This is a genomic window from Pseudomonas ogarae, assembly GCF_014268695.2.
Classification (GTDB): Bacteria; Pseudomonadota; Gammaproteobacteria; order Pseudomonadales; family Pseudomonadaceae; genus Aquipseudomonas; species Aquipseudomonas kilonensis.
Map to the genome: position 1 here is coordinate 6106838 of NZ_CP077086.1, position 57671 is coordinate 6164508.

The following is a 57671-nucleotide window of genomic DNA, read 5'->3' on the forward strand; positions in this document are numbered from 1 at the left end:
ATCGTCGACCCCGTCTCGCCGTATGCGCCTCCCCGGGCCGAAGTGGGTGAAACACTCGCCGAGTACGGCACCCTCAAGCCGTTCAGCTTCGATGGGCGTATCGGCCGTTTGCGCTACCTGGCCTGGACCATGGTGTTGACCCTGGCCTTACTGCCCTTGGTTGGCCTGGGCTTCTGGTTAGCCACGGCCTGGCTGCTGGCTTCCGACTCGATAGCGGGACTCATCGTCGGCGGCCTGCTCGGCGCAGCCGTCGTACTTGCCTTTGCCTTCGTGAGTATCCAGTTCAACGTACAGCGCCTGCATGACCTCGGCTGGTCGGGGTGGTTGTGGCTGGTCAACCTCGTTCCATTCGTGGGCAGCATCTTCCCCTTCATCCTCATCATTGCTCCGGGCAATACCGGCGCAAACCAGTATGGCCCGCCGCCACCGCGCAATACCACGGCGGTCAAACTGCTGGCGTCGCTTTGGCTTGTGATGATCGTCCTGATTTTCATGGCTACCTTTGCCGGCATCTTCGGAGCCCTCCAGGAGGACTACGACAGCAGTACCCTGAGCAGCTATGAAAGCAGCGAGTCCAGCACCGACACCGCTGAAGAACCAGCCGTCGAGGCAGCCGAGCCCGCTTCGCCTTCTGTAGACTATGAAGAAGAAGAGGAACAATAAGCGCGCTTCATGCCGGTGACAGCCCAGTCGCCTGGCGGCGGGCTGTTGCGATGGAGAACTGCATGACCCGTTACGCACTGATCACTGGCGCTTCCAGCGGCATTGGCCTGGCCATGGCCGAAGCGCTGGCCCGGCGCGGCCGCAACTTGATACTGGTGGCTCGACAACGTGATCGGCTGGAAAGTATTGCAATCGAACTGACTCAGCGGTTTGGCGTGGAGGTGTTGTTCCGGGCTTGCGACCTGGGCGAACCGCTGAGGCTTTCAGGCTTTCTCCTGGAACTGGAGGAAGGTGAGCGGCAGATCGACCTGCTGGTCAATTGTGCAGGCATCGGCACCAGCGGGCCGTTCCTGGGCCAGGACTGGATGACCGAACAGGACCTGATCGAAGTCAACATCCTCGCCCTGACACGGCTTTGTCACGCTATCGGCAACAGTATGGCGCTGCTTGGCGGCGGCCAGATCCTCAACGTTGCCTCGATTGCCGCGTTCCAGCCCGGCCCCTGGATGAGTACCTATTACGCCAGCAAGGCCTATGTGCTGCACTTCTCCGAAGCCCTGCGGGTCGAGCTGAAGAAATGCTCGATCAAGGTCTCGGTGCTTTGCCCTGGCCCGACCCGGACCGGCTTCTTTTCCAGGGCGCAGATGGACGAACAGAAACTCATCGACAGCAAGTTGTTGATGAGCCCGGAAGAGGTGGCCCTGTACGCCGTGCGCGCGCTGGACCGCAACCGCGCCATCATCATTCCCGGACGCCGCAACCGCTGGCTGGCCGCACTGCCGCGACTGGGGTCGCGATGGCTGGTACGAACCATCGCCGGCATGATCAACAAGGCTTATTGCCCGCGCTGATCCCTTCAAGTTGAATAACCAGGCGCCTCAACCGGAGCCTTCAAGACACCCGACCTCGACGAACCCAACGGAGAAAACAGCTGTGGATACTCTGTTTACCAAGATCATCAACCGGGAAATCCCGGCGAAGATCATTTACGAGGATGACCAGGTATTGGCCTTCCACGACATCGCCCCGCAGGCGCCTGTACATTTTTTGGTCATACCGAAAAAACCGATCCGCACCCTCAATGACCTGGCCGAAGAAGACAAAGGCCTGGCTGGACACATTTTGTTCACTGCCCAGCGCCTGGCGCTTGAATTGGGCTGTGAAGAAGGTTTTCGCGTGGTGATGAATTGCAATGAACTGGGTGGGCAAACGGTCTATCACATTCATATGCATGTGCTGGGGCAGCGCCAGATGAACTGGCCGCCGGGCTGATACCCCTGACCCAACGCAAATCTTCGGCGGTCGATTGGGTTAAACTGACCGCTGTGATTTTTCCCGGAGGTAAGCATGACTACCCAACGTCACTACTCGCCGATTGACCGCCTGTTGCTGCAAGCTGATACCGCGATGCGCACGCTGCTGCCCTTCAGTGGCCAGCCGTACCGCCCATCACCGGCTATCGTGCAACCAGACGCGCAACTGAGTGACGAGCAAACCCGACACGTCGCCGGACTGATGCGTATCAACCACACCGGCGAAGTCTGTGCCCAGGCGCTGTATCAGGGCCAGGCGCTGACAGCGAAGCTACCGCAGGTGCGTGAGGCAATGGAGCATGCCGCCGAGGAAGAAATCGACCATCTGGTCTGGTGTGAACAACGGATTCGCCAGCTGGGCAGTCATACCAGCGTCCTGAATCCGCTGTTCTATGGAATGTCATTCGGGATCGGCGCCGTTGCCGGCCTGATCAGCGACAAAGTCAGCCTCGGCTTCGTTGCCGCGACCGAGCATCAAGTGTGCAAGCATTTGAATGAACACCTCGAACAACTGCCGGCCGAGGATGAAAAATCCCGGGCGATCCTTGAGCAGATGCGCGTGGACGAGGAACACCATGCCGAGAGTGCACTCGAGGCCGGTGGCTTCCGTTTTCCGGCCCCGGTGAAGTTCGGCATGAGCCTGCTGGCCAAGGTCATGACCAAGAGCACTTATCGGATTTGACGGCAATTGGGGACTGACTAGCTCATTCCCACGGAAACTAAAAAGGCGACTCCTCCAAGGGAAGTCGCCTTTTTTCTATCCGAAACTTCAATAAGGCCAGTCGATTATCGACTCAACCCAACTCGATGATTTCATAATCGTGGGTGATTTCGACCCCAGCGGCGCCGAGCATGATCGAAGCCGAGCAGTACTTCTCGGCGGACAGCTCGATGGCGCGCTTGACCTGCGTTTCCTTCAGGGCGCGCCCCTTCACCACGAAGTGCATGTGGATCTTGGTAAACACTTTGGGATCTTCAGTGGCGCGCTCTGCCTCCAGGAAAGCTTCGCAGCTTTCGACGGCCTGGCGGGACTTTTTAAGAATGCTGACCACGTCAAAATTGCTGCAACCGCCTACGCCCAGCAGGAGCATCTCCATCGGCCGAACACCCAGGTTCCGCCCACCGGCCTCTGGCGGGCCGTCCATGACGACCACATGACCACTGCCTGACTCACCGAGGAACATGGCTTCGCCAGCCCATTGGATGCGTGCCTTCATCGCCAAGACTCCACTGTTAAAAAAGGGTCGCCAGCTTAGCACAGCGCTCCGGCAGGACCGCTCTTCGTCTTAGGAGACCTGACCGAGCAGCATGTAGGTAAATTCTCAAATCAATTAAGGACGCCTCTGTTAAGCTGGCCATACGCCAACTCGCTGGCGTATGGCCAGCTTTTAGCGATAGCCATTCGCGCTTATAAAAAAACCAAACCACCACACCGCGCAGTCTTTCGGGATACAACCATGGTTGCCATTACTCCCACGTTCAAGATCAAGAATCTCGACAAACTCTTGATGCATTGCCAGCGCCGCCGCTATCCAGCCAAACACAACATCATTTGTGCGGGAGATCGCTCCGACACGCTGTTTTTCATCATCAAGGGTTCGGTCACTATCCTGATAGAAGATGACGACGGTCGGGAAATGATCATCGCCTACCTCAATTCCGGAGATTTTTTCGGCGAGCTGGGGTTGTTCGAACAGGCGGGCAAGGAACAGGAACGCAGTGCCTGGGTACGGACCAAGATTGAATGTGAAGTTGCGGAAATCAGCTACGCCAAATTCCGAGAACTGTCCCTGCAAGACCCGGACATTCTTTACGTCCTCAGCGGACAAATCGCACAGCGCCTGCGCAATACCACCCGCAAGGTGGGCGATCTCGCATTTTTCGACGTCACCGGACGTGTCGCACGCTGCCTGTTGGAACTGTGCAAGCAACCCGATGCCATGACCCACCCGGACGGCATGCAGATCAAAGTGACCCGTCAGGAGATTGGTCGGATTGTCGGTTGTTCGCGTGAAATGGTCGGTCGCGTACTCAAGGACCTGGAAGAGCGCAACCTGGTCAGCGTCAAAGGCAAGACCATGGTGGTGTTCGGAACGCGTTAGGCGCCCAGCAGATTGGTCAGCAGCTCCCGGTACAAAGCATCGAGCCGCTCCAGCGCGTGAGGGGCCGGGAATTTTTCATGCAGGGCAATATGACTCTCGGCACGCACTCGCTGCTCCAGGCCACAGGCCTCATTGAAGCGATTGACTGCCGCGACCATGGACTCGCGCTCGTTCTCCAGCAAAAGCGCGCCATGAACCAGCCCCACCGGACGTTGACCACCCTTGCTCTGGCGCCAGCGCTGAGCGGTGCCGACCATTTTCCGGCCGTCGAGATTGACGTTGAAGCGCCCGTCACAGAAAGCTCCCTCCACCTCTCCCAGTGAAGCCATTCCGCCCAGCTCATCCAACAACTGGCAGATGGGATCGCACAACCGGCGATACCCGGTTTCGATACGTCCGTGGTCGCCTTCGCTGCGCGGTGGTGCGTAGACCAGGGCGATATTGACGGTGGCAGCCGACTGCGGCACCGGTTCGCCACCGGTTTCGCGCAACAGCACCGGCCAACCGTTGGCGGCCGATACTTCACAGGCGTGTTCAAACCCCGGCAGGCGACTCAAGCGACGCGGCATCACCAGTGCACGATCGTTGGGCTGCCAGAACAGCAAGCCGAACTCGGCGTCGCCCGCGCAGATGCTGGCCAACAGATCCTGTTCAGCTTGCAGACCAGCTTCGACGGTGAGGAAAATCACAGGCGACATGGATCAATCCAGCGTCGAGCCGCTCACCGGCAGGCCACGTTCAGGAAAGAACAGTCGCTGCAATTCCGTACCCGGGTTCTCGGCGCGCATGAACGCTTCGCCCACCAGGAACGAGTACACATCGCTGACTTCCATCAGCTCGACATCGGCCCGGTTGAGGATGCCGCTTTCGGTGATGACCAGGCGATCGCGTGGAATGCGCGGCAACAGGTCCAGGGTAGTTTCCAGGCTCACTTCGAAAGTGTGCAGGTTGCGATTGTTCACGCCGACCAGTTTGGTATCGAGGGTTTTCAGGGCTCGTTCCAACTCGTCACCGTCGTGGACTTCCACTAGGACATCCAGCCCGACGCTTTTGGCAACGGCCGCCAGCTCGGCCATTTTCACATCGTCCAAGGCGGAAACGATCAACAGCACGCAGTCGGCGCCCAGCGCACGCGCCTCGACGATCTGGTAGGGGTCGATCATGAAATCCTTGCGGATTACCGGCAACTTGCACGCCGCCCGCGCCTGTTTCAGGTAGTCGTCGGCCCCTTGAAAAAAGTCGACGTCGGTCAGCACCGAGAGGCAGGTCGCGCCGCCCTTCTCGTAGCTTCGCGCGATGTCGGCCGGGACGAAGTGTTCACGAATCACGCCCTTGCTGGGGGACGCCTTCTTGATTTCGGCAATCACCGCTGGCTGTTTTTTCTTGGCCTGATCGATCAGAGCCTGGGCAAAGCCGCGCGGCGCATCCGCTGAACGCGCCAGGTTTTCCAGCTCGGCCAGACTGACGCGAGCGCTGCGCTCGGCCACTTCCTGGACCTTGCGAGCCAGAATTTTTTCCAGAACCGTTGGCACGCTCATCCTTCGTTCTCCACTTTGAATACGGCGGTAAATGCACCCAGCTCTTCGAGTTTTTCCCTGGCCAGGCCAGTGTGCAGCGCATCATGGGCCAGTTCTACGCCTTGCTTGAGGCTGCTGGCGTGGTCGGCGGCGTACAACGCAGCGCCGGCATTGAGCACGATCATCTCAGCGGCTTTCTGGCCATTCTCGGTCTTGCGGCGACCCAGGGCATCGCGGATCAGCTCCAGCGACTGGGCCGGGCCATCGACCGCCAGGCCATGCAAGCTCTGGCTCTTCATGCCAAGGTCTTCAGGTTCGACCCAATACTCGCTGATCTGATCATTTTTTAGTTCGGCCACGAATGTGGGCGCCGCCAGGCTGAACTCATCCAGCCCATCCTTCGAATGGACCACCAGCACGTGCTTGCTGCCCAGGCGTTGCAGAACTTCAGCCAATGGTCGGCACAGCGCCTGGCTGAACACCCCAACCACTTGATGCTTCACGCCGGCCGGATTCGTAAGCGGACCGAGCATGTTGAACAGCGTACGCAGTCCCAGCTCACGACGGGGCCCCGCGGCGTGTTTCATGGCGCTATGGTGGGTCTGGGCAAACATGAAACCGATGCCGACGTTATCGATGCAGCGTGCTACCTGGATCGGCGTCAGGTTCAGGTAGATGCCGGCCGCCTCCAGCAGATCGGCACTGCCGCTCTTGCCGGAAACTGCCCGATTGCCGTGTTTGGCAACGGTGCAACCGGCCGCCGCGACGACAAACGACGAAGCCGTGGAAACGTTAAAGATATTGGCGCCGTCACCGCCGGTACCGACCACATCCACCACACCGTCCAGCGTCTTGAGTTCGACCTTGTCCGCCAGCTCACGCATCGCCGAAACCGCACCGACGATTTCATCGATGCTCTCACTCTTCATGCGCATGGCCATCATGAACGCGCCGATCTGCGCATCCGTGCATTGTCCAGTCATGATTTCGCGCATCACGTCGCGCATCTCGTCGGTGCTCAGGTCGAGATGGCCGACGATACGGCTCAGGGCTGTCTTGATATCCATGAAAAGTCCTTAGCGCGTGCCGCCGGTTTGTTTGAGAAAGTTGGCGAACAGTTCGTGGCCCTGCTCGGTGAGAATAGACTCGGGATGGAATTGCACACCCTCGATATTCAATGTCTTGTGGCGCAGCCCCATGATTTCATCGACCGAGCCGTCTTCAAGCTGGGTCCAGGCCGTCAGCTCCAGGCAGTCCGGCAGAGTTTCGCGCTTGACGATCAGGGAGTGGTAGCGGGTTACGGTAAGCGGATGATTCAGCCCCTCGAACACGCCCTTGTCCTCGTGAAATACCGGGCTAGTCTTACCGTGCATGACTTGTCGGGCGCGCACCACGTCACCGCCGAACGCTTGGCCGATCGACTGATGTCCCAGGCAAACACCGAGGATCGGCAACTTGCCGGCGAAATACTTGATGGCGGCGATGGAAATGCCCGCTTCGGTCGGCGTGCACGGGCCGGGTGAAACCACGATGCGCTCAGGCTTGAGGGCTTCGATTTCGGCGATGGTCAATTCGTCGTTGCGCACGACCTTGACCTCGGAGCCCAGCTCGCCGAGGTACTGCACAACGTTGTAGGTAAAAGAGTCGTAGTTATCGATCATCAGCAACATGGCGTAAGCAACCTATTGAATTCACTGACTTTAAATACAGCCTTCAGAGCAAAGAAGCCCCTTGGCCACAGGTTGTTATGGAGGACTTCAGTCGCCTGAAGTCTGCTCCGCCAGCGCCACGGCGCGGAACATGGCCCGTCGCTTGTTCAGGGTCTCTTCCCACTCCAGCGCCGGCACCGAGTCGGCGACGATGCCGCCGCCGGCCTGCACATGCAGTTCACCGTTCTTGATGACCGCGGTGCGAATGGCAATGGCGGTGTCCATGTTGCCGTTCCAGGCGAAGTAACCCACGGCCCCGCCGTACACGCCCCGCTTGACCGGCTCCAGTTCGTCGATGATTTCCATCGCGCGGATTTTCGGCGCGCCGGACAAGGTGCCCGCCGGAAGAATCGCCCGCAAGGCGTCCATCGCCGTCAGCCCGGCCTTCAACTGGCCGGTGACGTTGGAGACGATGTGCATCACGTTGGAGTAGCGCTCGATGACCATCTTCTCGGTGAGCTTCACCGAGCCGATTTCCGAGACCCGCCCGGTGTCGTTGCGCCCCAGGTCAATCAGCATCAGGTGCTCGGCGATTTCCTTGTCATCCGACAGCAGGTCCTCTTCCAGCGCCCGGTCAGCTTCCTCCGTGGCGCCACGGGGGCGAGTCCCGGCGATCGGCCGTACCGTGATCAGGTTGTCTTCGACCCGCACCAGCACTTCCGGCGAACTGCCCACGACATGGAAGTCGCCGAAGTTGAAGAAGTACATGTAGGGCGTCGGATTGAAACAGCGCAGCGCCCGATAGAGATCGATGGGCGCCGCCTTGAAGTCGATGGACATCCGTTGCGACGGCACGACCTGCATGCAGTCACCGGCGAGGATGTACTCCTTGATGGTATCGACGGCCCGTTCGTAATCGTCCTGGGTGAAACTGGAACGGAATACCGGGTCGGCCGCCGACTGCTTGCTGAAGTCCAGGCCGGGGCGCGGAGCGATCGGCTGACGTAACTTTTCCAACAGTGCCTGCAGGCTTTGTTGACCTTGCTCGTAGGCATCTTCCTGGGACGGATCGGCCAGGACGATAGCGTGCATCTTGCCGGCGAGGTTATCGAAAACGACGACCGCATCAGACACCATCAGCAAAATATCCGGCACGCCCAGCGGATCGGGGTTCGGGCAGGTGCCCAGGCGTTTTTCCACGTAACGCACGCAGTCATAGCCGAAATACCCCACCAGGCCTCCGTTGAAACGCGGCAGGCCGGGGATGGTCGGCACGTTGTAGCGGGCCTTGAAGGTTTCAACGAATGCCAACGGGTCTTCGACTTCGAGGCTTTCGATTTCGACACCGTCGTGGGTCACGCTGACGCGGTGGTCATGGACCCGCAGCACCGTACGGCACGGCAGGCCGATGATGGAATAACGGCCCCATTTCTCGCCGCCCTGCACCGATTCGAGCAAGTAGGAGTTGGGTTGGTCGGCCAACTTGAGGTAGATCGACAGCGGTGTGTCGAAGTCGGCCAGGGTTTCACAAGCAAGGGGGATGCGGTTGTAGCCGGCAGCGGCTAGACGCAGGAATTCTTCGCGGATCATGGGGTGCCTCGTGGCAAGAGGAGCTGACAGTCAGGTATGCAAACGCGCCGGATAACCGGCCAGGATCACGTCAGGTGCGCCAACGCCAGCGGGCCAGGGCCTTCATGACTTTCATCCAGAGTTTGCGAGTGACCACCACGATGGCGTTTCCAGAAGAGGATTGAACAGCGTCGGGCAACGTTATCTCAGCGGCCGGGTCCAGGCAACCGGGAATTAACAGACGCAAATCGTCGATCACCAGCGTCGGAAACTCTTCGGCGATTGGCCTGCCGTGGTTGTAGCCATAACTCAGCGCCACGCATTTGACCCCCGCCGCCTTGGCCGCCAGCACATCACTGCGCGAGTCGCCGACGAACAGGGATTGGGAAGCCGGGATGTTGGCCATTTTCATCACGAAAAACAGCGCGGCCGGATCCGGCTTTTTTTGTGGCAAGGTATCGCCGCCGATGATCCAACGGAAATAGCGGCCGATTTTCATCTGGTCCAGCAACGGCGCAACGAAGCGCTCCGGCTTGTTGGTAATCAGCGCCATTTCCACGCCCTGCTTTTTCAGCCACTTGAGGGTGGAGCGCACGCCGGGATAGACCACCGTCAGTTGGTGATTGTCTTCGTAGGCTTCATTGAACAACGCCAGCGCCCGCTCGGCCTCGGCATCCTCGACACCTTGGGCATCGATGTCATTGGCCAAGGCCCGGCGCACCAGCATGGGCGCGCCGTTGCCGACCCAGCGGCGCACCGAGTCGATACCGGCAGGCGGGCGTCCAAGCTTGAGCAGCATCGTATCCACGGCCGCCGCGAGGTCCGGGACCGAATCGACCAATGTGCCATCGAGGTCGAACATCACCAGACGCGGCAAGCTGCCGGGGAACAACTGCTCGAAGCCGCTCATGGGCGCGCCAGGGCCAGTTCGGCGCGCATTTTTGCAATCACCTCTTCGTAGTTCGGTGCGTTGAAGATCGCCGAACCCGCGACGAACGTATCGGCGCCGGCCGCGGCGATTTCACGGATATTGTTCACGTTCACGCCACCGTCGATTTCCAGGCGGATATCACGGCCCGAGGCATCGATCAGCGCACGGGCTTCGCGCAGCTTGTCGAGCGTACCCGGGATGAACTTCTGCCCGCCGAAGCCAGGATTGACGCTCATCAGCAGGATCATGTCGACCTTGTCCATCACGTACTTGAGCACGTCGAGGGGCGTGGCCGGGTTGAACACCAGGCCGGCCTTGCAACCGCCTTCGCGGATCAACTGCAGGGAGCGGTCGATGTGCTGCGTGGCTTCAGGGTGGAAAGTGATGTAGGTAGCACCGGCTTCGATGAAGTCACCAACGATGCGGTCCACCGGGCTGACCATCAGGTGCGCGTCGATCGGCGCGGTGACGCCGTACTTGCGCAGCGCCGCGCAGACCATCGGGCCGATGGTCAGGTTGGGCACGTAGTGGTTGTCCATGACATCGAAGTGGACGATGTCGGCCCCGGCGGCCAGAACGTTGTCCACTTCCTCGCCCAGGCGGGCGAAGTCGGCAGAGAGAATCGACGGAGCAATAGCGAAGGGCTGCATGACGCACCTGTTTTGAGCGAAATCACGATGGCGCGCATTGTATACCTCAAGATTTGGCGCGCCCACCGTGACAATCGATCAATACGCCGCGCGGTAGATCTTCTCGATATCGGCGGCGCTCAATTGGCGTGGATTGTTGCGCATTAGCCGTTCTATTCCCGCCGCTTCCACCGCCATGGAGGGAATCACGTCATCGGTCACGCCCAGGCTGCTGAGTCCGTTGGGTATTTCCACGGCGGCGCACAACGCAACCATGGCCTCCACGGCTTCGTCGGCCGCTTCAAGATCACTCAGGTGCGCGGTCTTGAGGCCCATGGCCTCGGCGATGTCACGCATGCGCTCGACACAGGCCATCTTGTTCCAGGCCATGACGTACGGCAGCAGCAAGGCGTTGGCGACGCCATGGGACACGTGAAAGCGCCCGCCCAACGGATAGGCCAGCGCATGCACCGCCCCGACTCCGGCATTACCGAATGCCATGCCGGCCATCAGGCTGGCCGTGGCCATGTCTTCACGGGCTTGCAGGTGAGCCGGGTTGGCATAGGCCTTGGGCAGCGCGCGGGTGATCAGCTTGATTGCGCCGATGGCCAGGGCATCGGTGATCGGCGAAGCATTGAGCGACAGGTAGGCCTCGATGGCGTGCACCAGCGCATCGACGCCACTGGCAGCCGTGACGCTGCGCGGACACGTGAGGGTCATCTGCGGGCTGACCAACGCCACGTCCGGCAACAGATAATCGCTGACGATGCCTTTTTTCAGCTGCGCGGCCTTGTCGGAGAGGATCGCCACATTGGTGACTTCCGAACCAGTACCGGCCGTGGTCGGGATGGCAATCATGGGCGGGCCTTTGCGCGGCACCTGATCGACACCGAACATATCCTGCAGCTCGCCGTGGTACCCGGCATAGACCCCCACGCACTTGGCGATGTCGATGGCACTGCCGCCACCCAGGCCGATCAAGCCATCATGACCACCGTCGCGGTAGGCTTGCATGCAGTCTTCGACAATGGCGATTTCCGGGTCCGGCATGACCCGGTCGAAAATCTCGTAGTCCCGTCCGCCCAGATGTTGCAGGGCCAGTTCCACGGTGCCGGACTTGACCAACGCCGCATCGGTCACTATCAGTGGGTTGTCGACGTCCAGCCGGGTCAGCTCAGCCGCCAGTTGCTCGATGGCAGCGGCACCGGTGATCAGTTTATGGGCGATCTTGAATGAGGAAAGACTCATGTGCGCGGCCTCTTATTCGAGTATGGGCTGGCACAAGGATAGCTCGGTATTGAGGGTTGTCTGCCATTCAGCGCATGAATGCGATAAGGAACCTGTGAATGAGGCTCCTGTGGGAGCGAGCTTGCTCGCGATAGCGGATCAGCATTCAACATCTGCTTTGAATGTATCACCGCTATCGCGAGCAAGCTCGCTCCCACATTCGTCAGACTTGGGTAGTACGCAGCTTCTCGCTACGCCCACGCAACCACTCCAGGGTCAGCAACAGGATCACCGAGAAGGCAATCAGCAGGGTCGCCGCCGCCGCGATGGTGGGGCTGAGGTTTTCGCGGATGCCGCTGAACATCTGCCGTGGCAGGGTTGCCTGCTCGGGGCCGGCCAGGAACAGGGTCACCACCACCTCATCGAACGACGTCGCGAAGGCGAACAGTGCGCCAGAGATCACGCCCGGGGCGATCAACGGCAGGGTCACCCGACGAAACGCCGTCAGTGGCGAAGCCCCAAGGCTGGCGGCGGCCCGAACCAGATTGTGGTTGAACCCCTGCAGGGTCGCCGAGACCGTGATGATGACGAACGGTACACCCAGCACGGCGTGGACCACGATCAGCGAGAAGAAGCTGTTGCCCATCCCCAACGGTGCGAAAAACAGGTAGCTGGCCACGCCGATGATTACCACTGGCACCACCATGGGCGAAATCACCAGGGCCATCACCAGTGCCTTGCCTGGGAAGTCACCACGAGTCAGGCCGATGGCCGCGAGCGTGCCGAAGATCATCGCCAGCAACGTCGCTGCCGGGGCCACGATAATGCTGTTTTTCAGCGCCCGCATCCATTCGGCCGAGGCGAAGAAATCGTGATACCACTGCAGCGAGAAGCCTTGCAGCGGGTACACCAGGAAACTGCCGGAGTTGAACGACAGCGGAATGATCACCAGCACCGGCAGGATCAGGAACAACAGGATCAACCCGCAGAGTATGCGCAGACTGTAGAACCACACCCGCTCAATGGGGGACATGTAAGGACTCACCATTTTCGATCTCCCCTTAGCTCAGGCGCAGGCGACTGGCGCCCACCAACCAGCTGTAAATCAGATAAAGCACGATGGTCGCCAGCAACAGCAGCCCGCCGAGCGCCGTGGCCATGCCCCAGTTAATGCTGGTGTTGGTGTAGAACGCGACGAAGTAGCTGACCATCTGATCGTTCGGGCTGCCCAGCAGCGCCGGCGTGATGTAGTAGCCGATGGCAAGGATGAACACCAACAGGCAACCGGCACCGACACCGGCATAGGTCTGTGGGAAGTACACCCGCCAGAAACTGGCGAACGGGTGGCAGCCCAGGGAAATCGCCGCCCGCATGTAAGTAGGCGAGATACCTTTCATCACGCTGTAGATCGGCAGGATCATGAATGGCAGCAGGATGTGGACCATGGAGATGTACACACCGGTGCGGTTGAACACCAGTTCCAGAGGCTTATCGATAACGCCCATGGCCATCAGGGCGCTGTTGATCAAGCCGCCCGACTGCAACAGCACGATCCATGCGGCGACTCGCACCAGGATCGAGGTCCAGAACGGCAGCAGCACCAGGATCATCAACAGGTTGCTTTGGCGCGACGGCAGATTCGCCAACAGGTAGGCCAACGGATAGGCCAACACCAGGCAAATCGCGGTGATCACCAAGCCCATCCAGAACGTGCGGGTGAAGATATCCAGGTAAATAGCCTGGTCAGGGGTGGCGGGGGCCAGTTCACCGAGGTCATCGATGCGGTGATCGACGGCCGCCAGCAAGTAATACGGGGTAACGTCGCTGGTGTTGCGGCGGATCACCTGCCAGTACGCGGGGTCGCCCCAACGCTCATCGAGGTTTTCCAAGGCTTCTTTATAGGAAGCCGGCTCGGTGGCAAACGGCAACGCCCGAGCGGTCTTGGTCAGCAAGCTGCGATAGCCGGCCAGTTCCATGTTCAGACGCTTGGACAAGTCGCCCAAGGTCTGATTCTTGCGGGCTTCGGCCAAGTCTTCACTGGCAGCCTTGTACACTGGCTCGCCCGGCAAACCGCGTCCGTCCCATGCAGCGACGGCGGCGACAGTGCGCGGCATGGCGCCCACAACTTCCGGGTTGCTGACGCTTTTGAACAGCAGCGCCACGATCGGCACCAGGAACACCAGCAACAGAAACAGCACCAGCGGCGCGATCAAGGCCTGGGCCTTCCAGCGGTTGATCCGCTCGGCGTGCTTGAGCCGCTGCTTGAGGGTGGGGCTGGTGCCCGCGTTCAGTGGAACGGCGATGGCCATGGCGAACTCCGCAAATCTCTTTGATCGTTACAGGGGCGGCGGGCCGCCTCTGTTCTTTTGAAACCGCAACCTGTGGGAACGAGTCATTGTGGCGAGCGAGCTTGCTCGCGCTGGGCTGCGAAGCGGCCCCAAAATTTTGTCGGCAACGCCAATTTTGTGAGTGCTGCGCACTCAAGCGGGAGCAAGCTCCCTCGCCACAAAAGCCCGTTCATTCAGGGCGCTTTGGTTACTTCGCAGCCCAGGAGTTGAAGCGCTGTTCCAGTTGCTCGCCGTTGTCAGCCCAGAAGCTGACGTCGATCTGCACCTGGTTGGCGATGTTTTCCGGGGTGGTCGGCATGTTGGTCAAGACATCCTTGGCCAGCAACGGTACTGCCTGGGTATTGGCCGGGCCGTAGGCGATGTTTTCCGAGTAGGTCTTCTGCTGCTGCGGCGCCACCGAGAAAGCGATGAATTTCTTCGCAGCTTCGGCGCGGGTCTTGTCCAGGCCACGTGGGATGGCCCAAGCGTCAAAGTCGTAGATGCCGCCGTTCCACACAACCTTCAGGTTGCTTTCTTTCTGTACCGCGGCGATCCGGCCGTTGTAGGCCGAGCTCATGACCACGTCACCGGAAGCCAGGTACTGCGGCGGCTGGGCACCGGCTTCCCACCACTGGATGTTCGGCTTGAGCTCATCGAGCTTCTTGAACGCACGGTCCTGGCCGTCTTTGCCAGCCAGCACTTTGTAGACGTCTTTCGGCGCTACGCCGTCGGCCATCAAGGCGAATTCCAGGGTGTACTTGGCGCCCTTGCGCAGGCCGCGTTTGCCCGGGAATTGCTTGGTGTCCCAGAAGTCTGCCCAACTGGTCGGCGCGGTCTTCAGTTTGTCGGCGTTGTAGGCCAACACGGTCGACCACACGAAGAAGCCCACGCCGCAAGGCTGGATGGCGCCCTTGACGTAGTCTTCGGCCTTGCCGAACAGGGCCGGATCGAGTTGTTCGAACATGTCTTCGTCACAACCACGGGACAACTCCGGGGACTCGACCTCTACCAAATCCCAGGAAACGCTCTTGGTATCAACCATGGCCTTGACCTTGGCCATTTCGCCGTTGTACTCGCCAGCCACGATCTTGCCGTTGCCGGCCGCTTCCCACGGTGCGTAGAAGGCTTTGACCTGAGCCGCCTTGTTCGCCCCGCCGAAAGACACCACGGTCAGGTCCGGGCCCGCCGCCATCGCGCTTGCCGCACCCATCATGCCCAGTGTCAGGGCTGTGAACTTCAGGGATCTCAACATTTATTGTTCTCTCCACGTGCAGGGTTGGTGTTGGTACAGCAGGGGGCGATCAATTCGCCTCTAGAAGGGGATCGAGCGCACGCACATGCTCGACTTGCCAGCCAAGCGGAACCACGTCCCCGACGGCGAGCCCGGGATCGAGCTCGGCAATCGGTTGTTTCACAAAGAAGTCGTTCTTGCCGCAGACTTCCAGGCGAACCCGGACGTGGTCGCCCAGATAGATGAATTCCGCCACCCTCCCTGAGAAGCGGTTGACACATTGTTCGCTTGCGCCGTTGAGACTCACCCGCTCCGGGCGGATCGACAGGGTCACCGGCTCGCCGGGCTGGCCGACGTTCACCGCCAGTGCCTCGACCTTCTCGCCGCGCCCCAGCTCCACCAGGCAGCGCTCGCCGGTTTGACTGTGCAGACGACCGTTGAGACGGTTGTTCTCGCCAATGAAGTTGGCGACGAAAGTGTTTTTCGGCTCTTCATACAGGGTGCGCGGTGGGGCGATCTGCTGGATCTCGCCCTGATGGAACACCGCCACGCGGTCGGACATGGTCAAGGCTTCGCCCTGGTCATGGGTCACATAGACCACGGTCACGCCAAGGCGCTGGTGCAGGTGTTTGATTTCCATCTGCATGTGCTCGCGAAGCTGCTTGTCCAGCGCACCGAGAGGTTCGTCCATCAGCACCAGCTGTGGCTCGAACACCAGCGCCCGGGCCAGGGCTACCCGCTGTTGCTGGCCGCCGGACAATTGCGCCGGGTAGCGTTGGGCGAAGCTGTCCAGCTGGACCATGCTCAAGACGCGCTTGACCCGATCACTCACGTCGCTCTTGTTCAAACCTCGCACGGTCAGCGGGAACGCCAGGTTCTCGGCAACGGTCATGTGCGGGAACAAGGCGTAGTTCTGGAACACCATGCCGATGTCGCGCTTGTGCGGTGGCACATTGTTGATCGAGCGCCCGGCCAGCAGGATCTCACCAGCGGTTGGGGTCTCAAACCCGGCGAGCATCATCAGGCTGGTGGTCTTGCCGGAGCCGGAAGGCCCGAGCAGGGTCAGGAATTCGCCTTTGCGAATATCCAGGTTGAGGTCTTTGACGATCAGGTTCTCGCCGTCGTAGCTCTTTTGCACACCACGAAAGCTGACCAGTACATCACTGGCCCCCGCGCTTGAATCGACCTGGCTCATACCCGCACCTTTTGTATTGATGACTGCTTGTGAGTCAAGCCTAGTGGAGCCTGGGGCCCGCGCAAATCGGGACGCAGGAGAGAATCACCTCAGCCGGATGGAAGAGTCGGGGTAGGGATTGCCCTACAGGGATGGCGGGATTGGATAAGAACAGCGGGCAGTTGGCAGCGGCACGCCGCAAGCAGGGGCAAAAGCGCTGTTGGGGCGTGTCGCAAATGGATATGCCGACACAAAACCTGTGGGAGTGGTGAAGCTCAGAGCAACTTGTGCTCCATCGCATATTTCACCAGTTCCGCCAATGAGGTGATGTTGAGCTTCTGCATCAGCCGCGCCTTGTGGGTGCTGATGGTCTTGCTGCTCAGGGCCAGTTGCTGGGCGATGTCGTTGACGTTGGCGCCCTGGGCCAGGCGTTCGAAGACTGAGAATTCACGCTCGGACAGCAGCGAGTGCAGCGGTCGCGTGTCGGTCAGGCCGACTTCAAAGACCATGCGGTCGGCCAGGTCCGGGTCGATGTAGCGCCCGCCGGCCGCGACCTTGCGAATCGCCATGAGCAGCAAGGCCGGGTCGCTGTCCTTGGTCGCGTAGCCGGCGGCGCCGACCTTCAGGGCACGGGCGGCCATTTGCGCCTCGTCATGCATCGACAGCACCAGGATGGCCGGCGGATTGTTCAGCGCCCGGATCCGTGGGATCGCCTCCAGGCCGTTGACGCCCGGCATGGAAATATCCAGCAGCACCACTTCGCAGGGCACATGCCGTAAGGTTTCGAGCAACTGTTCGCCATTGCTCGCCTCCCCCACCACCACCAGATCCTTGGCCAGGCCGATCAACTGCTTGATGCCTTCGCGGACGATGGTGTGGTCTTCGGCTACCAGTACACGGATCACGTTGTTCTCCAGATTCAGGATCTCATCGCGAGCAAGCTCGCTCCCACAGTGTGTATGTGTACATCTCAATCAATGTGGGAGCGAGCTTGCTCGCGATTGGGCCCGCCCAGACAACCCACCCCATCAGACCTCATGCAACGGCACCCGCACCGACAGGGTCGTCCCCTCCCCCGGCTCACTCTCCAGGGACAACTGCCCGCCCATGATCAACACCCGCTCACGCATGCCGACCAGGCCAAAGGAGGTTGGCCGCCCCGTATCGGCAATAAATCCTACACCGTCGTCGCTGACCGTCAGACACAATTCGTCGTCGTCCTGAACCAGCGTCAGCTCTACAGTATGCGCCTGGGCATGGCGCATCACATTGGTCAGCGCTTCCTGGAGAATCCGGAACAGGCCAATGGCCTTGGCGTCGCTCAGGGCCGGCAGGTTGTCCGGCACCTGCACCAGGCATGGGATCTGCGTACGCGCCTCGAAACGCCGGGCCTGCCATTCGATGGCCGAGGCAATGCCCGCATCCAGGATCGGCGGGCGCAAGGCCGTCGCCACGTCCCGCACCAGTTGGAACAACTGGGCAATCAAGCGCTTCATGCTGTTAAGCCGCTCATGCAGGCCCGGATCAAGTTGCGCGTAGGCCAATTCACACATGGACGTTTCAAGCTTCAGCACCGTCAGCATCTGACCCAGCTCATCGTGAACCTCCCGGGCGATGCGCGCCTTCTCCTCTTCGCGCACGCTTTCCAGGTGCGCCGACAACTCGCGCAACTGCTCCCGGGAGCTGGCCAGTTCCAGCTCGATGCGCTTGCTTTCGGTGATGTCCCAGACGATTCCGTCCCAAACGTAGGCGCCATCTTCCAGACGACGGGTGATCGCCTTGATCTCGGCCCAACGCTCCTGGCCTTCGCGGGTCAGGATGCGGCCCTGCCATGACCAATCACTGTCAGTGTCCAGCGCCTGGTCCTGGGTCCGGTGGTAATCGGCCTTGTCCTGCGGGTGCACCAGGCTGCGCAGCCCGGTGTCGCTGCGGGCCAGGGTCGCGGGGGAATAACCCACCAGGCTTTCGCTGCCCTCGCTGATGTAGGCAAAGTCGATCTGGCCGGTCACCGGCGCCCGCTCCAGGCGAAAGACCAGGCCTGGCACATTGGCGGCGATGCCTTGCAACCGCGCTTCGCTTTCGCGCAACGCCGCCAGCGCACGTCGGCGTTCGGTCACGTCGTTGAGGTAGACCACCAGGTATTCGGCGTCGCGAAAACGCAGGAAGCTCAGGGAAACGTCAGCCGGCAGGATGCTGCCATCGGCTCGCACGCATTCGGTCTCGAAACTCTGCGGCCCGTCGTCACTGGCCCGGGCGCGCTTCCATAGGTTCAGCCAGCGATCCATGTGCAAACCCGGCTCGAAGTCGATCAAAGGGCGATCGATGATTGCGCCCGAGGCGTAGCCGAGCATAGTTTCGGCCGCTCGGTTGGCATAACGCACGTGGCTGTCCCAATTGACCCAGAGAATGCCGACCGTGCTTTGATCGATGGAAAACTGCGTCAGGCGCAGGGCTTCTTCGCTGGCTGCGCGCTGGACGATGTCCTCCCTCGCGGCTCGCAGACGGCGCTCCAGTGCGCGTTGCTGGCGGCGCTGCCAGAACACGATGGCAACGTTGCTGAGCAGCAGGACCAGAATCAACAAGGTCAGGTTCTGCCAGAAGCCCGGGGTCTCGGTCAGGCGTGGGTATTTTGGCTTGAGCCAACGGCTGTGCAGTTGCTCCAGATCCTTGGCCGGGATCGCCTGCAAACCGCTGTCGATGATCTCGGCCAGTTCCGGCCAGTCCCGGCGCGTGGCAACCCTCAGCAACTGCGGCAGGCCAATGTCGCCCACTACCGCCAGCTCAGCGAATTCGGGCTCGACCATCAGCCGCCCGAGTTGTGCCTCGTCGACCACCGCGTATCGGGCCTGCTGGGTCAGCAATAATTGCAGGGCCTCGCGCTCCATCGGCACACCTTGCAGATTCAGCGTCGGGTAGTTGCTGCGCAAATAATCGGCTATGGCGCTGGGCATGCGCACCGCGACCCGGGCCTGGGTGTCGAGTTTTTCCAACTCCACCCCTTCGGCCCCCTTCTGCGCGCCGACGATCAATTGCGGCACGCGCATATAGGGATCGGAAAACTGCCAGAGCTTGAGCCCGCCCGGGGATTGGGTCAGGCCTGGAGCAATGTCCACCTCCCCGGCACGCACCGCGGCTTCCAGTTGTGCCACGTCCTGGAAATTGCGCCAGGTCAGCTCGACGTTCAACGCCTTGCCCAGCCATTGCATCAACTCAACGTTGGTGCCGGACAACCGCTGCAAGCGCCGGTCGTATTGCGCATAGGGCGCCTGCAACACCAGGCCAACCCGCCATTGCGGATGTTGCACCAGCCATTGGCGCTGCCCTGCATTCAATTGCACCCCGTGCACCGACGGCGCGGGCGCGGCCCACGCCATCAAGGGAAGCCATAAACAGCCGATAACCCACAGGCAGCAAAAACGCATCATCGAAGTCTCATGCACTGACAAATACTGACCAACCCATTAGGCTGCCGGAAATACTTCTGGTCATGGAATATCCGATGCCCTCTGTTTATCGCCTGGCGTTGCCAGCATTGTGCCTGTCGCTGATCCTGCCAAGTGCCTTTTCTGTACTGGCCAGCGAAACGGCCCCCGCCGCCGAGCAACCTGCCGAAGAAAAACCCATCGAGCGCCAGCCTTTGCTCGAGCGTAGCCAGGAAGAAGCGAGCGCACTTGAACGAAAAGTCCCGGTCCAGGAACAGCAACAGTTGCAGACTGGCAGCGATACCTTCCTGGCGCTGTGGAAACCGGCCAACACCAGCGACCCCAAAGGTGCCGTCATCATAATCCCTGGCGCCGGCGAAACAGCTGACTGGCCTCAAGTCGTCGGCCCATTGCGTAAAAAGTTGCCCGATGTCGAATGGAGCAGCCTGAGTATCACCCTGCCGGACCTGCAAAGCGACGTCATTGCACCGCGCGTGGTAGAAGCGCCGCCCGAGACCAAGCCGGCCGACACCGCTGCCGCAGCACCGGACGCCACCACGGCGGCACCGATCGAACAGGTCGCAGGTGGCGAAGCCGATGCGGCAGATCCAGTCGTAGCCCAAACCGATGAAGAACACGCCAAGGCCGACGCCGAGCGCATCTTCGCCCGTATCGATGCCGCGCTGGCCTACGCCGAACAGCAAAGCGCACGCCGCATCGTGCTGCTGGGCCATGGCACCGGCGCCTATTGGGCAGCGCGTTACTTGAGTGAGAGGCAGCCCTCGCAAGTCGAACGCTTCGTGATGGTGGCCGCCCAGCCCCCGGTTACCGCCAAGCCCGCCCTGGCCGAACTGACCCCGACCTTGAAACTGGCGACCGCCGACATTTTCTACATGGACAAGCCGCTGGATCGCAACGCAGCGCTGGAGCGCTTGCAGGCGAGCAAACGCTTGAAAGGCTCGACCTTCAGCCAGGTATCGCTCAAGGCACTGCCGAACCAGGCGGCGGAGCAGGAGCAATTGTTTCGTCGGGTTAGGGGTTGGTTGAATCCGCAGAAGGTGGGGGAGTAAGGGCCGGCTCACACCTCAAGTGAAGCACTGCAGTGGCAAGGGGATTTACCCCCTTGCCACAAAAGCTAACGAAAATCCCGCCGCTCGCGAATCAAGCGATAGGCGTTATGCAGCTCTCGGGTTTTGTCGGTGGCTTCACGCACCTGCAAGGGCGTTGCCCCGCTGCCGGCAATCTTGTCCGGGTGATGACGGCTGAGCAGGCGACGATAAGCGCGCTTGATCTGCGACGGTTCGCTGGTGGCCGAAACCCCCAGCAAGCGCATTGCTTCCTGGTAGGTCACGCCACTGTTGGGCCGCGACAGTTTCTGCGGCTCGTAATCGGACGCCAGCGCCTGGACCTGTTGCGGCGTCCAGCCCAGCCACCGCCCCCACTGAGTCACCAGTTCTCGCTCGGCGACACCGGCACGCCCATCGGCCCAGACCATCCGCCAACACGCGCGCAATACCCCTTCAGCCGCATGGGGCTGGACGGCCAGGCGACGCATGTAACCGCGCAAGCGATCGTTTCCGGACTTGCCCCGGTTGAACGCCGCGATCGCCCGGCGCTGCGCCGACTCGCTCAAGTCCAGCGCACGCATCTCCTGGCGAGCCTGCTGGATATGGCCATCGACCACACGCCCATCACTTTTCGCCAGCCGCCCGAGCAATACAAACAACAACTCATCGTTGCGCAACGCCGGGCGTCCACCCAGGCGCTCACGTACCTGCGCCCAGCCCTGCAGGTTCAGGCGCCGATCCAGCGCCTGTCCCAACAACGCCCCAAGCATGGCCCCCGGGATGCTGGCTATGGCAAAGCCCGCCCCGGCTCCAATCAGAGTCCCTGGCCACCACATATCAACCGCTCGCTTCTATCAAGGTTTCGACCTGCGCCAAACGTTCATGGGTGCCGACATCGACCCAATGCCCTTTGAGGTGCTCGCCACTGACGCGCCCCTCGGCCATGGCCGCGCGCAACAGCGGTGCGAGCTTGAACGCACCGTCCGAGCAACCGTCGAACAACCGCGGGTGCAGGACGGCAATGCCGCTATAGGTCAGGTTGTCGGCAGGCGCGAGCCTATCGTGAACCTTTCCGTCGACCAGGACGAAATCGCCGCCTGGGTGATGCTCGGGATTATCGACGAGCACCAGGTGCGCCAGCCCTTTTAGCGGCCTGCGCAACACGCTGAAATCGTAGTCGGTCCAGATATCGCCGTTCACCACCACAAACGCTTCATCGCCCAGCAGCGGCAAGGCCCGGAAGATTCCACCACCGGTTTCCAGCGGCTCGCCTTCGGGGGAAAACCGAATGTTCACGCCAAACCGTGAACCGTCCCCCAGGTGATCTTCGATCTGCTGACCGAGCCAGGCGTGATTGATCACGATCTCGGTGAACCCGGCCCGCGCCAGCGCCCGCAAGTGGTATTCGATCAAGGGAACACCACCGACGCGAATCAACGGCTTTGGCGTGGTAAGGGTCAAGGGCCGCATGCGTTCGCCCTTGCCCGCCGCCAGGATCATCGCCTTCATGCCGTTGCTCCGGCCGATTGCCGCAGGCTGCCCAGCAGTTCATCGAGCGGTGCCAGTTCCGGGCGACGGGCAATGACCGCTTCTATATAAGCAAAGAACCGCGGCACATCGCCGAGGTAGCGTGGCTTGCCATCACGATGGCAAATGCGCGCGAAGATCCCGATGACCTTGAGATGGCGCTGCACGCCCATCAAGTCGCTGGCCCGCAGGAAGTCCTCGAGATCCGGCTGGACGGGAATGCCGAGGGCGCCGGCCTGCTGCCAGTAATTCTCCAGCCAGCCGCGCACACGGGCTTCGGGCCAACTGAGGAAGGCGTCCTTGAACAGGCACGTCACGTCGTAGGTGACGGGACCATAGACCGCATCCTGAAAATCCAGCACGCCGGGGTTCGGCACGCTGAGCATCAAGTTGCGCGGCATGTAGTCGCGGTGCACCAGTACTGTGGGCTGGGCCAGGGCACTGTCGATCAGCAGCTCGCTGGCCTGCTGCCAGAGTTGCTGCTGGGCCGAATCCAATTCGATACCCAGCTCGCGCTTGACGTACCACTCGGGGAACAATTCCAACTCCCGACGCAGCAACGCGACATCGTAGCTCGGCAACGGCGCAACCATCGGCAGTTGCTGGAAAGCCAACAAGGCTTGCAGGGCATCGCGGAATAAATCGTCGGCATTTTCGCCGTTGATCACGTCCAGATAGGTCTGGTTGCCCAGATCATTGAGCAAAAGAAAGCCGCGCTCGAGGTCTTCGGCATAAATTTTTGGCACGTTAATGCCGGATTTCGCCAGCAAAAAAGCAATATCCACGAAGGGTTTGCAGTTTTCCTGGGGCGGTGGCGCATCCATTACGATCAAACTGCGACCCTCGCCTTCCCAGCGGAAATAACGCCGGAAACTCGCGTCACTGCTGGCGGCGGTCAACGTGGCCGGGGGTACGGAGCCCCAGCCTTGTTGAGTGAAAAGGATCGGCAGTTGTTCATCGAGCCAAACTTTCAGGTGTTGCAAGCGTACATCTTGGTCGGGCATTGCAAGGGTCTCCGACGGCGCTAGCCGTCAAGCGGGTCATGCTTTATTATCCAGCATCTTTTTCAGACCATCGAGAGGCGTGCGGCCCACACCGCGGGCAGATGGCACGCAGGAAGCCCGGACTAATAAGATGGCATTGAAATCCCCCGCGTTTCGTAAAAAATTTCCGTTGCTGGTCACCGGCAGTCTGCTGGCCCTGCAACCCCTGGCCTCTTCATTCGTAGTCGCGGCGCAGCAGTATGACTGCTCTGTCTCCGCTTCGGGTGCCTGGGACTGTGCGCCCAAGACACCGGCCGCCGCGTTGCCGCCGCGTCCCGTGCATGACGGCAGCGCGGTTTCCGACAGCGGCGCAGCTGCGGCCGACAGCAGCTCGGGCGAGGAAGCCGGCGAAAAGCCGATGCTCGTTACCGAAGCCAAGGGCCGTGGCCTGAAGTCGCGCAGTGCAGACTACAGTCACCTGGATTGGGTTCCACGAGAGAACCTCACCCCGGCGCAATTGGCTGAAACCGGGCCTTACTGCTCGGGTGCCTATATCGAGCCGACCCGTCCTGGCATGAACGACAAGACGGCCAAGAGCGACGCCCCCACCTTCCTCGGCGCCAAGGCGTCACGCTATCAGCAGGAAGAACAGGTGGCGACCCTGGCCGGTGACGTGGTCATGCGCCAAGGCAGCATGCAGGTCGAGGCCGACGAGGCCAGCCTGTATCAGGCCGAGAATCGCGGTGAGCTGAGCGGCAACGTGCGGGTACGCGACAACGGTGCGCTGATCGTCGGCGACCACGCCGATGTACAGCTGGACACCGGCGAAGCCAAGGTCGACAACGCCGAATATGTGATGCACAAGTCGCGCATCCGGGGTAACGCGCTGTACGCCAAGCGTGCCGAGAACGCGATCATCCGCCTCAAGGACGGTACGTACACCACGTGCGAACCGGGCAGCAACGCCTGGACGCTCAAGGGCAACAACATCACCCTGAACCCGGCCACCGGCTTCGGTACCGCGACCAACGTGACGCTGCGGGTCAAGGACTTCCCGGTCCTGTACACGCCGTACATCTACTTCCCGATCGACGACCGTCGCCAGTCCGGCTTCCTGCCGCCGACCATCGGCAGTGGCAGCGACACCGGTTTCCTGCTGGTCACCCCGTACTACTTCAACCTGGCGCCGAACTACGATGCCACGTTGTACCCGCGCTACATGGCCAAGCGCGGCCTGTTGATGGAAGGCGAGTTCCGCTACCTGACCAAATCCAGCGAAGGTCAGTTCGGTGCTGCGTACCTCAACGACGAGGACGATGAGCGCAGCGGGCAGAGCGACTACGACAAGACCCGCTACATGTATAACTGGCAGCACAAGGGCGGGCTCGATTCGCGCGTGCTGACGGAAGTCGATTACACCAAGATCAGCGATCCTTACTACTTCCAGGATTTGCAGACTGATCAGATTGGTGTCGAGTCCAGGGATTATGTGAACCAGCAAGGGGCCGTCAGCTATCGGGGGGACAACTATGTTGCCCGCTTGAATGCCCAGGCTTACCAGATGGCGACGATTTCGAAGATCACGCCTTATAACCGTCTGCCTCAGATCACGTTCAACGGTGAGCTCCCTCAGCATCCATATGGCCTGGACTTCGCTTACAAGACGGAGCTGGTGCGGTTTGATCGGGATTTGCGAACTGGCAACTATACCGATGAGGACGGTAATACCGAGCCGTGGCTGGATACCAACGTTCGCGGCCTGGCACGGGCTAACGGCAATCGCCTGAACCTGGCACCGGTTGTGAGCCTGCCGATGGAAGCAAGCTATGGCTTCATCAAGCCGTCGCTTAAATACAAGTACACCCAGTACGATCTGGACCTGGATGGCACCGGCAAATCGCAAATCGCCGCACAATCGGCCGAGACAGATCGCCTACGGGGTACTTATAGTGGCAGCCAGAGCCGCGGCGTTCCAATCGCCAGCATCGACAGCGGCCTGTACTTCGATCGCGACACCCAGTGGTTTGGCAGCAACTACCGTCAAACCCTGGAGCCGCGCCTGTTCTACCTCTATGTTCCAGAGAAAGATCAGAGCGACATCCCGGTTTTCGACACCGGCGAATCCACCTTCAGCTACTCCTCACTGTTCCGGGACAACCGTTTCTCCGGCTCCGACCGTGTCGGCGACGAGAACAAACTTTCCCTGGGCGTGACCAGCCGCTGGATTCAGGAAAACGGTTTCGAGCGCCAGCGCGTCAGCATCGGCCAGGCCTTTTACTTCAAGGACCGCAAAGTTCAACTGCCAGGCATCGACTTCAACACGCGTGAAGATGCCAAGTCAGACGTATCCCCATACGCACTGGATTACGAATTCCGCTGGAACCGCGACTGGCGCACCACGGCTACCTACAACTGGGACCCGGACACCCGCAGCCCCCGTTCGGGCAGCGCGATGTTCCACTATCAGCCAGAAGACAATCCGAACAAGGTCATCAACGCCGGTTATCGCTATCGCAACGATCAGGTTCGCTACGACCAGGCCACTGGCCAATGGTCCGTGGGCGGGGGCGACTACGGTACTCCGGGCACACCGGGCTACGTGAAGGACTACTACAAGATCCAGCAGCACGATTTCTCGGTCATCTGGCCAGTCGTGCCGCAGTGGAACCTCATCAGCCGCTGGCAGTATGACTACAACCGCAACCGTACCCTGGAAGCCTTCGGTGGTTTCGAATACGACAACTGCTGCTGGAAACTGCGCCTGATCAACCGCTACTGGGTCGACTATGAAGAGTTCAGTCAAGCCGCCCCGGAAAACGAAAAGGGCGACCACGGCATCTTCCTCCAAATTGTTCTGAAGGGACTCGGCGGCCTGACCGGCGCCAAGGTAGAGAGCTTCCTCGACAAAGGCATCCAAGGTTATCGTGAACGTGAAGACCAAGCTTTCTGATTGTCTGCGCCCGCTGATGCTGGGCGCGCTGTTCCTGGGTACCGCGGCCAACGCCGCGGTACAGTCCATCGATAAAGTGGTGGCCATTGTCGACAACGACGTGGTCATGCAGAGCCAGTTGGACCAGCGCGTCCATGAAGTGCAGCAAACCATCGCCAAGCGCGGCGGTGGCCAGCCGCCTCCAGGTGTGCTGGACCAGCAAGTGCTCGAACGCCTGATCGTCGAAAACCTGCAACTGCAGATCGGCGAACGTTCCGGTATCCGCATCACCGATGAAGAACTGAACCAGGCCGTCGGCACCATTGCCCAGCGCAATAACATGAGCATCGACCAATTCCGTGCCGCCCTGGCTCGCGACGGCCTCTCCTACGAGGACGCCCGCGACCAGATCCGCCGCGAAATGGTCATCAGCCGTGTGCGTCAGCGCCGCGTAGCCGAACGCATCCAGGTGTCGGAGCAGGAAGTGAAGAACTTCCTCGCCTCCGACCTGGGCAAGATGCAGCTTTCCGAAGAACTGCACTTGGCGAACATTCTGATTCCGACCCCGGAAAGCGCCAACTCCGAAGCGATCCAGAGCGCTTATCGCCAGGCGATGGATGTCTACCAGCAGCTCAAGCAAGGTGCTGATTTCGGCCAGATGGCCATTGCCAAGTCGGGCAGCGACAACGCCCTGGAAGGCGGCGACATGGGCTGGCGCAAGCCCGCTCAGCTGCCGCCTCCGTTCGACCGCGAACTGAGCGCCATGGCCGTGGGCGACATCACCCAGCCAGCGCGTACGCCAGGCGGCTTCATCATCCTGAAAGTGCTGGAAAAGCGCGGTGGTGGAACCCAGGTCCGCGACGAAGTGCATGTTCGCCACATCCTGATCAAGCCAAGCGAGATTCGCAGCGAAGCCGAGACCAAGCGCCTGGCTGAGAAACTCTACGACCGCATCGAAGCGGGCGAAGACTTTGCTGAACTGGCGAAGAGTTTCTCGGAAGACCCGGGGTCGGCCCTCAACGGCGGCGACCTGAACTGGGTTGACCCCAATGCACTGGTTCCAGAATTCCGCCAGGTCATGGCCGACACGCCGCAAGGCCAGTTGTCCAAGCCGTTCAAGAGCCCTTATGGCTGGCACGTGCTGGAAGTCCTTGGCCGCCGCGCCACTGACAGCACCACCCAGGCTCGCGAACAGCAGGCGATGACCGTATTGCGCAACCGCAAATACGACGAAGAGCTGCAAACCTGGCTGCGTCAGATTCGCGACGAAGCCTACGTTGAAATCAAACTTCCTGGTGCAGACCAGGCAGCGCAGTGAAACCCAAGCGTTTCGCGCTGACACCCGGCGAACCAGCCGGCATCGGTCCCGACCTGTGCCTGCTGCTCGCCTCGCAAGCCCAGCCACATCCCCTGATTGTCATCACCAGTCGCGACCTGCTCCTTGAGCGGGCCGCGCAGCTGGGGGTGGTCGTCGACCTGTTACCCGTGACACCGCAGGCCTGGCCGGACGTCCCGGCGCCCGCCAACAGCCTGTATGTCTGGGATACCCCCCTGGGTGCTCCGGTCGTCACCGGGCAGTTGGATAAGGCCAACGCCGCGTTCGTCCTGCAAACCCTGACCCGCGCAGGCGAAGGCTGCCTGGATGGGTCGTTCGCAGGCATGATCACCGCACCGGTGCACAAAGGTGTGATCAACGAGTCCGGGATTGCCTTTTCCGGGCACACTGAATTCCTGGCGGACCTGACCCACACCGCGCAAGTGGTGATGATGCTCGCTACCCGTGGCCTGCGAGTGGCCCTGGTGACCACTCACCTGCCCTTGCGCGACATCGCCGACGCCATCACCCCGGAACGCCTGGAACGGGTCACGCGCATCCTGTACGCCGACCTCCAGGAAAAATTCGGCATCGCCCAGCCACGCATCCTGGTCTGTGGGCTCAATCCCCATGCCGGTGAAGGCGGACACCTGGGCCGTGAAGAAATCGACATCATCGAACCTACCTTGGAGCGCTTGCGCAGCGAGGGCATGGACCTGCGTGGCCCGCTGCCTGCCGACACTCTGTTTACCCCAAAATATCTGGAGCACTGCGACGCAGTGCTGGCGATGTACCACGACCAGGGCCTGCCCGTGCTGAAGTACAAAGGCTTTGGCGCGGCGGTCAACGTGACATTGGGCCTGCCGATCATCCGCACCTCCGTGGACCATGGCACAGCCCTGGACCTGGCCGGCAGCGGCAAGATCGATACCGGCAGCCTGCAAGTCGCGCTGGAAACCGCCTACCAGATGGCCGAGACTCATTTATGACCGAGCAATACCAACACCGCGCGCGCAAGCGCTTCGGCCAGAACTTCCTGCATGACGCCGGCGTGATCGATCGCATCCTGCGCTCCATCCGGGCCAAGCCCGACGATCGCCTGCTGGAAATCGGCCCGGGCCAGGGCGCCCTGACCGAGGGCCTGCTCGACAGCGGCGCGCAACTGGACGTGGTGGAACTGGACAAGGACCTGGTCCCGATCCTCAACCAGCAATTCGCCGGCAGGAGCAATTTCAGCCTGCACCAGGGCGACGCGCTGAAGTTCGACTTCAATAGCCTGAACGCCGCGCCGAACAGCCTGCGGGTGGTGGGAAACCTGCCGTACAACATCTCCACGCCGCTGATCTTCCACCTGCTGAGCAATGCCGGCCTGATCCGCGACATGCACTTCATGCTGCAAAAAGAAGTGGTCGAGCGCCTCGCCGCCGGCCCTGGCGGTGGTGACTGGGGTCGCTTGTCGATCATGGTCCAGTACCATTGCCGGGTAGAACACCTGTTCAACGTCGGCCCGGGTGCATTCAACCCACCGCCGAAGGTCGATTCGGCCATCGTCCGCCTGGTGCCCCACGCCGTCCTGCCGCACCCGGCCAAGGATCATCGTTTGCTGGAGCGGGTGGTGCGCGAAGCGTTCAACCAGCGCCGCAAGACGCTGCGCAACACCTTGAAACTGCTACTCAGCAGCGCTGAAATCGAAGCCGCTGGCGTCGATGGCAGCCTGCGCCCCGAGCAGTTGGACCTGGCCGCTTTCGTGCGCCTGGCTGACAAGCTCAGCGAACAGGTCGCCCCGCAAGTCGACGCCAACTGAACGGATGACGATAGCTATCGGGCAGTACGCCAGTCTGGTCTACTACCCGATACTTGGCCTAGACTGATCTCCTGAGTCGCGCCCGCGCCCCGCTTCGTTTTTAAGGCCTTTTTGCATGTCCGATCCTCGTTATCAGGTCGACGTCAGCGTCACCACCCGTTTTCTGGCAGAACAGTCGCAACCCGAGCATGACCGCTTCGCCTTCGCCTACAGCATTACCGTGCGCAATAACGGCTCCTTGCCGGCCAGGCTGCTGTCGCGGCACTGGATCATCACCGACGGCGATGGCCATGTCGAAGAAGTGCGTGGCGAAGGCGTGGTCGGCCAGCAGCCGTTGATCGACGTCGGCAACAGCCACAGCTACAGCAGCGGCACGGTGATGACGACCAAGGTCGGCACCATGCAAGGCACCTACCAGATGCTGGCCGAGGACGGCAAACGCTTCGACGCCGTCATCAAGCCCTTTCGCCTGGCCGTGCCCGGAGCTCTTCACTAATGGCCACGTATGCGGTCGGCGACCTGCAAGGCTGCCTCGACCCGCTCAAATGCCTGTTGGAGCGCGTCGCCTTCGACCCGCAAAAAGATACGCTGTGGCTGGTGGGCGACCTAGTCAACCGTGGCCCGCAGTCCCTTGAGACGCTGCGTTTTCTCTACGGCATCCGCCAGTCGCTGGTGTGCGTGCTCGGTAACCACGACCTGCATCTGCTGGCCGCCTGGCAGAACATCGAACGCCTGAAAAAATCCGATACCCTGAACGAAATACTCGCAGCCCCCGATTGCGTTGAACTGCTGGAGTGGTTGCGCCAGCAAAAGCTCATGCACTACGACGAGGCGCGCAACCTGGCGCTGGTCCATGCCGGCATCCCGCCCCAATGGTCCCTGCGCAAGGCGCTCAAGTGCGCCGGCGAAGTCGAACAGGCATTGCGCGACGACAATCTGTTCGCCCCTTACCTGGACGGCATGTACGGTAACGAGCCGGTCAAGTGGGACAACAACCTCACCGGCAGCGCCCGCCTTCGCGTCATCACCAATTATTTCACGCGCATGCGCTTCTGCACCCGCGACGGCAAGCTCGACCTCAAGGGCAAGGAAGGCATCGAGACCGCACCGCCCGGCTATGCCCCCTGGTTCAAGCACGGTGAGCGCAAGACCCGTAACCTGAAGATCATTTTCGGGCACTGGGCAGCACTGGGAGGTCAATGCGACGAGCCCGGCGTCTTCGCCCTTGATACCGGTTGCGTGTGGGGCAGCGCCATGACGCTGATGAACGTCGACACCGGCGAGCAACTGCGTTGCGATTGCGATGAGCAGGGCCACGCCAAAACTCATCACCCGACCACTGCACCATTGCCGGCCGGCACTGCCGTCTGACCGGTGTTGCGCTTCAGGCTACAGGAGTCCCTCATGACCGAATTCAAACGCATCCCCCCGGAACAGGCCCAGGCCCTGCGCGAGCAAGGCGCGGTCGTTGTCGACGTCCGCGACCCAGCCACTTTTGCGGCTTTGCACATCAGCGGTTCCAGGCATCTGGATAACCATTCCATCGCCGACTTCATCCGTGCCGCCGATCTCGATGCACCGACGGTCGTGGTCTGCTATCACGGCAATTCCAGCCAGAGCGCAGCCGCTTATCTAATCAGCCAAGGCTTCAGCGACGTCTACAGCCTGGACGGTGGTTTCGAGTTGTGGCGTGCGACTTATCCGTCAGAAACAGCGCAAGACAATCACGAATAATTTTTTATGCCGTCCAAGCCCGCGTGAACCGTGGGCTTGAGCGATGGCGGACGAACGGTCTGCCATAACTAATTACGTATTCCACCTTTACCTCCGCGATTCCGAACTATCCTTAGCCTCAGGCCATCCAAAACAGGGGAGAGCCGGTACACCGGCGCGCGGGTCATCGGGAGTCAGCTTTCAGGAGCCTGCATTCTTGGAAGCATTCTGGGGGGGTAAACGGCAACTGGGTTCCCAGCGGCTGTCCAGCATCGACTGATTGATCCGACACCGGCTCCACGTATCGAGCGAGGTGACGTCATGAGCATTTTTAGCCACTTCCAGCAACGTTTCGAGTCCACGCGGCAAGAGGAATACTCGCTGCAGGAATACCTCGAACTCTGCAAGCAGGACCGCAGTGCCTATGTAACGGCTGCGGAACGTCTGTTGCTGGCAATCGGAGAACCGGAGCTGCTGGATACCTCGGCCAACTCGAGGCTTTCGCGGATTTTTTCCAACAAAGTGATTCGCCGCTATCCGGCCTTCGAAGACTTCCACGGGATGGAAGAATGCATCGACCAGATCGTGTCCTATTTCCGCCACGCCGCCCAAGGCCTGGAAGAGAAGAAACAAATCCTCTATCTGCTCGGCCCCGTGGGTGGCGGCAAATCGTCCCTGGCCGAAAAACTCAAGCAACTGATCGAAAAAGTGCCCTTCTATGCCATCAAGGGCTCGCCAGTGTTCGAGTCGCCCCTGGGGCTGTTCAACGCCACCGAGGATGGCGCGATCCTCGAGGAAGATTTCGGCATCCCACGCCGCTACCTCAGCACCATCATGTCGCCATGGGCGACCAAGCGCCTGGCCGAGTTTGGCGGTGACATCAGCCAGTTCCGGGTGGTCAAGCTCTACCCGTCGATCCTCAACCAGATCGCGGTGGCCAAGACCGAGCCGGGTGACGAAAACAACCAGGATATTTCGGCCCTGGTGGGCAAGGTCGATATCCGCAAGCTGGAAGAATTCCCACAGAACGACGCCGACGCCTACAGCTATTCGGGTGCGCTGTGCCGGGCCAACCAGGGCCTGATGGAATTCGTCGAAATGTTCAAGGCGCCCATCAAGGTGCTGCACCCGCTGCTGACCGCCACCCAGGAAGGTAACTACAACAGCACCGAGGGCCTGGGGGCCATTCCGTTCACCGGCATCCTGCTGGCTCACTCCAACGAGTCGGAATGGCATACCTTCCGCAACAACAAGAACAACGAGGCCTTCATCGACCGGATCTACATCGTCAAGGTGCCGTACTGCCTGCGAGTGACCGACGAGGTGAAGATCTACGACAAGCTGCTGTTCAACAGTTCGCTGTCCAAGGCTCATTGCGCCCCTGACACCCTGAAGATGCTTGCCCAGTTCACGGTGCTGTCGCGCCTCAAGGAACCGGAAAACTCCAACATCTATTCGAAGATGCGTGTGTACGACGGTGAAAACCTCAAGGACACCGATCCGAAGGCCAAGTCGATCCAGGAATACCGCGACAACGCGGGGGTCGATGAAGGGATGAACGGGCTGTCCACACGTTTCGCGTTCAAGATCCTGTCCAAGGTCTTCAACTTCGACCCCCACGAGATCGCGGCCAACCCGGTTCACCTGCTGTATGTACTGGAACAGCAGATCGAGCAGGAACAATTCCAGGCCGAAACCCGCGAGCGCTACCTGCGTTTCCTCAAGGAATACCTGGCCCCGCGCTACATCGAGTTCATCGGCAAGGAAATCCAGACGGCGTACCTGGAGTCCTACAGCGAGTACGGCCAGAACATCTTCGACCGCTACGTGCTGTACGCAGACTTCTGGATCCAGGACCAGGAGTACCGCGATCCGGAAACCGGCGAGATACTCAATCGCGTGGCCCTCAACGAGGAACTGGAAAAAATCGAGAAACCGGCGGGCATCAGCAATCCGAAGGACTTCCGCAACGAGATCGTCAACTTCGTACTGCGCGCCCGGGCCAACAACAACGGCAAGAACCCAACCTGGCTCAGCTATGAAAAGCTGCGGGTGGTCATCGAGAAGAAAATGTTCTCCAACACCGAAGACCTGCTGCCAGTCATCAGCTTCAACGCCAAGGCCAGCAAGGAGGACCAGCAAAAACACAACGACTTCGTCACACGCATGGTCGAACGTGGCTACACCGACAAACAGGTACGACTGCTCTCCGAGTGGTATCTGCGGGTCCGGAAATCGCAGTAAGCAGCGGCAAGCTTCTAGCTACAGACTGCTGGGAACGGCGTTGAGCCCAAGGCTCGACGCCACACCCCTTGCAGCTTGAGGCTTACGACTTGAAGCTCCCCTGGAGGGGCCTATGAGCTATGTGATCGACCGACGCCTTAATGGCAAGAACAAGAGCACGGTGAACCGCCAGCGGTTTCTGCGGCGTTACCGTGACCACATCAAGAAGGCCGTCGAAGAGGCGGTCAGCCGGCGTTCCATTACCGACATGGAACACGGCGAACAGATCAGCATCCCCGGCCGCGACATCGACGAGCCGGTGCTCCACCATGGTCGCGGCGGCAAACAGACCGTCGTGCACCCTGGCAACAAGGAGTTCACCAGTGGCGAGCACATCCCCCGTCCCCAGGGCGGAGGCGCCGGCAAGGGCCCCGGCAAGGCCGGCAACTCCGGCGAAGGCATGGATGAGTTCGTGTTCCAGATCACCCAGGAGGAATTCCTGGAGTTCATGTTCGAGGACCTGGAGCTGCCCAACCTGGTCAAGCGCAACCTGACCGGCACCGACACCTTCAAGACCGTGCGTGCCGGCATCAGCAATGAAGGCAACCCGTCACGCATCAACATCATCCGCACCCTTCGTTCAGCCCACGCCCGGCGCATCGCGTTGTCGGGCAGCAGCCGGGCAAAACTGCGCGAGGTCAAAGAAGAACTGGCCCGTCTGAAACGCGAAGAACCGGACAATTTCGGCGACATTCAGGACTTGGAGGCGGAAATCGAGAAGCTCAGCGCGCGCATCCACCGCGTACCGTTCCTCGACACGTTCGACCTCAAGTACAACCTGCTGGTGAAACAGCCAAACCCCAGCTCCAAGGCAGTGATGTTCTGCCTGATGGACGTGTCCGGCTCCATGACCCAGGCCACCAAGGACATCGCCAAGCGCTTCTTCATCCTGTTGTACCTGTTCCTGAAACGGAACTACGACAAGATCGATGTCGTGTTCATCCGCCACCACACCAGCGCCAGGGAAGTGGACGAAGAGGAATTCTTCTATTCCAGGGAAACCGGCGGCACCATTGTCTCCAGCGCCCTGAAGCTGATGCAGGAGATCATGGCCGAACGCTACCCGGCCAACGAATGGAACATCTATGCGGCCCAGGCGTCGGACGGCGACAACTGGAACGACGATTCACCGATCTGCCGTGACATCCTGATCAACCAGATCATGCCGTTCGTCCAGTACTACACCTATGTGGAAATTACTCCACGCGAACACCAGGCCTTGTGGTACGAATACGAACGGATTGCCGAAGCTTTTTCCGACACATTTGCCCAACAGCAACTGGTCTCGGCCGGGGATATTTACCCGGTCTTCCGTGAACTCTTCCAGCGCAGGTTAGTGACATGACCGCCAAAAAAGAGCAGAAGCGCCAGCCCATTTCCACCGGCTCCGAATGGACGTTCGAGCTGATCAAGGCCTACGACCGCGAAATCAGCCGTATCGCGGACCGATATGCCCTCGACACCTACCCGAACCAGATTGAGGTGATCACCGCCGAGCAGATGATGGACGCCTACGCGTCAGTCGGCATGCCGCTGGGCTATCACCACTGGTCCTACGGCAAGCACTTCCTCAGTACCGAGAAATCCTACAGCCGCGGCCAGATGGGACTGGCCTATGAGATCGTCATCAACTCCGACCCCTGCATCGCCTACCTGATGGAAGAAAACACCATCTGCATGCAGGCCCTGGTGGTGGCGCACGCCTGCTATGGGCACAACAGTTTCTTCAAGGGCAACTACCTGTTCCGCACCTGGACCGACGCCAGCTCGATCATCGATTACCTGGTGTTCGCCAAGCAATACATCATGCAGTGCGAGGAGCGCCATGGCATCGACGCGGTGGAGGACCTGCTGGACTCCTGCCACGCCCTGATGAACTACGGCGTGGACCGCTACAAGCGGCCTTATCCGATTTCCGCCGAAGAGGAACGCCGGCGCCAGAAGGATCGCGAAGAGCACCTGCAAAAACAGATCAACGATCTGTGGCGCACCATTCCCAAGGGTGCAGACAAGTACAACGAAAAAGACAATGCCCGTTTCCCTGCCGAGCCCCAGGAGAACATTCTCTATTTCATTGAAAAACATGCGCCGCTGCTGGAGCCCTGGCAGCGGGAAATCGTGCGCATCGTGCGCAAGATTGCCCAGTATTTCTATCCACAGCGCCAGACCCAGGTCATGAATGAGGGCTGGGCCACGTTCTGGCACTACACGCTGATGAACGATCTGTACGACGAGGGCCTGGTCACCGACGGTTTCATGATGGAGTTCCTGACGTCCCACACCAGCGTGGTGTTCCAACCGGGTTTCGACAGCCCGTACTACAGCGGCATCAACCCTTATGCGCTGGGTTTCGCCATGTACCGCGACATCCGGCGCATGTGCGAAAACCCCACCGAGGAAGATCGTCTCTGGTTCCCAGAAATCGCCGGCTCGGACTGGTTGTCCGCGATTAAATTCGCCATGAGCAGTTTCAAGGACGAAAGCTTCATCCTGCAGTACCTCTCACCCAAGGTAATCCGCGACCTGAAATTGTTCAGCATCCTTGATGATGATCAGAAAGATGACCTGTTGGTTCCTGCCATTCACGATGAGGGCGGCTACCGCATCATCCGCGAAACCCTGGCAGCGCAGTACAACCTGGGTAATCGCGAGCCCAATGTACAGATCTACAGCATCGATCGCCGCGGAGATCGCTCCCTCACCCTGCGGCACCAGGCGCACAACCGCAAACCATTGGGCGACTCCACCGACGAAGTGCTCAAGCACCTGCATCGCCTCTGGGGTTTCGACATCCACCTGGAAACCCTGCAAGGCGACCAAGTGATGAAAACCCATCACGTGCCCCCCAGGAGCGAACAAGCCGAAGGCGACTATGGCCGCCTGGACCTGGCCGTCATTCATCTTTGATCCCGTTTTCGCCTCCGGACGTCTGACGCAAAGGTTATCCTGTCGGACCAACGGAGGTTTTTTATGCAGATCTATAAAGTTGGCGGCGCCGTTCGCGATCGCCTGCTGGGCATTCCCGTCACCGACATTGATCGGGTCGTGGTGGGGGCCACCGCCGAGGAAATGCTCGCCAAGGGCTTTCGCCCTGTTGGGGCCGACTTCCCGGTATTCCTCGACCCGAAGACCGGTGATGAATACGCCCTCGCCCGCACCGAGCGCAAGAGCGGCCGAGGTTATGGCGGCTTCGTGTTCCATGCCAGCCCTGAAGTGACCCTGGAGGAGGACCTGGTTCGCCGGGATTTGACGATCAACGCCATGGCTGAAGACGACCATGGCAACCTGACCGATCCGTACCATGGCCAGCGCGATCTGGAAGCCCGCGTGCTGCGCCACGTTTCCCCCGCTTTCGCCGAAGATCCGCTCCGAGTCCTGCGGGTTGCCCGCTTCGCCGCGCGTTATGCTCCGCTGGGTTTCAAGGTGGCGGACGAAACCCTTGAACTGATGCGCCAACTCAGCGATTCCGGCGAGCTGGAAGCACTGACGGCCGAGCGTAGCTGGAAAGAAATTTCCCGCGCCCTCATGGAAAAACAGCCACAGGTATTTATCCAGGTCTTGCGCGACTGCACGGCCCTCAAGGTCCTGATGCCAGAGGTCGATGCGCTGTTTGGCGTACCCCAGCCTGAAGCTCATCACCCGGAAATCGACACCGGCGCCCATACCCTGAGCGTGCTGGAACAAGCCGCCCTGCATCGACAGCCGCTGACGGTCCGCTGGGCCTGCCTGCTCCATGACCTGGGCAAAGGCCTGACGCCCCAACACGAATGGCCGCGACACATCGCCCATGAGCACACGGGGTTGAAGCTGATCAAAGCGGTCAACGAGCGCCTCAAGGCGCCCCGCGACTGTCAGGAGCTGGCGTTGTTGGTCGGCCAATACCACACCCATGGCCATCGCGCGCTTGAGCTGAAGGCGTCTACGCTGCTTGAGCTGCTGCAGAGTTTCGATGTGTACCGTCGACCTCAGCGCTTCGAGGAGTTCATCGCAGCCTGTGAGATGGATGCTCGAGGGCGCAAAGGGCTTGAAGAACGGAGTTATCCACAGGCTGATTATCTGCGAGGCGCAGCAGCAGCGGCCCGCGCGGTGGCGGTGCAGCCTTTGCTGGAAAAGGGTTTCAAGGGACCGGAGCTGGGAGAGGCGATCAAGCGCGAGCGCCTCAGAGTGTTGAAGGCCTACAAGGAAGCGGCGAGCTGACGGGAGTTGTGTCAGTTTGCATTTTTGCTGGATGTTCCGCCGTCATCACGAGCTTGCTCGCGATAGCGGCAGGCGCCTCACAGCAGATTCGATGGCGTAAGCGGCTGGCCTCGCCATTCGAAAGCCACCGGCGCCAGCACCTGGTCGATTTGCGCTTCTTCCCACAGCGTGGCGAAGCTCTTGCCCACACCCGGATGAATTCGATCCGGCGCGATCAACGACAAAGGCCACAGGACGAAGGCGTTCTTGAGGATTTCCGCGCGCGGCAGGATCAACCCATCGAAGTTGCCGACCTGTTCGCCATACAACAACACGTCGATATCCAGCGGCAGTCCCTTGCGGTCCGGCGCATAGCGACCGTTGTCCGCCTCGATGAACTTGAGGCGACGATCCAGCTCCATCAGCGGCAGATCCGTGAAGGCCGAGACCACGAAATTGAAGAATGGCCCGCTCTTGATACCCACCGGCTGGCTCTCGAACACCGCCGAACAGCGCATGTCCACCAGGAAACCGGCCAAGGCCTCCAGACCGGCGCACAGATGGGTTTCGCGCTCGATATTGCTGCCGAGCCCGAGAAAAACCTGAGTCAGCGACATCCGCGCTCGATCTCCACGCCAACACCACTGGCCGCCGGCACGGCGCCAGGCTTGGTCACTTTCAGACGCAGCCAGGTGATCTTGAACTCATCCATGAGCGCCTGGGCCAGCCGCTCGGCAAAGGTCTCGACCAATTGGAACTGCGCCTGCTCGGCAAACGCCTGGATGCGCGACGACACGCTGGCGTAGTCGAGCGCCAGCGTCAGGTCGTCGCCCGCGGCGGCCGGGCGGTTGTCCCAGGCAAAGCTCAGGTCAAGCCGCAGGCACTGTCGGATGCCTCGCTCCCAGTCGTAGGCACCGATTACCGTGTCGACTTCCAGGCCCTCGATAAACACTCTGTCCAAGCACTCTTCTCCGCAGCACGACAAGGGCGCAATGCGCCGTTAGAATCAGGGCGTCCTCGCCCGGAATAGTTAGCATGTTTTGGTTACTGGCGATTCTCGCCTACCTGCTCGGCTCGCTGTCCTTCGCCATTCTGCTCAGCCGCCTGACCGGTCGCCCGGATCCGCGAATGAGTGGCTCGGGCAATGCCGGCGCCACCAACATGCTGCGCCTGGCCGGACGCAAACTCGCGATCCTGACCCTGCTGGGCGACCTCTGCAAAGGCCTTGTCCCGGTATTGATCGCCAGCCTTGCAGGACTCTCGTTGCAGCAACAGGCCTGGATCGGCGTCTGCGCCGTTATCGGCCATCTATTCCCGCTGTACTTTCGCTTTCGTGGCGGCAAGGGTGTCGCCACCGCCGCCGGCATGCTGCTGGGCCTGTACCCTCCCGCCGCCCTGCTGGCTGTCTGTGCCTGGCTGCTGACCTTCTACCTGACCCGCACCAGCTCACTGGCCGCGCTGATCGCCACGCCGCTGACCCTGCCGTTGCTGGCCTGGCAGGAACCGGAGGCCTTGCTACCCATGACCGCCCTGGTTGCACTGATCGTCTGGCGTCACCGGGGCAATCTACGCGACCTGTTCGCCGGGCGCGAACGGCATTTTTAAATGACGCTTCACAGGGGCGCCAACTGCTCCATCGGCCAGCGCGCCTGCACGCTGATCGCCAGGCTTTCGTGCTGGCCGGCCTGCAAACGCTGGCAGCCGGCAAAGGCAATCATCGCGCCGTTATCTGTGCAGAACTCCGGCCGGGCGTAGTAAACGTCGCCCTTCATGTCGCCGAGCATTTTCTCCAGCGATGTCCGCAAGGCCTTGTTCGCGCTCACTCCGCCAGCAATGACCAGGCGCTTGAGCCCGGCCTGTTTGAGGGCACGCTTGCACTTGATGGTCAAAGTCTCCACCACGGCCTGCTGGAACGCCAGCGAGATGTCGCAACGGGCTTGTTCACTGTCGTCCCCGGCGCTGACACACTGCTGCCAGGTGTTCAGGGCAAAGGTCTTCAGCCCGCTGAAACTGAAATCCAGGCCGGGACGGTCACACATCGGCCGCGGGAACACGAAACGACCCTCGACCCCTTGTGTTGCAAGCCGAGAGATTTCCGGCCCACCGGGATAATTGAGGCCCATCATCTTTGCAGTCTTGTCGAACGCTTCGCCGGCGGCATCGTCGAGGGTTTCGCCGAGCAGCTCGTATTGGCCGATCCCATCGACCCGAATGAGCTGCGTATGGCCGCCCGAGACCAACAAAGCGACGAACGGAAATTGCGGCGGTTGCGACTCCAGCATCGGCGCCAGCAGGTGGCCCTCCATGTGATGCACGCCCAGGGCCGGAATCCCCCAGGCAAAGGCCAGCGCCTGGGCACAAGAAGCGCCCACCAGCAACGCGCCCACCAGGCCCGGGCCGGCGGTGTAGGCGATGCCGTCGATCTCGGTCGGCACGCAGCCGGCTTCAGCCAGGACCTGACGGATCAAGGGCAGCATGCGCTTGACGTGATCGCGGGAGGCAAGCTCGGGCACCACCCCGCCGTAGGCGCGATGCAGGTCGATCTGACTGAACAGCGCGTCGGCCAGCAAGCCGCGTTCACTGTCGTAAAGTGCGACACCGGTTTCGTCGCAGGAGGTTTCTAATCCCAGTACTAGCATGGGTTTGCGCCTTGTAGAGGCTGAATTCGAAGGCGCGCATAATAGTCGCCGCGTTGTGCCCCGACCAGCGGTTTTCGATCAGAGGCTTTGCATTCCGAGCGATGAGGGGTTAACATCCGCAACCCTTAAAAACCGACGTCTTCAAGTGCTCTTTTGCCGCGAGGATGTTGACCCCGGTAATGAATGAAGGTAGCTCTGGATGCCAGCCGTCAAAGTAAAAGAGAACGAACCCTTCGACGTAGCTCTGCGTCGTTTCAAGCGCTCCTGCGAAAAAGCCGGTGTTCTGGCTGAAGTTCGTAGCCGCGAATTCTACGAGAAGCCGACTTCTGAGCGTAAGCGCAAGGCAGCAGCCGCTGTTAAGCGTCACGCCAAGAAAGTTCAGCGCGAACAGCGCCGCGCCGTACGTCTGTACTAATACACAGACGTCCGTAGCAAGCTTCTGCCAAGCCCGGCCTTCAAGCCGGGCTTATGGCATTTGCGGAATAACGCTTGATGCTTCACCGTCAAAGCCGCAGACGCGACCAAGACAACCTGCTTCACCGCGTCAGACCTGGCTCTTTTGCCAGCGGTGCACGTCTTTCCTGACGAGCCTTCCAAGGCTACCGACGAGCACACCCTGATTCCTCTAACGACGATCAGCCCAAGGCACCTGCCTGCGTGTCCGCTTCATGAGCTATCCGAGGCCTGAACGGCCGTTACCGGACTCAGCGCAACACATTCAAACAGTCGAATACTGATAGTTATTAACGTCAGTGGATTATCGGCAGATACACTTCCCGACAGCGATGATGCAGACGACCCGGTCGAGCCACCGATTTAGCGTGCCTCAAACCCAGACCCGGTTACGCCTGCCGATTTCGGGTCCATATTTCGCGCAGTGATGATGAGAACGCCATGGCCGGGCTGATTCCCCAGAGCTTTATTGACGACCTCCTGAACCGCACCGACATCGTCGACGTGGTCAGCTCTCGCCTGCAAATGAAGAAAGCGGGCAAGAACTACACGGCCTGCTGCCCGTTCCATAAAGAGAAAACACCTTCTTTCAGCGTCAGTCCCGACAAGCAGTTCTACTATTGCTTCGGCTGCGGCGCTGGCGGCAACGCCCTCGGCTTCATCATGGACCACGACAACCTGGACTTTCCCCAGGCCGTCGAAGAACTGGCCAAAGCCGCCGGCATGGAAATACCCCGCGAGGAAAGCGGTCGACAGCACAAGCCACGCCAACCGACCGATTCTCCACTTTACCCACTGCTGACGGCGGCGGCGGATTTTTATCGCCAGGCCCTCAAAAGCCATCCGGCACGCAAGGCCGCGGTGGATTATCTCAAGGGCCGCGGCCTGACCGGCGAAATCGCCAGGGACTTCGGCCTCGGCTTCGCCCCGCCCGGCTGGGACAACCTGTACAAACACCTGAGCAGCGATACGCTGCAACAGCGCGCCATGATCGACGCTGGCCTGCTGATTGAAAATGCCGAAACCGGCAAGCGCTACGATCGCTTCCGCGACCGGGTCATGTTTCCGATCCGCGACACACGCGGGCGGATCATCGCCTTTGGTGGCCGGGTGCTGGGCGACGACAAGCCGAAATACCTGAACTCCCCGGAAACCCCGGTGTTCCATAAGGGCCAGGAACTCTATGGCCTGTACGAAGCACGCAAGAACAACCGCAACCTCGACGAAATCATCGTCGTCGAAGGCTACATGGACGTTATTGCCCTGGCCCAGCAAGGCCTGCGCAATGCCGTCGCGACCCTGGGCACAGCCACCAGCGAAGAGCACATGAAGCGCCTGTTTCGCGTAGTGCCCAACGTGCTGTTCTGCTTCGACGGCGACCAGGCCGGCCGTAACGCCGCCTGGCGCGCACTGGAGGCCACCTTGCCGTGCCTGCAGGACGGACGCCGGGCACGCTTCCTGTTCCTGCCCGAGGGCGAGGATCCGGACACCCTGGTGCGCTCCGAGGGTACCGACGCGTTCCGTGCGCGGATCAATCAGCACGCACAACCGTTGGCCGATTATTTTTTCCAGCAGTTGACCGAAGAAGCCGATCCACGCTCCCTCGAAGGCAAGGCCCACATGGCCACCCTCGCGGCACCGCTGATCGACAAGGTGCCCGGCGCCAACCTGCGCACACTCATGCGCCAGCGCCTGACCGAGATCACCGGCCTGAACAGCGAAGCGGTCAATCAACTGGTGCACAGCGCCCCCCAGGAGGCGCCGCCGGCTTATGACCCGGGCATCGATTACGACGCGATGCCGGATTTCGCCGACTATCATCAACCCCAGCAGGATTACGCCCCCCAGCAGGAATGGACACCGAAAAAACCCGGCAGTGGCGGCAAGAAATGGGACAAGAAACCCTGGGACAAGAACGGCAAGCGCGGCGATCGCGACCAACCACGTGCCCCGCGCGTGCCGGCCGCCGTCGAACCACCAACACTGGCCGCCTTGCGCACCTTGCTGCATCACCCGCAACTGGCGGAAAAAGTAGAGGACGCCGGGCACTTCGCCGCCGAGGACCACAGCAATACGCAATTGCTGGTTGCACTCCTTGAAGCCGTGCAGAAGAACCCCAAGTTAAACTCTTTCCAGTTGATCGCACGGTGGCACGGGACCGAGCAGGGGCGCCTGTTGAAGGCCCTGGCCGAGAAGGAATGGCTGATTGAAGGAGACAACCTTGAACAACAGTTTTTCGACACCATTACTAGCTTGTCCGCCCGCCAACGCGAGCGAAACCTGGAACAACTTCTGCGAAAAGCTCGCCAGAGCGAGTTGACCAGCGAAGAGAAAAACCAATTGCGCGACTTACTCAGCCGCAATGTTTGCGCATCAAACCCGACCTCAACTGGCGCGTGAGGTCACAGCTCAGGTATAATCCTCGGCTTGTTTTTTGCCCGCCAAGACCTTCAGTGGATAGGGTGTTATGTCCGGAAAAGCGCAACAGCAGTCTCGTATCAAAGAGTTGATCCTATTGGGTCGTGAGCAGGGCTACCTGACTTACGCGGAGGTCAACGACCACCTGCCGGAGGATATTTCAGATCCGGAACAGGTGGAAGACATCATCCGCATGATCAACGACATGGGGATCAACGTATTCGAGGTTGCTCCAGATAAGGATGCCCTTATGCTGGCCGACGCCGATACCGACGAGGCGGCCGCTGAAGAAGCGGCCGCAGCGTTGGCAGCGGTCGAGACCGACATTGGTCGCACCACCGACCCCGTGCGCATGTACATGCGTGAAATGGGTACGGTAGAGCTCCTCACACGTGAAGGCGAAATCGAAATCGCCAAGCGTATTGAAGAAGGCATCCGTGAAGTGATGGGCGCAATCGCGCACTTCCCTGGCACGGTTGACCATATTCTCTCCGAGTACACCCGCGTCACCACCGAAGGTGGTCGCCTGTCCGACGTCTTGAGCGGCTATATCGATCCGGACGACGGCATCGCGCCGCCTGCCGCCGAAGTGCCGCCGCCGATCGATCCGAAAGCCGTCAAGGCCGACGACGACACCGATGACGACGACGCCGAAGCGAGCGACGACGAGGAAGAAGCCGAAAGCGGTCCGGATCCGGTCATCGCAGCACAGCGTTTCGGCGCTGTGGCCGACCAGATGGAAATCACCCGCAAGGCGCTGAAAAAGCACGGCCGCAACAACAAGCAGGCGATTGCCGAGCTGTTGGCACTGGCCGAGCTGTTCATGCCGATCAAACTGGTGCCGAAGCAATTCGAAGGCCTGGTCGAGCGTGTTCGCAGTGCCCTGGATCGCCTGCGCCAGCAAGAGCGCGCGATCATGCAGCTTTGCGTACGTGATGCCCGCATGCCGCGCGCCGACTTCCTGCGCCAGTTCCCGGGCAACGAAGTCGACGAAAGCTGGACCGATGCTCTGGCCAAGGGCAAGAGCAAATACGCCGAAGCCATTGGTCGCCTGCAACCGGACATCATTCGTTGCCAGCAGAAGCTGACCGCGCTGGAAACCGAAACCGGTTTGACGATCGCCGAAATCAAGGACATCAACCGTCGCATGTCGATCGGCGAGGCCAAGGCCCGTCGCGCGAAGAAAGAGATGGTCGAAGCGAACTTGCGTCTGGTGATCTCCATCGCCAAGAAGTACACCAACCGCGGCCTGCAATTCCTCGACCTGATCCAGGAAGGCAACATCGGCCTGATGAAGGCGGTGGACAAGTTCGAATACCGTCGCGGCTACAAGTTCTCGACTTATGCCACCTGGTGGATCCGTCAGGCGATCACTCGCTCGATCGCCGACCAGGCCCGCACCATTCGTATCCCGGTGCACATGATCGAGACGATCAACAAGCTCAACCGTATTTCCCGGCAGATGCTGCAGGAAATGGGTCGCGAACCGACGCCGGAAGAGCTGGGCGAACGCATGGAAATGCCTGAGGACAAGATCCGCAAGGTATTGAAGATCGCCAAAGAGCCGATCTCCATGGAAACCCCGATCGGCGATGACGAAGACTCCCATCTGGGTGACTTCATCGAAGACTCCACCATGCAGTCTCCGATTGATGTCGCCACTGTCGAGAGTCTCAAGGAAGCGACTCGCGAAGTACTCTCCGGCCTCACTGCCCGTGAAGCCAAGGTACTGCGCATGCGCTTCGGCATCGACATGAATACCGACCACACCCTTGAGGAAGTCGGTAAGCAGTTCGATGTAACCCGTGAGCGGATTCGTCAGATCGAAGCCAAGGCATTGCGCAAACTGCGCCACCCGACGCGAAGCGAGCATCTACGCTCCTTCCTCGACGAGTGACCCTTCAAAACCCCCGGCCCTGCCGGGGGTTTTGTTATGCACAGATAAAATCCCCCTCGTTACACTCCACCACCCTGTTGCCCGTCTACACTCGAATCATCCTCCCCAAGCCATGACGAGACAGTGATGCCCAGACTGACGGCCGCGCTTTTGCTGTCATTGATGACCTGGACCGCAACAGCTGGCGCGTTGACGCTCACCGACGAGGAGCTCCGCTGGCTCAAGGACCACCCCGACCTGCGCCTGGGTGTCGATGCCTCATGGCCGCCGTTTGAGTTTCGCGATGACCAGGGCCGCTATCAGGGCTTGGCCGCCGACTACGTCGACATCATTCGTGAACGGCTGGCCATCAAGCTCACACCCATCGAGCCGGTCAGCTGGACCGCCGTGCTCGAGCAGGTCGCACAGGGCAAAATCGACCTTTTGCCGGGCATCATGTCCACACCGGAGCGGCAGAATTACCTGGCGTTTACCCGGCCTTACCTGGATTTCCCCATTGTCATCCTGGCCCACCGCGGTGGCGCCCAGCCTCACAGCCTCAATGAGCTGTACGGGCTGAAAATCGCCGTGGTGGAGAACTATGCCCCCCATGAATTGCTGCGCAACCACCATCCCGACCTGAACCTGGTAGCGCTGCCCAACGTCAGTTCAGCCCTGCAAGCACTGGCAACCGATGAAGTGGACGCGGTGGTGGGCGATCTGGCTTCCAGCGTCTGGAGCCTGCGCCAACTCAAGCTCGAAGGCCTTTATGTCAGCGGGGAAACGCCTTATCGCTATCAGTTGGCAATGGCCGTCCCTCGAGACAACAAGGTATTGGTGGGCATCCTGGACAAAGTCCTGGCAGACATGAGCCCGGCCGAGGTCGCCGAGATCCAGCAGAAGTGGGTCGGCAATGTGCACGACTATCGCCAGCTCTGGTCAGACTTACTGTTTTACGGCCTGCCTGCGCTGCTGCTGATGGTCGGCATACTGGCGGTGGTGATTCGCATCAACCGCCGACTCAGCTCGGAAATCGCCCGACGGGTCGAGCTTGAGCAGGAGCTGCGCAGCAGCGAATACCATTACCGTGGGCTGGTGGAGAGCCTGTCGGCCATTGCCTGGGAGGCAAGGGTCAGCGATTTCACCTACAGCTACGTGTCGCCCCACGCCGAAGACCTGTTGGGCTATCCCCTCTCCCATTGGCTGGTCCCAGGTTTCTGGCGCAACATCATTCATCCGGCCGACCTGATCCGCGCCCAGACCTACTGCGATCATGAAGTGCTGGCAGGTCGCGACCACTGCGTCGATTATCGCGTGATCACCGCCGATGGCCGCTGCCTGTGGGTGCGCGATATTGTCAGCCTGATCGAGCACGGGCACGAACCGGTAATGCGCGGGCTGATGATCGATATCAGTGAAGCCAAGCGCACCGAGGAAGCACTGCGCCTTTCGGAGCAGAAATTTGCCTCGGTATTCCGCCAGTGCCCGGACATCCTGGTGATTGCACGGTTATTGGACGGTTGCCTGCTGGAGGTCAACAAGGCCTTCGAAGAACAGATCGGTTTGAGTGCCGCCGAGGTGGTGGGACACAGCGCAACCGAACTGAATATCTGGGGCATCCAGGGCGTGGGCCCGGGCCTGTTGCAGCGTTTGCAGGCCGGCAGCATCCGCAACCTGGAAATGCCCTTTCGCCGTAGCAATGGCCAACTGTTCACCGGGCTGATCTCCGCCGAGCCCTTCGATCTCGACACGACGCCAGCCCTGGTCGTGGTGGTGCGGGACATCAGCCAGCTCAAGGAAACCCAGCAGCAATTACAGACCTCCGAAGAGAAGTTCGCCAAGGCGTTCCACGCCTCGCCCGACGGCCTGCTGCTGTCCCGGCAAAGCGACGGCTTGCTGATCGAAGTCAACGAAGGCTTCAGCCGCATTACCGGCTTCAACAGCGCCCTGTCGGTGGACCGCTCCACCTTGGACCTGGGCATCTGGGTCAACCTCAACGAGCGAAAGCAGATGCTCGACCTGCTGAAGCGGGACGGCTTCGTCAGGGATTTCAGCTGCCATATCCGTCGCAACGACGGGCAGATCCGGCTGTGCGAAGTCTCCAGCCGCCCGCTGCCCATCGGCAACGAAGACTGCATGCTGACCATCGCCCGGGACATCACCGAACGCCACCTCATGCAGGAGAAACTGCAACAGGCCGCCACCGTGTTCGAAAGCACTGCCGAAGGCGTGCTGATCACCGATACGCAACAGCACATCAGCGCAGTGAACCGAGCCTTCACCGAAATCACCGGCTACAGCGAAACCGAAGCCTTGGGCCATACACCTCGGTTGTTGGCTTCAGGCCTGCATGACAGCGCGTTTTACGCCGCGATGTGGCACCAGTTGACGGCGGAGGGCCACTGGCAGGGAGAGATCTCCAATCGGCGCAAGAACGGCGAACTCTACCCTAGCTGGCTGACCATCAGCGCGGTGCGCAATCGGGATCGACAGATCACCCACTTCGTCGCGGTCTTCGCCGATATCTCCAGCCTCAAACACGCCCAGGCCCGCCTCGATTACCAGGCCCACCACGACCCGCTGACGGGCCTGCCGAATCGCACACTGTTCGAAAGCCGCTTGCTGGCAGCTCTCAATGGCCAGCAGGAAAACGGTGGACAGGGTGCCGTGCTGTTCCTGGACCTGGACCGCTTCAAGCACATCAATGACAGCCTCGGGCACCCGGTCGGCGACCTGTTGCTCAAGGGCATTGCCGTACGCTTGCGCGAGCAGTTGCGTGACATCGACACCGTGGCGCGCCTGGGCGGGGACGAGTTCATTATCCTGCTGCCGGGCCTGCAACAGCCCAGCGATGCCGAGCACATCGCCCAGAAACTGCTGAACTGCTTTGCCGCGCCATTCCAGGCCGGCGAGCACGAGTTCTTCATCAGCGCCAGCATCGGCACCAGCCTCTACCCACAGGATGGCTGCGACGTCGCCACGCTGGTCAAGAACGCTGACGCGGCGATGTACCGCTCCAAAGCCAAGGGCCGCAACCGGGTGGAGAAATACACCTGCGACCTCACCGCCCAGGCCAGCGAGCGCGTGGCCTTGGAACACGAGCTGCGACGAGCGATCGAGCGCAACGAACTGTCACTGTCCTTTCAACCGAAAATCAGCCTCGCCGATAACCGCCTGGTGGGCGCCGAGGCGCTGATTCGCTGGTATCACCCGACATTTGGTGACGTCCCGCCCGAACACTTCATCCCGTTGGCGGAAGAAAACGGCATGATCCTGCAAATAGGCGACTGGGTACTGGAACGCGCCTGCCGGCAACTGTGCGAATGGAACAGCACCTACGAAAGTCTCGGCCCCCTCTCGGTCAACCTGGCCGGTGCCCAACTGCGCCAACCCAACCTGCTGGGGCGTATCGAGCAACTGCTGCGCGAACACCAGCTCCAGCCCGACTTATTGCAACTGGAAATTACCGAAAACTTCATCATGAGCCAGGCCGAAGAGGCCCTGACGGTGCTGCACCAGTTGAAAAACCTCGGCGTGCAACTGGCCATCGACGACTTCGGCACGGGCTATTCCTCCCTGAGTTACCTCAAGCGCCTGCCGCTGGATATCCTCAAGATCGACCAATCCTTCGTCCGCGGCCTCCCCGACGACCCCCACGACGTGGCCATCGTGCGGGCAATCATCGCACTGGGCCGCAGCATGCAATTCACCATCATCGCCGAGGGCGTCGAAACCCTGGCCCAGCAGCAATTCCTGACCGAAGAAGGTTGCGAACAGATCCAGGGCTACATCGTCAGCCTGCCTCTGGGCGCCGACGAATTTGCCGCAACGTTTCTTCGTGTGACCGTATCGGATTTTTCGGATAGCACAGCCGAGAAACCGTCGCTATAATCCGCGGCCTACTGAGGGCCTATAGCTCAGTTGGTTAGAGCAGAGGACTCATAATCCTTTGGTCCACGGTTCGAGTCCGTGTGGGCCCACCATACAAAAAGCCGCGCATTGCGCGGCTTTCGCGTTTTTGAGACTGTGGACTTTGCGCTAGGCGAAGGTTTTCATGAACGGCTCTGCAAACAGGTAGTCCCCAACGAGCCTTCCACTGTCGCCTTCAGGCGTTGCAACCCGCAGCACAAACACTGCGCATCCCAAGTCCCTTGAAGGCAGCGACCCGATTGAACATCGACACACGCATCAAATTCCGTCATCTGGTGTGTTTTCTCGAAGTGGCGCGCCAGGGAAGCCTGGCCCGTGCGGCAGACAAACTGGCAATCAGCCAACCAGCGCTTTCCAAGACGTTGAAGGAGTTGGAAACGTTGCTGGCCGCCGTGTTGTTCGAACGAAGCAAGAAGGGGGCGACTCTGACGGAAGCCGGCGCAGCTTTTCTGCGATATGCGGGGCCAAGCGTGCAAGCGCTGCGCGAGGGGGTCAACAGCCTGCGCGCAGGTGTCCACGAGCCCGTTGCCATTAGCGTTGGCGTGCTGTCCACGGTTGAAAGCCTGTTGGTCCCTGAGGTTGTCTGTCGATTGCATGCTCGACATCCGGCCCTGGTAATCAGCGTGGTGACCGGCCCCAGTGCGCATTTGCTATCGCAACTGCGCGTCGGTGAACTGGACCTGGTGGTTGGCCGAATGACCGATAGCCCATTGATTCATGGGCTGGCGTTCGAACACCTCTACAGCGAGTCCATGACCCTGGTGGTGTGTAACGACCATCCTGTGCTCGCGAATCCACAGGGGCATAGGAATCTCGAGGACTATCCCTGGGTGCTTCCATTGGCGGGGACGACCATCCGTAAATTCGCCGACGCCCTGTTTGTTCAGCACGGCATTACCCCATCACGCCAACGCCTGGAAACCCTATCGGTCGCGTTGAGTCGGCGCTACGTACAATGCAGCCACGCCATCTGGGTTGCACCTTTCGACGCGGTCCGGCAGGACTTGAAACAAGGCGTTTTGGTGGAGCTGGAACTAGGGGCACGCGAACCAGGCGGCTCAGTGGGGCTGTGCACCAATCCCGCGTTGCCGGTGACACCCCAGGCGCAGTGGTGCATGGAGGCACTTCGCGAAGTCGGACAGGAATACCTTGAAGGAAAATATCCATAACCATTTGGACATGGATCAAGTCGGTTTTTTCAATTTTGGGTTGGGGCTCGCGAGAGGAAACTGGGCTAGCCGTCGCTGCTAATGCAGCGCTTGCCTCTGCCGAACCATAACAATAGGAAAAATCGACATGTCTGATGCGCATGACAGCCGCTTCGTCATTCGTGACCGTAATTGGCACCCCAAAGCCCTGACACCTGACTACAAGACTTCGATCCTGCGATCACCGCGCCAGGCCCTGGTGAGTATTCCCCAGTCGCTGTCGGAAACCAGCGGGCCGGATTTTTCCCATCTGAAAATGGGCCAGCACGATAACGATCTGCTGCTCAATTTCAATCACGGCGGCTTGCCCATCGGCGAACGCATCATCGTCGCGGGCCGGGTCTGCGACCAATTCGGCAAACCGATTCCCCATACGTTGGTGGAAATGTGGCAAGCCAATGCGGGTGGGCGTTACCGGCATAAGAAAGACAGTTATCTGGCGCCGCTTGATCCCAATTTCGGTGGGGTCGGCCGCGCGCTGACTGACCGTGACGGCAACTACAGTTTCCGCACGGTCAAACCGGGTCCCTACCCATGGCGCAACGGCCCCAATGACTGGCGGCCGGCCCACATCCATGTCTCGATCAGTGGTCCGTCCATTTCCACGCGCTTGATAACTCAACTGTATTTCGAAGGTGATCCGCTCATTCCCATGTGTCCGATCGTCAAGACGATCGCGAATCAGGAGGCGGTGCAGAGCTTGATCGCCAAGCTTGATATGAGCATGGCCAATCCTATGGATTGCCTGGCTTATCGCTTTGATATTGTTCTGCGCGGACAGCGCAAGACCCACTTCGAAAACCGCTGAGGAGGCATGCGCATGTCCGTTCAACTTCTGCCCGAAACCCCTTCGCAAACTGCCGGCCCTTATGTGCATATCGGCTTGGCGCTGGAGGCGGCTGGTAATCCGCCGCGAGAACAGGAAATCTGGAATGAAATGGCCAAGCCTGGCGCGCCAGGTGAGCACATCGTACTGATGGGCCACGTGTATGACGGCAACGGCCATTTGATTCGTGACGCGTTTCTGGAGTTCTGGCAGGCGAATCCGCAAGGCGTCTACGACAGCGCATACGATCTGGAAAAGCCCTTCAACTGTTTTGGCCGTACTGCCACCGCCGAAGACGGAACGTGGATCATCAAGACCGTAAAACCCGGCACCGTGAAAAACGCCGCAGGTTTTCCCATGGCCCCTCATATCAACGTTTCCCTGTTTGCTCGCGGGATCAACATTCACTTGCAGACCCGCCTGTATTTCGACGATAAATCCGAGGCGAACGCCGTGGACCCCATCCTGGGTCTGATCGAGCAGTCGCCACGTCGCGAATCCCTGATTGCCAAGCGCTCCACGCTCGATGGCAAGTTGGTTTATCGGTTCGACATTCATGTGCAAGGTGAATCAGAAACGGTGTTCTTCGATTTTTAATCGCCACTTGCACAGTGCCGGGGCGTGAGCACTCGGGTTGTTTAGATGCCGCCCGCCCCTAAAACCAGACCCATCAGGGTCTGGTTTTTTGTCGAATCCAGCTTTGAAGGCTGACGGTTTTTTGATCGCCATAACAACTCTGGCAGCCAACCGCTCCCCGCCCTTGCCCCTGTACTCACCTGTAGTAATACTCTGTGACGTTCACCCTCCCCACGCCTAAGCCCTTGCAGCTTCCTCACTGAGACGCCCATCATCGCCAGCCCCAGCCTCTCTCGACTGTTTCTTGAACTGTTCTGGCAACTCGGCATGCTGCTGGCGCCAGCCTTTTTCGTCACCTTGCTGCCGCCCCCATTGGCTTTGCTGGCGGTGGTATGCCTCGGACTGCTGATGGGGCTTGCCGCCCGCCTGGGCTTTTTGGCGATGGGCCGAGGCATTGCCCGGCTGACGGTCGGCGCTGTGTTTGGCCTGGGTTTCAGCCTGGGCCGGGCGTTGCCTGAGTGGTGGGGCATCTTGGTAGCGATCGTCGGCATCATGGTCGGGCTCGCCTGCGTCAGTAGCTGGGAGAGGCGCCTTGGGTTGACACCCATTTCCAGCAAAGGGCCGAGTGCCTGGGGCGGAAACGAACCGCTGCTGACCCCTGAAGGCGAGCCGATCCGAGCGTTCAACCACGGCGAAATCGCCATGGGCGGCCCGACTTATTGCGACTATCTGTTCCCCGACGGCGTGCTCCTGTAAGGCCTGGGCTCTTCGGCCGTGTTCTCCAGCGACGGGCGCTACTTCGCGGCACCGGTACCGTCCCGGCAGGCATGGGGATTGGTGGTGCTCGACCGTCAGCAACGCCAGTTGTACCGCTGCGTCGAAAGCGAGCTCTGGGAGTTGGACGCTTTTGACCTCGACCTGTTGAATGGACGCCATAGCCCACTGGTGGATAACAGTGTTCGCGAAACCCGGCTCGATGAGCTGTTGCAAACGGCCAGCGTCACCCCCCTGATGCCTGTCGGCGATCTGTGGCTGGAGTCCGATTGTCATCCTGAGCAAACCTTCGAACGACGCTCCGTTGATGGCCGGCAATGCCTGCAGGGCAATATTTTTTTGCCCTCGACCTTTCGTGACCTGGCCCAGCCACTGGGTCCCCTGCTTTCGCCACGCTATACCGTCAGCGTCAACGGACAAACCTCCAACCTGCTGATGGCGGCAGACGCACCGTTGGTGTGGAGCACCGATCAATGCGCCCTGGTGTGCCTGGCCCAGGCGCGGGATTCTCAAGCAGACGGCGACCAGTATTGGCTGTGGCGGCTCGACAAAGGCTGGCGCGCCTTGCCGTTGCCGTGGGTGAAGAGTGCGACTGAACCGTCCTTCTACTGGCATGAGTTGCTGAGCCTCGACGCACACCATGTGCATATCGGCGCGTACCTCGACTATCCGCGACCGGGTTCCGGCCGGTATGGCTACCGCCTGGACAGCATCCACAGTGATACCGAAACCCAGGCCGGTCATGACGCCCAGGGTCGCGTACAGGTTGCTGAGTTCAAACTGACCCGCATGGCCATCGCGATGCCGCTGGACAGTCCGGGAGTGCGAGGTGACTCGTACATCGAGACGCAGCCGCTGCTGGGTGGCGCATGCGCTCAGCTCATCTGGCTTTGCGACAATCGCGAGGGGCTTGGCGGTTATCGCTGCCAGATTGGTGATTGGCACTTGCCAGGCAGTTGGCTGCTGGATCATCGCATCTCTGACTGCGGGCGTTACCTGGCGCTGCTGCCCTTTGCAGACTCAACGGCAGTGGCCACCCATGCGGTCATTGCAGATGTGAAGGATCGACGCCTGCTGGAAGGGCCCGCCATGTGGGTGGAACGAATACTCGATTTTCGGGATGGCCGCTTGAGTCTGGCCGTGGTGGCCGGTCGTCTTGACCACGATCTGGACAGCAGCGCGCTGCAACGCTTCAACATCCCGGCGCCGCCGATCGGCAGCGATCCTTCGTTCTTTCATCCCAGCGAGCAATCCCGGCTGTTCTACAACACCGTGGACCTGCAGGTGACAAACTCACAACTGCACTGCGTCGCCCCCTGGCGCCTGGTGGATCGTCCGCAAGTGGCCAACGCCGACGGTGACTTCATCCAGCCCGCCCCCGACCATCAGGATGCTGCCTGGCTGTTCGGCAGCGAAACGGAATATGCCGACAGTTGGGTGCGTGCGCAGACGCCCCGGCTCGGAGGCCACCTGCTGACAGCCTCAGGCTGCGCGTTGGTCGACCTGGCACCGTCGATGATCTGGTCGACGGATAGCCGCTATCTGGCCCTGACCTGCATGGCGACCGATGTGACAGAACAGTGTGGAAGCTATCGAGGCTGGCAATTGCTGCTCCTGGATGTCCAGGAACACACATTGCGGGTGCATCCGCAGTGGCTGGGCAACCGGCCGCTGTTTGAAAGCTTCGACGCCGAACAGTTGCATGTACGCTGCTTTGAGCGCGATTGGGAAGCACAAGACGATGACGACCCAGGCTCAGTGCAGTCGTTCTCACTGGATTTCTTGTTGCAGTTGCCCACCGAACAGCTGGTTCGCCAGGACGGTTTCTGGTTCAGGACTTCACAGGTACACCTGGCCCCCGCCTGGCGCGCACTGGCTTTGCCTGCCATTGGCTATTTCGCACGTGAGAGCCTGTAACATGCTCGCCATCGAATGCCTGCGCCGGAGCCCACTTTGACTGACACCCGCCCTCCCGTCCTCGACGAAATCGACCGGCAACTGATCGCGGCGCTGCAAATCAACGCCCGGGAAAGCGTCGCCATGCTCGCCCGGCAACTGGGTATCGCCCGCACAACCGTGACCTCGCGGCTGGCGCGCCTGGAAAAGACCAAGGTGATTACCGGATATGGCGTGCGCCTGGGTCAGCGGGTGATTGACGGTGGCTTGCAGGCTTACGTCGGCATCAAGGTCCAACCGCGCTCCGGCAAGGACGTGCTGCGACGCCTGAGCGCCATGGCCCAGGTACAGCAGTTGTGCGCGGTCAGCGGTGAGTTCGACTATGTCGCCTGGTTGCGCACGGACTCGCCGGAACAACTGGACCAGTTGCTGGACCAGATCGGCAGCGTGGACGGCGTGGAGAAGACCACCACCTCGATCATCCTCAGCAGCAAGATCGATCGAGGCCAGCCAGTCTGAGCCCTGCGTCACTTAACCTGTGGAGCGAGCTTGCTCGCGATGGCGGTCTGTCAGTCCATGAAAGTGCTGACTGAACCGACGCTATCGCGAGCAAGCTCGCTCCCACAGGGAACAACGCAAGTTACGGTGTTGGATGGGAGAAATTTTCGATCCTGACCTGCCCCTCCGGAAAGGTCGCGATAATCTCCAATTCCCCCCCCATGGCCCGGATGTAGTTGCGCAATGTGCTGATGTACATGTCCGTACGGCGCTCCATTTTCGAGACTGCCGCCTGGTTGATATGCAGTGCCTTGGCCAAGGCCTCCTGGCTCAACTCCTGCGCCTGACGCAACTCGTGCAGCGGCATTTCCGCACGCAACTGCTGATACAGAGCCTGTGCACGGGCCTGGGAGTCAGGCGAACGACGCGCCATCAAATCGGAAAATTTCTTAGCCATGGTCAAAGCCCTCTCTCTTCAATACTTCCAAATGCTCGTCATAGAGGCGTTCGGCCAAAGGCACATATTGCTGATACCAACGGTCCTGGCCGGTTTTGTCTCCCCCGATCAGCAGGATGGCGCAGCGTCGTGGATCAAACGCATAGAGCACACGATAAGGCCTACCTGCATGTTGCACCCGTAACTCACGAAGGTTGCCATGACGCGAACCTTTGATATCACTGGTGTGAGGAAAGCCCAGATACGGCCCAGTATCGCCGAGTAGCATCACCGAGACTTGTACCGAGTCTTGCTCCGACTCACTGAGACGGTCCCACCACAGCTCAAATTCGTCAGTGTATTCAACGTCCCATTTCATACAAATATGCCACCCAGGATATATAACCTCAAGGGAATAACCGTAGAAGCATCGGCGGCTACCTGCCCCTCCTGATCGCACAGACAATTGTTAAGGAGAGTTTCTGTGGGAGCGGGCTTGCTCGCGAAAGCGTTGTATCAATCGCCACAGGTGTTGAATGTGCCACCGTATTCGCGAGCAAGCTCGCTCCCACAGTGCCATGTTTCGTCATTACGATTCACGAACACAACAAAGTGACTTAAAACTTCTCAAAACGACGACATATTGTGTCTTATTAACGTGTCCTACCCTCCCTAGAATGGCTGGCATCTTTCCTATACTCAGACGCGAACACTGCGTCGAGTCGCCCACCAAGGTCAGCCATGAACAAGAACAATCGCCACCCAGCAGACGGTAAGAAGCCCATCACCATTTTCGGGCCGGACTTTCCTTTCGCCTTTGACGACTGGATCGAGCATCCGGCCGGCCTTGGCAGTATTCCCGCCCACAACCACGGCGCGGAAGTGGCGATTGTCGGGGCCGGGATCGCCGGCCTGGTGGCGGCGTACGAGCTGATGAAGCTGGGTCTCAAGCCCGTGGTCTACGAAGCGTCGAAGATGGGTGGGCGCCTGCGCTCACAGGCGTTCAACGGCGCCGAAGGGGTGATTGCCGAGCTGGGCGGCATGCGTTTTCCGGTGTCCTCCACCGCGTTCTACCATTACGTCGACAAGCTGGGCCTTGAGACCAAACCGTTCCCCAACCCGCTGACCCCGGCGTCCGGCAGCACGGTCATCGACCTGGAAGGCCAGACCTACTACGCACAGAAACTGGCGGACCTTCCCGCACTGTTCCAGGAAGTCGCCGACGCCTGGGCCGATGCGCTGGAGGATGGCTCGCGCTTCGGCGACATCCAGCAGGCGATCCGCGACCGCGACGTGCCACGCCTCAAGGAGCTGTGGAACACCCTGGTGCCACTGTGGGACGACCGCACCTTCTACGACTTCGTCGCCACTTCCAAGGCCTTCGCCAAGCTCTCTTTCCAGCACCGCGAAGTGTTCGGCCAGGTCGGTTTCGGCACCGGCGGCTGGGATTCGGACTTCCCCAATTCGATGCTGGAAATCTTCCGTGTCGTGATGACCAACTGCGACGACCACCAGCACCTGGTGGTCGGCGGCGTCGAGCAGGTGCCCCACGGCATCTGGAACCACGTGCCGGAACGCTGCGTGCACTGGCCGCAAGGGACCAGCCTGAATTCGTTGCACCTGGGCGCCCCACGCAGCGGCGTGAAGCGCATCGCCCGCGCAGCCGATGGCCGGTTCAGCGTGACCGACGTCTGGGACAACACCCGCGAATACGCCGCGGTGCTGGTCACCTGCCAGAGCTGGCTGCTGACCACCCAGATCGAATGTGAAGAAGCGCTGTTCTCGCAAAAAATGTGGATGGCCCTGGACCGCACCCGCTACATGCAATCGTCGAAGACCTTCGTGATGGTCGACCGGCCATTCTGGAAGGACAAGGACCCGGAGACCGGCCGCGACCTGATGAGCATGACCCTGACCGATCGCCTGACCCGTGGCACCTATCTGTTCGACAACGGGGACGACAAGCCAGGGGTGATTTGCCTGTCGTATTCCTGGATGAGCGATGCCCTGAAAATGCTCCCGCACCCGGTGGAAAAACGCGTGAAGCTGGCCCTCGATGCCCTGAAGAAAATCTATCCCAAGGTGGACATCGCCGCCCGGATCATCGGCGATCCGATCACCGTGTCCTGGGAAGCCGATCCGCATTTCCTCGGCGCATTCAAGGGCGCCCTGCCCGGCCACTATCGCTACAACCAGCGCATGTATGCGCATTTCATGCAGGACGACATGCCGGCCGAACAACGCGGGATCTTTATCGCCGGCGATGACGTCTCATGGACACCGGCCTGGGTCGAAGGCGCGGTACAGACCTCACTCAATGCCGTGTGGGGAATCATGAAGCACTTCGGCGGTGAAACTCACGCCGAGAACCCGGGTCCAGGTGATGTGTTCCATGAGATCGGTCCGATCGCCCTGCCCGAATAAAAGGAGTTATTGATGCGTGTAGCCCTCTACCAATGCCCGCCGCTGCCACTGGATCCGGCCGGCAACCTGCAACGCCTGCACCAGGTGGCGCTGGAAGCCAGGGGCGCCGATGTACTGGTGCTGCCGGAGATGTTCATGACCGGCTACAACATCGGCGTCGACGCGG

Annotated in this window: 53 protein-coding genes and 1 tRNA gene (2 of these 54 running past the window's edge); 31 read left to right on the plus strand and 23 right to left on the minus strand. The window is 60.5% G+C overall.

Annotated elements, in window-relative coordinates:
• The 4 genes from HU749_RS27060 to coq7 all read left to right on the plus strand — a co-directional run.
• Positions 1-663, plus strand: partial view of a DUF805 domain-containing protein gene (locus HU749_RS27060; protein WP_079302803.1) — the 3' portion only. The gene continues 303 nt to the left of window position 1, outside the view; only the last 663 of its 966 coding nucleotides appear in the window; its start codon lies off the left edge, out of view; it ends in the stop codon at positions 661-663.
• 62 nt (positions 664-725) lie between these two features.
• Positions 726-1514: an SDR family NAD(P)-dependent oxidoreductase gene (locus HU749_RS27065; protein ID WP_018607174.1), complete on the plus strand. Its 789-nt coding sequence runs from the start codon at positions 726-728 to the stop codon at positions 1512-1514.
• Between the two features lie 82 nt (positions 1515-1596).
• Positions 1597-1935, plus strand: a complete 339-nt coding sequence (locus HU749_RS27070; RefSeq protein ID WP_003206124.1) for a histidine triad nucleotide-binding protein — start codon at positions 1597-1599, stop codon at positions 1933-1935.
• A 75-nt stretch (positions 1936-2010) separates the two neighbouring features.
• Positions 2011-2658: a 2-polyprenyl-3-methyl-6-methoxy-1,4-benzoquinone monooxygenase gene (gene coq7, locus HU749_RS27075; RefSeq protein ID WP_014340488.1), complete on the plus strand. Its 648-nt coding sequence runs from the start codon at positions 2011-2013 to the stop codon at positions 2656-2658.
• Positions 2659-2770: 112 nt separating this feature from the next.
• Here coq7 and HU749_RS27080 read toward each other — a convergent pair whose 3' ends face one another.
• The gene (locus HU749_RS27080; RefSeq protein ID WP_079302804.1) at positions 2771-3193 is read right to left on the minus strand and encodes an OsmC family protein; all 423 of its coding nucleotides are present in this window, start codon (positions 3191-3193) and stop codon (positions 2771-2773) included.
• A 240-nt stretch (positions 3194-3433) separates the two neighbouring features.
• Between HU749_RS27080 and crp the strand changes: the two genes are divergently transcribed.
• Positions 3434-4078: a cAMP-activated global transcriptional regulator CRP gene (gene crp / locus HU749_RS27085; protein WP_046064570.1), complete on the plus strand. Its 645-nt coding sequence runs from the start codon at positions 3434-3436 to the stop codon at positions 4076-4078.
• On the opposite strand, the gene HU749_RS27090 is transcribed toward crp, so the two are convergent.
• The 14 genes from HU749_RS27090 to HU749_RS27155 all read right to left on the minus strand — a co-directional run bounded on the left by HU749_RS27090 (position 4075) and on the right by HU749_RS27155 (position 19757).
• Positions 4075-4776, minus strand: coding sequence for a lipoate--protein ligase family protein (locus tag HU749_RS27090; RefSeq protein WP_014340491.1), 702 nt, complete (start codon positions 4774-4776; stop codon positions 4075-4077). The genes crp and HU749_RS27090 overlap by 4 nt on opposite strands.
• A 3-nt stretch (positions 4777-4779) precedes the next feature.
• Positions 4780-5616 carry an indole-3-glycerol phosphate synthase TrpC gene (gene trpC / locus HU749_RS27095; protein WP_186652098.1) on the minus strand — a complete coding sequence of 279 codons (837 nt, stop codon included), beginning with the start codon at positions 5614-5616 and terminating at the stop codon, positions 4780-4782.
• Positions 5613-6662 (minus strand): anthranilate phosphoribosyltransferase, encoded by a 1050-nt coding sequence (trpD, locus tag HU749_RS27100; RefSeq protein WP_046064569.1) that lies wholly within the window; start codon positions 6660-6662, stop codon positions 5613-5615. Before trpD ends, trpC begins: the two co-directional genes overlap by 4 nt.
• 9 nt (positions 6663-6671) lie before the next feature.
• Positions 6672-7265 carry an aminodeoxychorismate/anthranilate synthase component II gene (locus tag HU749_RS27105; protein ID WP_014340494.1) on the minus strand — a complete coding sequence of 198 codons (594 nt, stop codon included), beginning with the start codon at positions 7263-7265 and terminating at the stop codon, positions 6672-6674.
• Positions 7266-7352: 87 nt separating this feature from the next.
• The gene (gene trpE, locus HU749_RS27110) at positions 7353-8834 is read right to left on the minus strand and encodes an anthranilate synthase component I (RefSeq protein ID WP_079302808.1); all 1482 of its coding nucleotides are present in this window, start codon (positions 8832-8834) and stop codon (positions 7353-7355) included.
• A gap of 70 nt (positions 8835-8904) precedes the next feature.
• Complete coding sequence (locus HU749_RS27115) at positions 8905-9723, minus strand: phosphoglycolate phosphatase (protein ID WP_186652100.1); 819 nt, start codon at positions 9721-9723, stop codon at positions 8905-8907.
• On the minus strand, positions 9720-10394 hold the full coding sequence (rpe, locus tag HU749_RS27120) for a ribulose-phosphate 3-epimerase (RefSeq protein WP_014340498.1): 675 nt from the start codon (positions 10392-10394) through the stop codon (positions 9720-9722). Before rpe ends, HU749_RS27115 begins: the two co-directional genes overlap by 4 nt.
• Positions 10395-10472: 78 nt before the next feature.
• Positions 10473-11621, minus strand: coding sequence for an iron-containing alcohol dehydrogenase (locus tag HU749_RS27125; RefSeq protein WP_014340499.1), 1149 nt, complete (start codon positions 11619-11621; stop codon positions 10473-10475).
• A 202-nt stretch (positions 11622-11823) separates the two neighbouring features.
• Complete coding sequence (locus HU749_RS27130) at positions 11824-12648, minus strand: ABC transporter permease (protein ID WP_018607199.1); 825 nt, start codon at positions 12646-12648, stop codon at positions 11824-11826.
• A gap of 13 nt (positions 12649-12661) precedes the next feature.
• Positions 12662-13909 carry an ABC transporter permease gene (locus tag HU749_RS27135; protein ID WP_018607201.1) on the minus strand — a complete coding sequence of 416 codons (1248 nt, stop codon included), beginning with the start codon at positions 13907-13909 and terminating at the stop codon, positions 12662-12664.
• 226 nt (positions 13910-14135) lie between these two features.
• Positions 14136-15179 (minus strand): ABC transporter substrate-binding protein, encoded by a 1044-nt coding sequence (locus tag HU749_RS27140; RefSeq protein ID WP_014340502.1) that lies wholly within the window; start codon positions 15177-15179, stop codon positions 14136-14138.
• Positions 15180-15228: 49 nt separating this feature from the next.
• Positions 15229-16353: an ABC transporter ATP-binding protein gene (locus tag HU749_RS27145; RefSeq protein ID WP_079302810.1), complete on the minus strand. Its 1125-nt coding sequence runs from the start codon at positions 16351-16353 to the stop codon at positions 15229-15231.
• A gap of 254 nt (positions 16354-16607) precedes the next feature.
• On the minus strand, positions 16608-17237 hold the full coding sequence (locus HU749_RS27150) for a response regulator (protein WP_003206156.1): 630 nt from the start codon (positions 17235-17237) through the stop codon (positions 16608-16610).
• A 123-nt stretch (positions 17238-17360) separates the two neighbouring features.
• A complete protein-coding gene (locus HU749_RS27155; protein ID WP_186652102.1) occupies positions 17361-19757 on the minus strand; it encodes a PAS domain-containing sensor histidine kinase in 2397 nt (798 codons plus the stop codon).
• Positions 19758-19831: 74 nt separating this feature from the next.
• Between HU749_RS27155 and HU749_RS27160 the strand changes: the two genes are divergently transcribed.
• The gene (locus tag HU749_RS27160) at positions 19832-20824 is read left to right on the plus strand and encodes an alpha/beta hydrolase family protein (protein WP_186652104.1); all 993 of its coding nucleotides are present in this window, start codon (positions 19832-19834) and stop codon (positions 20822-20824) included.
• A 65-nt stretch (positions 20825-20889) separates the two neighbouring features.
• Here the strand turns inward: HU749_RS27160 and HU749_RS27165 are convergent, their stop codons facing one another.
• Genes HU749_RS27165 through HU749_RS27175 form a run of 3 tightly spaced genes read right to left on the minus strand, consistent with a single transcriptional unit; the run spans position 20890 to position 23352 of the window.
• The gene (locus HU749_RS27165) at positions 20890-21657 is read right to left on the minus strand and encodes a TerB family tellurite resistance protein (RefSeq protein WP_041476175.1); all 768 of its coding nucleotides are present in this window, start codon (positions 21655-21657) and stop codon (positions 20890-20892) included.
• 1 nt (position 21658) lies between these two features.
• Positions 21659-22330 (minus strand): N-acetylmuramate alpha-1-phosphate uridylyltransferase MurU, encoded by a 672-nt coding sequence (murU, locus tag HU749_RS27170; protein ID WP_046064561.1) that lies wholly within the window; start codon positions 22328-22330, stop codon positions 21659-21661.
• The gene (locus HU749_RS27175; RefSeq protein WP_186652106.1) at positions 22327-23352 is read right to left on the minus strand and encodes an aminoglycoside phosphotransferase family protein; all 1026 of its coding nucleotides are present in this window, start codon (positions 23350-23352) and stop codon (positions 22327-22329) included. The genes murU and HU749_RS27175 overlap by 4 nt, the downstream gene beginning before the upstream one ends.
• A 130-nt stretch (positions 23353-23482) precedes the next feature.
• Here HU749_RS27175 and HU749_RS27180 point away from each other — a divergent pair, with 130 nt between their 5' ends.
• From HU749_RS27180 to HU749_RS27230, 11 genes are all read left to right on the plus strand, one after another.
• Complete coding sequence (locus HU749_RS27180; RefSeq protein ID WP_095962970.1) at positions 23483-26281, plus strand: LPS-assembly protein LptD; 2799 nt, start codon at positions 23483-23485, stop codon at positions 26279-26281.
• Positions 26262-27578 (plus strand): peptidylprolyl isomerase SurA, encoded by a 1317-nt coding sequence (gene surA / locus HU749_RS27185; RefSeq protein ID WP_013694355.1) that lies wholly within the window; start codon positions 26262-26264, stop codon positions 27576-27578. Before HU749_RS27180 ends, surA begins: the two co-directional genes overlap by 20 nt.
• Positions 27575-28564, plus strand: coding sequence for a 4-hydroxythreonine-4-phosphate dehydrogenase PdxA (gene pdxA / locus HU749_RS27190; protein ID WP_186652108.1), 990 nt, complete (start codon positions 27575-27577; stop codon positions 28562-28564). The genes surA and pdxA overlap by 4 nt, the downstream gene beginning before the upstream one ends.
• The gene (gene rsmA / locus HU749_RS27195) at positions 28561-29379 is read left to right on the plus strand and encodes a 16S rRNA (adenine(1518)-N(6)/adenine(1519)-N(6))-dimethyltransferase RsmA (protein WP_014340513.1); all 819 of its coding nucleotides are present in this window, start codon (positions 28561-28563) and stop codon (positions 29377-29379) included. The genes pdxA and rsmA overlap by 4 nt, the downstream gene beginning before the upstream one ends.
• Positions 29380-29494: 115 nt before the next feature.
• A complete protein-coding gene (apaG, locus tag HU749_RS27200; RefSeq protein WP_186652110.1) occupies positions 29495-29875 on the plus strand; it encodes a Co2+/Mg2+ efflux facilitator ApaG/CorD in 381 nt (126 codons plus the stop codon).
• A complete protein-coding gene (locus HU749_RS27205) occupies positions 29875-30750 on the plus strand; it encodes a symmetrical bis(5'-nucleosyl)-tetraphosphatase (protein WP_046064554.1) in 876 nt (291 codons plus the stop codon). The genes apaG and HU749_RS27205 overlap by 1 nt, the downstream gene beginning before the upstream one ends.
• A gap of 33 nt (positions 30751-30783) precedes the next feature.
• Positions 30784-31113, plus strand: coding sequence for a thiosulfate sulfurtransferase GlpE (glpE, locus tag HU749_RS27210; protein WP_014340515.1), 330 nt, complete (start codon positions 30784-30786; stop codon positions 31111-31113).
• 300 nt (positions 31114-31413) lie between these two features.
• Positions 31414-33336, plus strand: coding sequence for a PrkA family serine protein kinase (locus HU749_RS27215; RefSeq protein WP_014340516.1), 1923 nt, complete (start codon positions 31414-31416; stop codon positions 33334-33336).
• A 112-nt stretch (positions 33337-33448) separates the two neighbouring features.
• Entirely contained in the window at positions 33449-34720 is a 1272-nt protein-coding gene (locus tag HU749_RS27220; RefSeq protein ID WP_018607231.1) for a YeaH/YhbH family protein, read from the plus strand.
• On the plus strand, positions 34717-36282 hold the full coding sequence (locus tag HU749_RS27225) for a SpoVR family protein (protein ID WP_014340518.1): 1566 nt from the start codon (positions 34717-34719) through the stop codon (positions 36280-36282). The genes HU749_RS27220 and HU749_RS27225 overlap by 4 nt, the downstream gene beginning before the upstream one ends.
• A 63-nt stretch (positions 36283-36345) precedes the next feature.
• On the plus strand, positions 36346-37572 hold the full coding sequence (locus tag HU749_RS27230; protein ID WP_186652112.1) for a multifunctional CCA addition/repair protein: 1227 nt from the start codon (positions 36346-36348) through the stop codon (positions 37570-37572).
• A 77-nt stretch (positions 37573-37649) separates the two neighbouring features.
• Here HU749_RS27230 and folK read toward each other — a convergent pair whose 3' ends face one another.
• Positions 37650-38168 carry a 2-amino-4-hydroxy-6-hydroxymethyldihydropteridine diphosphokinase gene (gene folK / locus HU749_RS27235; RefSeq protein ID WP_186652114.1) on the minus strand — a complete coding sequence of 173 codons (519 nt, stop codon included), beginning with the start codon at positions 38166-38168 and terminating at the stop codon, positions 37650-37652.
• Positions 38159-38512 (minus strand): dihydroneopterin aldolase, encoded by a 354-nt coding sequence (folB, locus tag HU749_RS27240; RefSeq protein ID WP_018607238.1) that lies wholly within the window; start codon positions 38510-38512, stop codon positions 38159-38161. The genes folK and folB overlap by 10 nt, the downstream gene beginning before the upstream one ends.
• A 74-nt stretch (positions 38513-38586) precedes the next feature.
• On the opposite strand from folB, the gene plsY reads away from it, so the two are divergent.
• Positions 38587-39156 (plus strand): glycerol-3-phosphate 1-O-acyltransferase PlsY, encoded by a 570-nt coding sequence (plsY, locus tag HU749_RS27245; RefSeq protein ID WP_046064550.1) that lies wholly within the window; start codon positions 38587-38589, stop codon positions 39154-39156.
• A gap of 8 nt (positions 39157-39164) precedes the next feature.
• On the opposite strand, the gene tsaD is transcribed toward plsY, so the two are convergent.
• Positions 39165-40190 (minus strand): tRNA (adenosine(37)-N6)-threonylcarbamoyltransferase complex transferase subunit TsaD, encoded by a 1026-nt coding sequence (gene tsaD, locus HU749_RS27250; protein WP_014340523.1) that lies wholly within the window; start codon positions 40188-40190, stop codon positions 39165-39167.
• Positions 40191-40389: 199 nt separating this feature from the next.
• Here tsaD and rpsU point away from each other — a divergent pair, with 199 nt between their 5' ends.
• From rpsU to HU749_RS27300, 11 genes are all read left to right on the plus strand, one after another.
• Positions 40390-40605 carry a 30S ribosomal protein S21 gene (gene rpsU, locus HU749_RS27255; protein ID WP_002551877.1) on the plus strand — a complete coding sequence of 72 codons (216 nt, stop codon included), beginning with the start codon at positions 40390-40392 and terminating at the stop codon, positions 40603-40605.
• A gap of 479 nt (positions 40606-41084) precedes the next feature.
• On the plus strand, positions 41085-43043 hold the full coding sequence (gene dnaG / locus HU749_RS27260) for a DNA primase (protein ID WP_024616738.1): 1959 nt from the start codon (positions 41085-41087) through the stop codon (positions 43041-43043).
• Positions 43044-43110: 67 nt separating this feature from the next.
• Positions 43111-44958: an RNA polymerase sigma factor RpoD gene (gene rpoD / locus HU749_RS27265; RefSeq protein WP_046064549.1), complete on the plus strand. Its 1848-nt coding sequence runs from the start codon at positions 43111-43113 to the stop codon at positions 44956-44958.
• A 126-nt stretch (positions 44959-45084) separates the two neighbouring features.
• Positions 45085-48828: a bifunctional diguanylate cyclase/phosphodiesterase gene (locus tag HU749_RS27270; protein ID WP_186652116.1), complete on the plus strand. Its 3744-nt coding sequence runs from the start codon at positions 45085-45087 to the stop codon at positions 48826-48828.
• A 15-nt stretch (positions 48829-48843) separates the two neighbouring features.
• Positions 48844-48920 (plus strand) — tRNA-Ile (locus HU749_RS27275).
• A 186-nt stretch (positions 48921-49106) separates the two neighbouring features.
• A complete protein-coding gene (pcaQ, locus tag HU749_RS27280; RefSeq protein WP_186652118.1) occupies positions 49107-50036 on the plus strand; it encodes a pca operon transcription factor PcaQ in 930 nt (309 codons plus the stop codon).
• Between the two features lie 127 nt (positions 50037-50163).
• The gene (gene pcaH, locus HU749_RS27285; protein WP_046064546.1) at positions 50164-50883 is read left to right on the plus strand and encodes a protocatechuate 3,4-dioxygenase subunit beta; all 720 of its coding nucleotides are present in this window, start codon (positions 50164-50166) and stop codon (positions 50881-50883) included.
• Positions 50884-50895: 12 nt separating this feature from the next.
• Positions 50896-51498, plus strand: a complete 603-nt coding sequence (pcaG, locus tag HU749_RS27290; protein ID WP_186652120.1) for a protocatechuate 3,4-dioxygenase subunit alpha — start codon at positions 50896-50898, stop codon at positions 51496-51498.
• 306 nt (positions 51499-51804) lie between these two features.
• The gene (locus HU749_RS29330; protein ID WP_225919114.1) at positions 51805-52233 is read left to right on the plus strand and encodes a hypothetical protein; all 429 of its coding nucleotides are present in this window, start codon (positions 51805-51807) and stop codon (positions 52231-52233) included.
• A gap of 18 nt (positions 52234-52251) precedes the next feature.
• Positions 52252-54168, plus strand: coding sequence for a hypothetical protein (locus HU749_RS27295; protein ID WP_225919115.1), 1917 nt, complete (start codon positions 52252-52254; stop codon positions 54166-54168).
• 36 nt (positions 54169-54204) lie between these two features.
• A complete protein-coding gene (locus HU749_RS27300; RefSeq protein WP_018607342.1) occupies positions 54205-54666 on the plus strand; it encodes an Lrp/AsnC family transcriptional regulator in 462 nt (153 codons plus the stop codon).
• A gap of 121 nt (positions 54667-54787) precedes the next feature.
• Here HU749_RS27300 and HU749_RS27305 read toward each other — a convergent pair whose 3' ends face one another.
• Together HU749_RS27305 and HU749_RS27310 are read right to left on the minus strand one after the other, a co-directional pair.
• Positions 54788-55102: an XRE family transcriptional regulator gene (locus tag HU749_RS27305; RefSeq protein ID WP_024616743.1), complete on the minus strand. Its 315-nt coding sequence runs from the start codon at positions 55100-55102 to the stop codon at positions 54788-54790.
• Positions 55095-55460 (minus strand): type II toxin-antitoxin system RelE/ParE family toxin, encoded by a 366-nt coding sequence (locus tag HU749_RS27310; RefSeq protein ID WP_024616744.1) that lies wholly within the window; start codon positions 55458-55460, stop codon positions 55095-55097. The genes HU749_RS27305 and HU749_RS27310 overlap by 8 nt, the downstream gene beginning before the upstream one ends.
• Positions 55461-55822: 362 nt before the next feature.
• Between HU749_RS27310 and HU749_RS27315 the strand changes: the two genes are divergently transcribed.
• Together HU749_RS27315 and HU749_RS27320 are read left to right on the plus strand one after the other, a co-directional pair.
• Entirely contained in the window at positions 55823-57505 is a 1683-nt protein-coding gene (locus HU749_RS27315) for a flavin monoamine oxidase family protein (protein ID WP_186652122.1), read from the plus strand.
• A gap of 12 nt (positions 57506-57517) precedes the next feature.
• On the plus strand, positions 57518-57671 hold the 5' portion of the coding sequence (locus HU749_RS27320) for a carbon-nitrogen hydrolase family protein (protein ID WP_079302823.1). The gene runs 641 nt beyond the window's last position; the window shows 154 of its 795 coding nt (coding positions 1-154); the start codon lies at positions 57518-57520; its stop codon lies off the right edge, out of view.

What these genes read in the sequence shown, in the direction of transcription:
- HU749_RS27065 (WP_018607174.1), top strand. Translation starts at nt 726, where the DNA reads ATGACCCGTTACGCACTGATCACTGGCGCTTCCAGCGGCATTGGCCTG.
- coq7 (WP_014340488.1), top strand. Translation starts at nt 2,011, where the DNA reads ATGACTACCCAACGTCACTACTCGCCGATTGACCGCCTGTTGCTGCAA.
- HU749_RS27080 (WP_079302804.1), bottom strand. Translation starts at nt 3,193, where the DNA reads ATGAAGGCACGCATCCAATGGGCTGGCGAAGCCATGTTCCTCGGTGAG.
- crp (WP_046064570.1), top strand. Translation starts at nt 3,434, where the DNA reads ATGGTTGCCATTACTCCCACGTTCAAGATCAAGAATCTCGACAAACTC.
- HU749_RS27090 (WP_014340491.1), bottom strand. Translation starts at nt 4,776, where the DNA reads ATGTCGCCTGTGATTTTCCTCACCGTCGAAGCTGGTCTGCAAGCTGAA.
- trpC (WP_186652098.1), bottom strand. Translation starts at nt 5,616, where the DNA reads ATGAGCGTGCCAACGGTTCTGGAAAAAATTCTGGCTCGCAAGGTCCAG.
- trpD (WP_046064569.1), bottom strand. Translation starts at nt 6,662, where the DNA reads ATGGATATCAAGACAGCCCTGAGCCGTATCGTCGGCCATCTCGACCTG.
- HU749_RS27105 (WP_014340494.1), bottom strand. Translation starts at nt 7,265, where the DNA reads ATGTTGCTGATGATCGATAACTACGACTCTTTTACCTACAACGTTGTG.
- trpE (WP_079302808.1), bottom strand. Translation starts at nt 8,834, where the DNA reads ATGATCCGCGAAGAATTCCTGCGTCTAGCCGCTGCCGGCTACAACCGC.
- HU749_RS27115 (WP_186652100.1), bottom strand. Translation starts at nt 9,723, where the DNA reads ATGAGCGGCTTCGAGCAGTTGTTCCCCGGCAGCTTGCCGCGTCTGGTG.
- rpe (WP_014340498.1), bottom strand. Translation starts at nt 10,394, where the DNA reads ATGCAGCCCTTCGCTATTGCTCCGTCGATTCTCTCTGCCGACTTCGCC.
- HU749_RS27125 (WP_014340499.1), bottom strand. Translation starts at nt 11,621, where the DNA reads ATGAGTCTTTCCTCATTCAAGATCGCCCATAAACTGATCACCGGTGCC.
- HU749_RS27130 (WP_018607199.1), bottom strand. Translation starts at nt 12,648, where the DNA reads ATGGTGAGTCCTTACATGTCCCCCATTGAGCGGGTGTGGTTCTACAGT.
- HU749_RS27135 (WP_018607201.1), bottom strand. Translation starts at nt 13,909, where the DNA reads ATGGCCATCGCCGTTCCACTGAACGCGGGCACCAGCCCCACCCTCAAG.
- HU749_RS27140 (WP_014340502.1), bottom strand. Translation starts at nt 15,179, where the DNA reads ATGTTGAGATCCCTGAAGTTCACAGCCCTGACACTGGGCATGATGGGT.
- HU749_RS27145 (WP_079302810.1), bottom strand. Translation starts at nt 16,353, where the DNA reads ATGAGCCAGGTCGATTCAAGCGCGGGGGCCAGTGATGTACTGGTCAGC.
- HU749_RS27155 (WP_186652102.1), bottom strand. Translation starts at nt 19,757, where the DNA reads ATGATGCGTTTTTGCTGCCTGTGGGTTATCGGCTGTTTATGGCTTCCC.
- HU749_RS27160 (WP_186652104.1), top strand. Translation starts at nt 19,832, where the DNA reads ATGCCCTCTGTTTATCGCCTGGCGTTGCCAGCATTGTGCCTGTCGCTG.
- HU749_RS27165 (WP_041476175.1), bottom strand. Translation starts at nt 21,657, where the DNA reads ATGTGGTGGCCAGGGACTCTGATTGGAGCCGGGGCGGGCTTTGCCATA.
- murU (WP_046064561.1), bottom strand. Translation starts at nt 22,330, where the DNA reads ATGAAGGCGATGATCCTGGCGGCGGGCAAGGGCGAACGCATGCGGCCC.
- HU749_RS27175 (WP_186652106.1), bottom strand. Translation starts at nt 23,352, where the DNA reads ATGCCCGACCAAGATGTACGCTTGCAACACCTGAAAGTTTGGCTCGAT.
- HU749_RS27180 (WP_095962970.1), top strand. Translation starts at nt 23,483, where the DNA reads ATGGCATTGAAATCCCCCGCGTTTCGTAAAAAATTTCCGTTGCTGGTC.
- rsmA (WP_014340513.1), top strand. Translation starts at nt 28,561, where the DNA reads ATGACCGAGCAATACCAACACCGCGCGCGCAAGCGCTTCGGCCAGAAC.
- apaG (WP_186652110.1), top strand. Translation starts at nt 29,495, where the DNA reads ATGTCCGATCCTCGTTATCAGGTCGACGTCAGCGTCACCACCCGTTTT.
- HU749_RS27205 (WP_046064554.1), top strand. Translation starts at nt 29,875, where the DNA reads ATGGCCACGTATGCGGTCGGCGACCTGCAAGGCTGCCTCGACCCGCTC.
- glpE (WP_014340515.1), top strand. Translation starts at nt 30,784, where the DNA reads ATGACCGAATTCAAACGCATCCCCCCGGAACAGGCCCAGGCCCTGCGC.
- HU749_RS27215 (WP_014340516.1), top strand. Translation starts at nt 31,414, where the DNA reads ATGAGCATTTTTAGCCACTTCCAGCAACGTTTCGAGTCCACGCGGCAA.
- HU749_RS27220 (WP_018607231.1), top strand. Translation starts at nt 33,449, where the DNA reads ATGAGCTATGTGATCGACCGACGCCTTAATGGCAAGAACAAGAGCACG.
- HU749_RS27225 (WP_014340518.1), top strand. Translation starts at nt 34,717, where the DNA reads ATGACCGCCAAAAAAGAGCAGAAGCGCCAGCCCATTTCCACCGGCTCC.
- HU749_RS27230 (WP_186652112.1), top strand. Translation starts at nt 36,346, where the DNA reads ATGCAGATCTATAAAGTTGGCGGCGCCGTTCGCGATCGCCTGCTGGGC.
- folK (WP_186652114.1), bottom strand. Translation starts at nt 38,168, where the DNA reads ATGTCGCTGACTCAGGTTTTTCTCGGGCTCGGCAGCAATATCGAGCGC.
- plsY (WP_046064550.1), top strand. Translation starts at nt 38,587, where the DNA reads ATGTTTTGGTTACTGGCGATTCTCGCCTACCTGCTCGGCTCGCTGTCC.
- tsaD (WP_014340523.1), bottom strand. Translation starts at nt 40,190, where the DNA reads ATGCTAGTACTGGGATTAGAAACCTCCTGCGACGAAACCGGTGTCGCA.
- rpsU (WP_002551877.1), top strand. Translation starts at nt 40,390, where the DNA reads ATGCCAGCCGTCAAAGTAAAAGAGAACGAACCCTTCGACGTAGCTCTG.
- dnaG (WP_024616738.1), top strand. Translation starts at nt 41,085, where the DNA reads ATGGCCGGGCTGATTCCCCAGAGCTTTATTGACGACCTCCTGAACCGC.
- rpoD (WP_046064549.1), top strand. Translation starts at nt 43,111, where the DNA reads ATGTCCGGAAAAGCGCAACAGCAGTCTCGTATCAAAGAGTTGATCCTA.
- HU749_RS27270 (WP_186652116.1), top strand. Translation starts at nt 45,085, where the DNA reads ATGCCCAGACTGACGGCCGCGCTTTTGCTGTCATTGATGACCTGGACC.
- pcaH (WP_046064546.1), top strand. Translation starts at nt 50,164, where the DNA reads ATGTCTGATGCGCATGACAGCCGCTTCGTCATTCGTGACCGTAATTGG.
- pcaG (WP_186652120.1), top strand. Translation starts at nt 50,896, where the DNA reads ATGTCCGTTCAACTTCTGCCCGAAACCCCTTCGCAAACTGCCGGCCCT.
- HU749_RS29330 (WP_225919114.1), top strand. Translation starts at nt 51,805, where the DNA reads ATGCTGCTGGCGCCAGCCTTTTTCGTCACCTTGCTGCCGCCCCCATTG.
- HU749_RS27305 (WP_024616743.1), bottom strand. Translation starts at nt 55,102, where the DNA reads ATGGCTAAGAAATTTTCCGATTTGATGGCGCGTCGTTCGCCTGACTCC.
- HU749_RS27310 (WP_024616744.1), bottom strand. Translation starts at nt 55,460, where the DNA reads ATGAAATGGGACGTTGAATACACTGACGAATTTGAGCTGTGGTGGGAC.
- HU749_RS27315 (WP_186652122.1), top strand. Translation starts at nt 55,823, where the DNA reads ATGAACAAGAACAATCGCCACCCAGCAGACGGTAAGAAGCCCATCACC.